The following is a 42,934-nucleotide window of genomic DNA, read 5'->3' as shown; positions in this document are numbered from 1 at the left end:
CTACCCACCACCGACAACTCCAAACCAGGTGGCTGAGACGGCGGTCACAGCCCAGGAGGTGCACAACTGGAAGGCGCACAACCGGCGGCGCACCACCAGGAAGCGCACAACCAGGAGGCGAGAAGCCGGGAGGCGCACCACCGGGAGACGCTCCTACGAGGGACACCACGGAATGCCGGAACGAGCGGATGACCGCCCACCCGGAACGACCAGAGTTCGGGGGCGCGCCGCGTGCGCCTCTGGCGTATAACGAGCAGCATGCGCACTAACGACCTGGCGGACATGTTGCGGGAGGTGCCGGGCACCGAGGTGACCGCGGGCCCGGGGCTTGTCACGGTGCACGTCCCGGCGATCGGGGACACGGTCCAGATCGCCTTCCGGAACGTGCTGGACGCCGACTGGGTGCACGTCCCGACCGGGGAGCCGGCGGTTCAGGTCGACATCAAGGTGCGCCGCGAGTCCCTGCCGCTGATCGTGACGGTCGACGACGTGGTGTTCACCCCGGCGTACGCGCATGATGTGGTTCATCCGGAGGATGAGCTGCTGGTTCCGGCGATGCCCAGTCTGGTCGCCTATTCGGAGATGCACCGGGACGTGCGCGCGCTGGGCGCCGCCTTCGACGCTCCGAACTTCGTGCTGGAGCCGGACATGCTCGCGGCGACTCTCACCGCGCACCGGTGTTTCCTCGCCGGGGCGCTGCGGATGGGGCTGTGGCCGGTCCGGGTGGCGGCCTGGTGGGAGTACACGTCGGCGCGGACGGCGGAGCGGATCACGATGACGCGGTTCCAGGACGACCCGCGGTGGGACCAGTTGATGGCCGGGGTTCAGGACGCCCGGCAGCACCAGTTCGAGCAGGGCAACGTCAGCGCGACCTGAGAGCCACCCTCACACGGAGGGTGACTCCCAGGGGTGCGTACGGGATCAGATGTGGACCGGCGTTCCGGCGTTGCGGTTCGCCGGGCGCGGCAACCCGTAGTGTTCGCGCAGCGTGCGCCCGGTGTACTCGGTGCGGAACAGGCCGCGCTCCTGCAGGATCGGCACCACCTGGTCCACGAAATCGGTCAGGGACGACGGCAGCACCGGCGGCATGATGTTGAAGCCGTCGGCCGCCCCGTTGTCGAACCAGTTCTGGATCTGGTCGGCGACCTGCACGGGAGTGCCGGCGAAGGTCAGGTGACCACGCCCACCGCCGAGGCGGGCGATGATCTGGCGGACCGTCAGGTTCTCCCGGCGACCGAGATTGACCACCAGGGTGCGACGGCTCTTCGCGCCCTCGATCGCCTCTTCCTCGGGCAGGTCGTCGGGCAGCTGGGCGTCGAGGCGGAGCGATGACACCGGGACGCCGAGCAGCGCGGCGAGCTGCGGCAGCGCGTACTCGGGCTTGATCAGCCCATTGAGCTGCTCTTCCTTCTCCCGGGCGGCAGACGGAGAGGACGCGATGACAGGCACGATCCCGGGCAGGATCTTGACGTGGTCCGGGTCGCGACCGTGCTCGGCGGCGCGCCGCTTCAGGTCGTCGTAGAACTCCTGCGCGTCCGAAAGTGTCTGGTGCGCGGTGAACACCGCTTCGGCGTACTTGGCGGCGAAGTTCCGTCCGCTCTCGGAGGAGCCGGCCTGGACGAGCACCGGGTGGCCCTGAGCGGAGCGTGGCACGTTGAGCGCGCCGGCGACGCGGTAGAACTGGCCCTCGTGACCCGGCGGGTAGATCTTGGCGTCGTCGCCCCAGACGCCGTTCTCCTTGTCGGCGAGGACCGCGTCGTCGTCCCAGGAGTCCCAGAGCTTGAGCGAGACGTCGACGAACTCGGCGGCGCGCTCGTAACGCTCCTTGTGGGCGGGCAGGTGGTCGAGGTTGAAGTTGCGGGCCGCTTCCAGGTTCGCGGTGGTGACGATGTTCCAGCCGGCCCGGCCGCCGCTGACGATGTCGAGTGACGCGAAGCGCCGGGCCAGGTTGTACGGCTCGTTGTAGGTGGTGGACGCGGTGGCGATCAGCCCGATCCGGGAGGTGGCGCCGGCCAGCGCGGTGAGCAGGACGGTCGGTTCGAGGGCGGCGGACGGGCGGCGGCCGATCTGGTCCCAGAGGGCCGGGCCGTCGGCGAGGAAGACCGAGTCGAGCTTGCCACGTTCGGCGATCCGGGCCAGGTTCTTGAAGTGTTCGACGTCGAGATCCGCGTACGGGTCGGTCTCCGGCAACCGCCACGCGGCTTCGTGGTGGCCGACGCTCATCAGGAACGCGTTGAGGTGCAGCTGACGGCTCATGGTCACTGCACCCGCGGGGTGTAGTGGGTGGCCTCGTCGCCCTCGAGGATGTAGCTCTTGGTCCCGTCGGTGCTGACCGGGACGTCGCCGGCGACGGTGACGCGGTGCAGTTTGCGGGCCAGGTCGCCGTAGTCGTCGGCCGCGTAGTGCTGGGTGCTGCGGTTGTCCCAGACGACCAGGTCGCCGACCTGCCACTTGTGGCGCAGCGTGTTCTCCGGCCGGGTCACGTAGTGCTGGAGCAGGCGCAGGATGTCCCGGGACTCGGTCTTGGACAGGCCGATGATGCCGGTGACGAAGTTGCCGATGAACAGGTTCGGCTTGCCGGAGTCCGGGTTGACGCGGACGACCGGGTGCGCGGTGCGGTACCGGGTGGAGACGAAGACCTTGTGGTAGTCCTCGACCTCGGCCGAGCGGAACTGCGGGTGCTCGGCGTAGTCGTACTCGTTGGAGTGCTCGGCCCACAGCCGGTCGGCGAGGACCCGCAGGTGCTCGGGGAGGTCGGCATAGGCGGCGCTGGTGTTCGAGAAGAGCGTGTCTCCCCCGTACGGCGGGATGACCAGACTCCGCAGTGTCGTGGCCTTCGGCGGGGCGACCACGAACGTCACGTCGGTGTGCCAGGCGTTCGCCCGTGCCCCCTCACCGCCGGCCACCTCGAGCACGTTGGCCTGACCGTCGACGGACGGGACGGTCGGGTGCGCCAGGGTCAGCTCACCGAAGAGCGCCGCGAAGCGCTGGTGCTGCTCGTCGTCGAGGTGCTGGTCGCGGAAGACCAGGACCTTGTGCTCGACGAGCGCGTCGTGGATCGCCTTCGCGTCGCCCTCGTCGACCGGCTGCTTGAGGTCGATGCCGGTCACCGAGGCGCCGATCCGGCCACCGAGGCGCTGGATGTCGATACTCATGAGGAGAACCCTTTCTAGGAGGTGCGCCAGGTCGAGAAACGGCGCTCGGTGAGGATCAGGAGCTGGTTCACGATGAGGCCGATGCCGGAGATCGTGATGATTCCCGCGTACATGTCGGGGACCGCGAAGTTGTATTGCGCGTAATTGATGAGATAGCCCAGGCCGGCTTTCGCGCCGACCATTTCCGCGGCGATCAGAATCAGGATGGAGTACGCCCCGGCCAGCCGGATGCCGGTGAAGATGGTGGGCACCGCGGCGGGCAGAACGACCTTCTGGAACAGGCTCACCGGGCCCAGTCCGAGGGAGCGCGCCGATTTGATCAGGAGCGGGTCGACGGTCCGGACGCCACTGACCGTGTTCAGCAGGATCGGCCACGCGCAGGCGTACAGGATGATCGCGATCTTCGAGGTCTCGCCGAGGCCCAGGATCAGCACGAAGACCGGCAGGATCGCCAGGGCCGCGGTGTTGCGGAAGATCTCGAGCAGTGGGGTCAGCAGGTTCGCGACCGGTTTGTACCAGCCGATCAGCAGGCCGAGCGGGATCGAGATGACGATCGCGAGGGCGAAGCCGACGAGTGAGCGGGTCAGGCTGGCCTGGGCGTGCTCCCACAGCTCGCCCGATTTGACCAGATCCCACCAGGCGACCAGGACCTCGGAGAGCGGTGGCAGGAAGGTCGCGTCGACCAGTCCGAGCCGCGGGAAGATCTCCCAGACGAGGGCCAGGGCGACGATCGCGATGCTGCGGGTCACGACGTTCCCGAAGATCCGGGCGACGTGCCACCGCTTGGCCGGGTCAGCCACTACCGGCGCCACCACGGGCGCCTTCACCAGCGTCGAGCTAGACACGATTGGCCTCCAGTTCCTCGTTGCGGGCCTTGTTGACCTCGTCCCGCAGCAGCGTCCAGATCTCGTGGCGGTAGTGCGCGAACTGCGGGTCCGACCGGACGTCCTCGGACTGCGAGAGGAGCGGCACGTCGACGACCTGCTTGATCCGGCCGGGCCTCGACGTCATCACGGCGACGCGTTGTCCGAGGTAGACGGCCTCTTCGATGCCGTGGGTGATGAAGACGACGGTCTTGCCGGTCTTCTCCCAGATGCGCAGCAACTCGTCCTGCAGCCCGTCACGGGTTTGCGCGTCTAACGCCGCGAACGGCTCGTCCATCAGCAGCACGTCCGGGTCGAACGCCAGACTGCGGGCGATCGCGACGCGCTGCTTCATGCCGCCGGAGAGCTCGTGCGGGTACCGGTCGTGGAAGCCGGCGAGGCCGACCAGGTCGAGGTACTCGCGCGCCTTCGCGGCCCGCTCGCGCCGCGGCACGTGCTTGGCCTCCAGGCCGAACTCGACGTTGCCCTGCGCGGTGCGCCACGGCAGCAGCGCGTACTGCTGGAAGACGACGCCGCGGTCGAGCCCCGGGCCGGTGACCGGCTTGCCGTCGACCAGGATCCGGCCGCTGCTCGGCTCGGCGAGACCGCCGAGCAGGTCGAGCAGGGTGGACTTGCCACAACCGCTCGGCCCGACGATGACCAGGAACTCGCCGTCCTTGACGTCCAGGTTGATCTCCTGCAGCGCGGTGACCGTGGTCCCGCGGGCCTGGAAGACCTTGCCGATGTTCTCGAACACGATCTTGGCGGTCATGCGGCACCGCCCTCGGCGAAGGAGTTGTACTTGTTGCTGAAGATGTCGGCGGGCTTGATGTCCTTCTTCAGCTCGCCGGCCCGGCTCAGCCAGTCGATCCAGGTCTGGAACTCGGCATCGGCGATCACGCCGCCCTTGCCGGCGACGCCGTAGCTCTTGAAGAACTGCAGGCTGGAGTTGTCCTCGCTGCGGCCACGCTTCTTGACGATCTCCTGGAACCTGGCGATGACCTGGTCGACGGGGGTGCTGCGGGACCATTCGATCGCCTTGCCGACGCCGGAGACGAACGTCTTCACGGTGTCCGGATTCTTCTTGAGGAAGTCGTCGCGGAAGATGTAGCTGCCCGCGGTGAACTTGCCGAGCAGGTCGAAGTCGGTGAAGAGCGGGTGGATGCCGCCGCGGGTGAGCGCCTTGTCCCGCAGCACGCCGCCGAGCGCGCCGGCGTCGATCTGGCTCTGCCGCACCGACTGCTCGGTGTTGACCGGCGGCACCACGATCAGCTCGACCTGTTTGATCTCGGCGTCGGTGAGGTTGTTCTTCGCCAGGTAGGTCTTGATGACCGCCTCGTGGTGGGCGCCGAGCGTATTGACCCCGATCTTCTTGCCGATCAGGTCACGGGCGCTGGTGACCGGGCTGCCGTCGAGCACGTAATAGCCGGTGTAGGTGTCCTTGTCGACGCCGTAGTAACCGATCACCGCGGTGATCGGCGCGCCGTTGGCGGCCAGTTTCACGATGGCGCCGTTGAATGCGCCGCCGAAATCGACGTCACCGGTGGTGGCGGCCTGAATGTCCTGCGGGCCGCTGATCGTGTTGCCGATCCACTTGAGCGTCACGTCGCCCAGATAGCCCAGGTCGGCGGCGAGCTCGGGCAGCGTCACGGTGCCCACGCTGCCCTGATATCGCAGCTCCTTCACCTGGCTGCCGGAGGCGGAGGCCCCACTGCTGCCGCATGCGGAGAGTCCGGTGGCGGTCAGGAAGGCGCCGCCCAGAAGGCCGGCGAGAGCGTTTCGACGAGTGGTCACAGAGAACTCCTCAATGGCAGCGTTCATCGGACGACCGCTCAATGGGGTCGCCGAAGATTCAAAGGCTCATTCGGGCGTACGGACACAGCCGCGGAACCGGGCGCCGATGCGCGGCCGTGGCGGTGCGGAGGTGTCGGTGCGGCGGGCCGTGGCGCTTCGCCGTCACAGCCTCAACAGGAGCAGGTGCACACCCGGAGGAAGTCGACGAAGCGACGCCGGGTCAGGCGCTTGTCTCGCTTCATGTCCACGAACGTAAACGTCCGGCGACGCCCCGTCAGCCTCTTTGTGACCCACGTCACATACATTTCCCATAGAGTGAGTGGGATATGGGTTGCGAGACAGCGTTGACCTGCAGAAATGCGAAAGGGCGGGAACGCGTGTGCGCTCCCGCCCTTGCGGACAGTCCTCTTTGTCAGCCGACTTTCCCGGTCGAGTCCGGTGAATCGACCCGATCACCCAACTTGGTCGACCCGATCGCCCCACTCAGGTGAAGCGATCGCCCAAGTTGGTCGAAGCGATCACCCTGCTTCCTCGGAGCGATCGCATCAGCCCCGGGAAGCGGCCGCCTCTGCACCGGCGACCGCCCTGACCGTGCCGGGAAAGCTCAGTCGTCGCCGCCGAAGTCCTCGAAGACGTCCTCCACGGCCTCGCCGATCACATAGCCGGCCGCCAGGCCGCCGACCGCGCCGAGCATGGCGCCGCCCATGCCGCTGCCGTGCCCGCGGTAGTGGCCGTGGTGCCCGTAACCGCCGTGACCTCCGTGCCCGTAACCGGGCGGGGGCGGCGGCGGGTAGCCGGGAGCCCCGTAGGCCCCGTGGCCACCGTGCGGGGCACCGTAGCCCGGACGGGACCGGTGCTTGTCGACCGCCTGACGGACCCAGCCGTCGACGACCGCACGCCAGTCGGTGGTGTCAGCGTCGTGGTGCGAGATCGTGTAGCGCCCATAGGTGTCGTGGCCGCTCTGGAACAGGCCGCCGCGCTTGTCGAACTCCAGCACCACCTCGACGGAGTGCGGGCTGGTCACGAACGTCAGCTCGACCTCGTTGACGGCCTGCGCGTACTGCGGGGCGGGCCAGTACTCGATCTCCTGGTAGAACGGGAGGGTCTGGTGGACGCCGTAGATCTGCCCGTGCTCCAGGTCGGCCGACTTGAAGCGGAAACCGAGCTGGCCGAACGCGTCCAGAATCTTCTGGTGGATCGGCAGCGGGTGCACGTAGACCGGGTCGAGGTCGCCCTTGTCCAGCGCGCGGGCGATCGACACCTCGGTGCGCACGCCCATCACCATGCCGCGCAGCGGCTGCCCGTACGCCGTGGTGATCGGCGTCTCCCACGGCATGTCGATGCGGAACGGGATCGACAGCTGCTGACCGGGGTGCAGCCGCATCGGCCCGGAGACGGTCAGCCGGTAGAAATCGCCGGTCGCCGAGTAGTCGCCGCCGCCGCCCTCCACCTCCATGCGGGTGACCAGGGCGAGCGTGATGTGCTCGATGTCCGCTTCCTGGGTGCCGCCGGTCAGGTTGACCTGGCCCGTCAGCGGGGCCCCCGGATAGGTGCTCGGGTTGGCCAGCACGGTGTCGACGCTCGGGCCACCCACCCCCATGGCGCCCAACAGCTTCTTGAAGACCACGATGCCCTCTCTAGTGCTTCTGTCCCGGGTTCGGCGATGAAAACTAGCAACACCGTCTGACAGGAGGCTGAGAACCCCTCCCACCAGCCGATCTGCAGAGCAGCGTACGGCTGTCACGCAAGCTCGTGGAGCCAGTCTCGAGCCAGCGCCTCGCCGATGTCACCGCCGCCCGCGAGCCGGGTCACTCGGACGAGGTCGTCGCCGGCTCGCCGGCCCGGGAGCGGGACGGGATTGCGGGAAAGGCAAAGGCCGCTCACGCCGTACGGCGGCAAGCGGCCTTTGCTCGTGATCTTTTACTTGATCAGGCCCAGCCCCTGGACGGCGGTGCGCTCCTCCTGGAGCTCGGCGACCGAGGCGTCGATGCGGGCCCGGGAGAACTCGCTGATCTCCAGCCCCTGGACGATCTCCCACTTGCCGTCCTTGGCGGTGACCGGGAACGAGCTGATCAGGCCCGCCGGCACGCCGTAGGAGCCGTCGGAGACGATCGCGGCCGACGTCCAGTCGCCCTCGGCCGTGCCGTTCACCCAGGTGTGCACGTGGTCGACAGCGGCCGACGCGGCGGACGCGGCCGAGGACGCGCCCCGGACCTCGATGATCTCGGCGCCGCGCTTGGCGACCCGCGGGATGAACTCGTCGGCGAGCCAGGCCTGGTCCACCAGGTCCTTGACCGGGCGGCCGGCGGCCTCGGCGTGGAAGACGTCCGGGTACTGCGTGGCGGAGTGGTTGCCCCAGATCGTGACCTTGCGCAGCTCGGCGACCGGCACGTCCAGCTTCTTCGACAGCTGGGCCAGCGCGCGGTTGTGGTCGAGGCGGGTCATCGCGGTGAAACGGTCGGCCGGCACGTCGGGCGCGTGCTGCTGGGCGATCAGCGCGTTCGTGTTGGCCGGGTTGCCGACGACCAGCACCCGTACGTCCGAAGCGGCGCCCGCGTTGATCGCGGTGCCCTGCGGGCCGAAGATGCCGCCGTTGGCCTCGAGCAGGTCGCCCCGCTCCATGCCCTTGGTGCGCGGGCGGGCGCCGACCAGCAGCGCCACGTTGACGCCGTCGAACGCGGCCTTCGCGTCGTCGAACACGTCGACGCCCGTGAGCAGCGGGAATGCGCAGTCGTCGAGCTCCAGCGCGACGCCCTCGGCGGCCCGGGTGGCGGCCGGGATCTCCAGCAGGCGCAGGCGGACCGGCACGTCGGCGCCGAGCAGCTGGCCGGAGGCGATGCGGAACAGCAGCGCGTAGCCGATCTGGCCGGCTGCGCCCGTCACGGTGACGGTGACCGGTGTCTTAGTCATGAGTTTGTCTCCCGAGGTTGAGGCATTTCGGCACCCGAACCGGACTCTAGTCCTCGCGTTACGGGACGATGACGCGGATGCCTACGCATGTGACCTCACGGCGTTACTTCTTCCCGGCCGCGGCCCAGGTCGACGTCTCGATGGGCGCCGGGAGGTCGTCCCTCTCCGGCCGCCACTCGGAGACCGGCACGACGCCCGGCTCGACCAGCTCCAACCCGTCGAAGAACGCGCTGAACCGCGCCCGGTCGCGCGGCCGGATCGCGGCCGGGCCGCTGGGCTGGGTCGCCTGCAGCCGGGCGGAGATCTCGGGCGGGACGAAATCCGCCGTGCCGTGCGTGGCGACCAGGAAGCTGCCCGGCGCGACGCCGGCCATCAGGGTGCGGACCACGCCGGCCGCCTGCTCGTCGTCGAGAACGAAGTGCAGCACGTTGATCAGCAGGATCGCGACCGGCCGGGACAGGTCGATCGTCGCGGCGAGCTCGCCGGCGCGCAGGATCTTCTCCGGCTCACGCAGGTCGGCGTCGACATAGGTCGTCGAGCCGCCGACCATCAGGGCGCGGGCGTGCGCGAGCACCATCGGATCGTTGTCGACGTAGACGACCTTCGTCTCGGGGGCGATCGCCTGAGCCACCTCGTGCGTATTGTCCGGCGCCGGGAGGCCCGTCCCGATGTCCACGAACTGGCGGATGCCCGCCTCGCCGGCCAGGTGCCGGATCGCCCGGTTGTGGAAGGCCCGGCCCTCGCGCGCCGCCGTCCACACGGCGGGATAGACCTCGGCGATCTGGTCGCCGGAGTCGCGATCGACCTGGAAATGGTCCTTGCCGCCGAGCCAGTAGTTCCACCGGCGGGCCGGCGAGACGGTGTGCTGATCCACCCGGTCGCTCGTCATGCCGCATTCTAACCTGATCAATATCTCCACAGTGGACGCGAGAGGTTTTCCTACTCCGGGCCTCGCGGGCATATCCTGCATCGGCGGACTTCGAGGAAAGGTGCAGCGTGGCCATCCTGGCACCGCCCTATCGGCCCTTCTCCCCCGGCTTCCCGCCGCTCGACCCGGCGCGCGGCGACGGCGGCGCGACCATCGCCGTGACCATGCGATACGCGCCGCTGGCCTTCGTGCTCGGACTCTTCACCCCCGTGCTGCAGATCGACGGGAAGAACGTGCCGGCGAGTTGGGGACGGGTGACCACGCCCGTCGCGTTCGGCGAGCACCACGTGCACGTGCATGTGCCGTACCTGCTGGCGGCCCGGATCGGCACGGCCGAGACGACAGTGATGGCGCTGCCCGGGCGGACAGCCGAGCTGGAATACCGGGCGCCGCTCCTGGCCTTCCTTCGGGGTGCGCTGGGACCACCGCCGCAGCGATATCCCGGGATGGCGCTGGCCGTGGTGCTGCTGATCGGCGCGATGGTGCTCGGGTTCTGCACCTGCCTCGGGATCTTCACCTCCGGCGGCCCGCCGGAGACTCCCGCGACGCCCGTGGCTACCCCCTCGGCCAGCACGAATGTCTCCCCCTCCACACACGGCAGCTTCAGCATGGGGGATCCGTACACACCCCGGGGTGTGTACGGATCGTCTCGTCAGGATTCTCGGTAGAGCGCTTCGAACCAGCCCAGGTTCGTCGGACCCAGGCTGACCCGCGTCGTCTCTCTGGTGGTCAGGTAGCGGCCGGTCTCCGCGTGGTAGAGACCGAAGTAGGGGTTGCCGCCGCCGCGCCACTCGAACAGGTGGTTGCCGGTGAGCGGGCGGGTCGACATCCGCAGGACGCCGTTCTGCTGATCGATGTAGGCGTCGCCGCCCAGGTGCGCGCTCATGCCCTCGGACTTGAGAACGAAGAACTGCCGGCTCCAGGAGGAGTCCCGGCACACTGTGAACTGCTCGTACCAGCCGCGCACGGTGCCGGCCGCGAAGACGTAGTCGCCTGCCGGCGTCGACGAGTAGTAACGGTCTTCGGCGGCCGACTTGAGGAAGTATTTGGCGTTGCAGGAGAAAGTGCTGGCCTGCGCTGCCGTGGCCGAAGCCACCGAGCCGGCGCCGAGGCCCAGGGTCAGCGTCGCCAGCAGCGCGCCGAGCTTTCTGCGAATCATGAATCCTCCGTTGGTCGACGGGATCGAGTGGCTTGTGCCAACCAGTTGCCTTGCGGTCGTCCGCTTCCTGGGAGGCGGAACGGATCACGTCCACCAATCGGTGCAGACGACGCCGGCATCGTGGACGTTCATGCAGGCCCGGAACGTGAGTGTGCGACCGTCCGGGTGCCGCAGCGCCGCGCCGCTGGTGTTGGTTCTGTGGTCAGCGGAGACCGTGAAGGGGCCGCACTGCGCCCAGCCATTGCCGCCCGTGTACGACCAGTCGAGCCAGACCTGGTCCCCTTGCCGGGTCTGGCCTTGAATCCTGGCGAACACGCGCTCCACGCCCCGCTGGAACTGCTTGATCTTCAGTGTGATCGCGACCCCCGGCCACACCACCGTCTCCCTCAGCGTCGTGTCGGCATTCTGGTCGGAGGGGATGCCGATGAACTCGCTGCCGCAGCGATGGGCGGCAGCGGCCGGAGTCGCACCGAGCATCGTGCCGGCGCCGGTGACCAATACCGCTGTGCCCACGCTCGCGCCGATCTTTTTTCGCAGGTTCATGCATTTCCCGTCGCGTGCATCGAAGTTGCCCTTCCTGGAGGTTGCCTGCGGTCCCGTCCAGCGTCAGGGATCGATGTCCGGCGCGGGCGGACCTCGGACGCATTCGACGCCGGCCCTCGACGCCACCATCGACGGATCCCTGCCTGGCAGCGTGAGAGTTGTCTGGCCCTTGCCTGCGGTGGCCGGACAATCGACCCTGGACCACACAGCGACAATCGACGATGGATGTCGCAGTGTGACGGGGGTGCGAAATGCCGAGACCGGAACGGCCCTTGGGCCGCCTCGGTGACCCGCTCGCGCAACTGGCGGCCGGGCTGCGGGCATTGCGGGAGAAGGCGGACAGACCGGGTTACCGGCAGATGGCCGTGCGGGTGAACTACTCGGTGGCGACGTTGGCGGCGGCGGCTTCAGGCCGGCGGCTGCCGACGCTGAGGGTGACCCTCGCGTACGTGGCCGCGTGCGACGGCGACGTTGAGGAGTGGGAGCGGCGCTGGTGGGAAGCCGCGCGTCTGAGCGGGGCGTCCGCCGAGAAGCTCCCTGGCGATCCGGTGACCGCGCCCCCAGACGTGCTGACGGTGCCGCCGCCCGATCCGGTGCCTGCCGGTGGACTCGACGATCTGGTGAAGCGCTTGCGGCTGTTGAGAGTCTGGGCCGGTGAGCCCTCCTACGAGACGATCAAGGACCGGGTCAACGCGGCCTGGGCGGCGGCCGGCCGGCCGGCCGGTGAGCTGGTGTGCAGGTCCACCGTCGCGTACTGCTTCCGGTCCCGTCGCCGCCGGTTGGACACCGAGCTGGTGGTCGCGGTGGTCCGGGCGCTGAACCCGGACACCGGGTATGTGGCTCTCTGGCGCCAGGCGTTGCGGGTCGTCGGCGGGGAGATCGAGGCGGTGTCCCAGGTCCGGGTGCAGGACAGCTTGCCTCGAGAGCTGACGGGGTTCACCGGGCGCGCCGGCGCACTTGACCGGCTCCGCCGCACGATACGGGGCGGGAAAGCGGCGGTGACTGCCGTGATCGAGGGAATGGCCGGGGTCGGCAAGACCCAACTCGCCGTCCACGCCGGGCACCTGCTGACCCGGGAGAACGCCTTCGATCGGGTGTTGTTCGTCAACCTGCGCGGCTTCGACCCCGACCCGGCACAGCCGCCCGCCGACCCCGCCGCGGTCCTGGACGGGTTCCTGCGCCTGCTCGGGATGACCGGCCAGCAGATCCCCCACACCCTCGAGGCCCGCGCCGCGGCCTACCGCGACCGCCTCGCCGGCACCCGAGTCCTGGTGGTGCTGGACAACGCCGCGTCCACCGATCAGGTCCGCCCACTGCTGCCGACCGCACCGGGCTGCCTCACCCTGATCACCAGCCGGTGCGGCCTGGCCGGCCTGCGCCCCGCGACCCACCTCACGGTGGACGTGTTCACCGCGGCCGAGGCTCTGGCATTCCTCACCCGCGCCGTTCCCGACGTCCCCCTCGGCGTGGATCCGCACGCCGCCGCCCGCATCGCCGGGCGCTGCGGCAACCTGCCCCTGGCCCTGGGCCTGATCACCGGGCACATCCGCAACACACCGGGCTGGACGTTGACCGACCACGCCGACCGCCTCGACGAACGCCACCACCAGCGGCGCCTGGACACCGGCGTCGAACTCGCGCTCGATCTGTCCTACCAGCATCTCTCCGCCGGCCCGCGACGACTGCTGCGGCTGGCGGCGCTGCACCCCGGCCAGGACTTCGACGCGTACGCCGCCGCGGCTCTGGTCGACGCCGGCCTACCCACCACCCAGAGCCATCTCGACCGCTTGCACCGCGACCATCTGCTGCAGCAGAGCACCCCCGGCCGGTACACGTTCCACGACCTGGTCCGCGTCTACGCCACCATCCGGGTCACCGACGAGGATCGCCCCCTAGAACGCCGCACCTCCCTGACCCGCCTGTTCGACCACTACCTCGCCGCCACCGCCATGAACACTCTGCACCCCGCCGAAGCGCACTACCGGCCGGTAATCTTGCCTGCCGCCACCGCCACTCCGGACCTGACAGATCCGGACATCGCGCGGGAATGGTTGGACACCGAACGGCTGACCCTCGTCACCGTCGCCGCCCACACCGCCGGCCACGGCTGGCCCACCCACACCATGCGGCTCTCGCGAATCCTGTACCGATACCTCGACGGCGGCCACAACACTGATGCCCTGACCGTGCACGGTCACGCCGGCCATGCCGCCCGCAACAGCGGGGACCCGACCGGACTTGCCCACGCCCTGGCCGACCTCGGTGCCGTCCACTATCGGCTGGGCCGGTACGGGCCGGCGGGCGAGCACCTCCGACAGGCTATGGACCTGTTCCGCCGGGCCGGCGACCCGGCCGGCGAAGCCCGCACGGTGAACACCCTCGGCGTCATCGCGGTGCGGTCGGGCCACTACCGCACGGCCAGTGACCAATTCGCTCGGGCCCTGACCCTGCACCGGGAGGCCGGTGACCGGGCCGGCGAAGGCCGCGCGCTCACCAACCTCGGCTTCGTCCAGGGGCGGTCGGGCCACTACCGGCCTGCCATCGAACACCACGAGCACGCTCTGGCCCTGTATCGGCGGGCCGGCAACCGGGTCGGTGAAGCCGACGCGCTGAACGGCCTCGGCGAGATCGAGAGGCGATTCGGCCAGTACCGGCCGGCCGGCGACCACCTGCGGCAAGCCCTGACCCTGCACCGCCAACTCGGCCATCACTCGGGCGAAGCGTGGACGCTGGACAGCCTCGGCACCCTTCACGCCCGCCTCGGCGAGCCCGCCCGGGCCACCAAGCACCACCAGCGGGCCCTGACCATCTTCCGCAAGATCGGCGACAGGTACGGCGAAGCGTGGGCGCTCAACGGCCTCGGCGAAGCCGCCCGCACCGCCGGCCACGTCGCGAACGCCCTCACCCACCACACCGCCGCCCACACCACCGCCGCAGAAACGGGCGACCCCGATCAGCAGGCCCGCGCCCACACCGGACTCGGCCACGCCCACCACATCCTCGGCAATCTCACCCTCGCTCACGCGGGCTACCAGCGCGCACTGGCCCTCTACACCGATCTCGGCGTACCCGAGGCCGAGCAAGTCCGCACCTGCCTCGCGGCTCTCAACAGCAGCACCGAACAGCAATGACAGGCGCCTGCGAATTGCCTTCCGGCGGAGGCAACCAGTCGGCTTGACCGGTAGGCTCGCTTGTGGGATCGGCCGTCCGGATCGCCGCTAAGAAGCGAGGACGGCAAGCGCGGCTTCGGCGCATTCGTCGTCCTGCCCGGGCGTCCATCCGCCGCTCACCGCCAACGCGCCCAGGACGGTGTCCCCGCGCACGATGAGCGCCGCGCCGGCGCCCGCGAGGATCGGTACCCGCACGGCCCCGTCCAGTTGGGCGAAGAAGGCAGGTGAGGTCTCCTGCATCTTGCGCAGTACGGCGCCGTCGCGGCGGAAGAGCGCAACGCTGGCCGCTTTGACCTCGGCGATCTGGGCCGAAAGCGGTGGTGCCCCGGTCATGCGGCCGAGGGCCTGCAGGTGGCCGCCCTCGTCGACGACCGCGACCGTCACCGGCGCGGCCAGCTCGGCGGCGCGCTCGTGTGCGCCGGTGATGACTGCCTGAGCCTCGTGAAGTGTCAACGGCATGGCGATCCCTTCGAGTTGGGCGGGCAGCTGTCCTGGCCGACGCCCATCAGCATGATTGGAGGACGGCTGTAGCGCAATGGGTGTCCAGCTATTCTTGCCGGGATGAACACCACGGGTCGTCGCAAGCAGAACACTCGCGGGCGGGGCGACCTGCTCCGCGAGGAGATCCTGACGGCCGGCGTGCGGATGCTCGACGAACTCGGCGACGACCAGGCACTGTCGCTCCGCGCGGTCGCCCGCGCCGTCTCCGTCGCCGCGACTTCGGTCTACCTCTACTTTCCTGACCGCGACGCACTCGTGCTGGCCGTGACCCAGCGCTGCCACGAGGATCTCGTCGCCGTCGGCGACACCGCCGAGGCGGCTTACGAACACCACCCCGCCGCACAACTGCGGGCCCGCATCCTGGCCCAGGCAGAATGGGCCCAGAACCACCCGGGCCTCTACAAGGTGCTGCACGAAAGCGGCGTCCACCGCCGGCTCGGCATGCCGTTCAAGGAAGTGATGGTCGAACGCACCCGCACCGCGGTTCAGCGCTGCATGGATGCCGGCGCCGCCCCGCACGACGACGCGCTCACCGTGACGATCGACCTGCGCACCGCTGTCAACGGCATGCTGGCTCAGCGCATCAACGAACCCGACCTGCCGTGGCCGCCCATGGCCGACCAGCTCGACCGCTTCCTGACCAAACTGGTCGGCCTGCGGCTCTGAGCACGTCGGCCGTACCGTCGGACGGGAGCCAGGTTCGCACCTGCGCGGGCTCGCCGCCGCTCATCAGCGCTCTGTCAGCGGCAGATCAAGACGTCGGCGTGGAGAGGGAACCGATTGAAGTTGCGGTCGCGTCCGGTCGGCGGCGCGACCATCCATTCAGGTCGCGGATGAGGGCGGCTCGGTCATCCTCGGATTCCGGTGCTCATTTCCGTTTCGGTGCCGCCCGGGGGAAATAGTTTTTGTCACGTCCCGACGCTTACATACGTGTTTCCCGGGGTGGGACAATTCAATGGTGGCGCAGATGTCGTTGTTCAGCCGGGGCGAGCTCGCGGGGATGCGGGATCGCACTCTGGCGCGCAATTACTCGGCGGAGGCGGAGAAGTTTCGGCGCGACCATGAGCGGCATCGTGCTTGGGGTTTACGTCAGCGTCATGCACGGAAACTGGTCCGGGCGGGATGGGGTGCTTCGGCGGCGTGGGCCGCTGTCACTGCAGGTGAGGATCAGCCGCGCCAGTCGGCGCCGGTGATTGCCGCTCCGTCGCAGCCAGCGCGTCCTGCCGCGAGCGCGTCGGCTCCGGCTGCTGCCCCATCGGTGGGACGAAGTCCCGGTGAAACACCACTGTCGTCGCAGCACGTTTCCGGGGCGACCACGCCTTCGAACCCGCAGCTTGCGCCCAGCTCGCCCGGGCCCGCGAAACCACAGGTTGCGAGCAGCTCGCCCGGACCCGCGAACCCGCAGCCTGCGAGCAGCTCGCCCGGATCCGCGAAACCACAGGTTGCGCCTGGGTCGCCCGCACCCGCCAGCCCTCAGGTTGCGGTTTGCCCGCGCTCACCCGCGAGTCCTCAGCTTGGGCCCGGCCGTGGGCAAGCTGGGTTGTTCATTGTTGTGGTGGGCTGGTGTGTGATGGTGGTCGAGGTGGCACTCGATAAGGTGGGATGCCGCCGGGTCTGTGGCGGTCACCGGGCTGTGGTTAGGCTCAGGGCAACCATTTCTGATGTTGTTTGCCGCGGGCGGAAGGTGCCTGGGGCTCGCGGTCCACCGACATTTTCTGTTCCTTTTCCAACGCTTGGTTGAGTCTTTCATCGGTGCGCTGAATGCCGCCTTGCAGTGCCCTCTTCTCGGCATGACAGTGAGTCCGCTCCGATGGGATTCCTGTGAGGTCGGACGGGCGGTTCGGCGGTCGGCAGGCTCGCTGGCTGTCAGCTGGTCGTCGTGCATCATCACGCCGCCGTCATGCGATGGCGGTGCTGGTTTCCGAGAGGGAAGGAGACGCTGCGGAAACCTGCCGCTCGCCAGGATGGTTCGCGTCGATGAACGCGAATGGGAGGCGGGGATCGTGCGAGCGCTGGTGGGAAGGGACGACGAGGAGCCGTGGGCGCGGTTGCGAGCGGGATCCGGAAGCCCGGCGGACGAGGAGGGGCGTGCGCCGTTCAACCTGACCGAGCTGGTGCGGGAGTTGGTCGACGCGCGGCGGGACGAGGCTGACCGGTATGAGGTGACGCTGCTGGCGGCGCTCGCTCCGGCGACCGCGATGGGCCGGGTGCGACTGGCCGGGCGGCTCGTCGTGACCCTGGTGGAGAACGCGATCCGGCACAACACGGCCGGCGGCTGGGCCGGGGTGACCGTGCGCCACGGCGAGGGCCGGGCGGTGCTGACCGTGGTGAACACCGGGCCACCGGTGCCCGACGATCGGCTGATCTTCCGGCCGTTCGACCGGGGCGGGCCGGGCGGTGGGACGGGGCTGGCCGTGGTGCGGGCCGTGGCGGACGCTCACGGGGCAACGGTCTCGATCGTCGCGCGGCCCGAGGGCGGGCTGGTGATCGAGGTGGCTTTCCCCGCGCCGGATGCCACGTGATCGCCCGATGAGACGGCCCGGCTGCCGTCGACCGCGCCGGTGCCCAACCCGGCGGGATCGGGGTGCGCGACTGCAGGGCTGGGTCGATCGATGGGAGTGAGTGGACCTTTCGGTCAGGGCCGGGGTCGACCGGCGTGCCGGTACGGGCCGATCGGCGGGTGGCGATGGGCGGTTGCGGACACGATGCTCTGCCTGTGAGTTTGCCGCCTCCGCAGGATCCTTGGGCCCGCCCGTCCGAAACGCCGCAATCGGGACCGCCGGTGATGCCGGGTCAGGCCTATCCCCCGGCGCCGGGGCACGAGTTCCCGCCCACGGTGGCTGGGCCGGCGTATCCGCACGGCGGAGCGGCACCGGGCGGGCCGGCGTATCCGCACGCCGGAGCCGCACCGGGCGGGCCGGCGTATCCGCACGCCGGAGGGACGCCGGGCGGGCAGCCGTTGCCGCACGGTGCGGCCGGATATCCGATGACCGTGCCGTACAACGCGGCGGGCAAGCCGGTGAAGAAGCCGGCCGTCGGCAAGGTGCTGCTGGGCCTGGCCGGTGTCGCCGTGCTGTTCGTGTGCGGCGCGGCGATCTTCGCGCCGGACTCGCCGAAGACGGACAACGCCGGGTCGGTACGGCCGTCGGCGGTGATCTCCACCGAGCAGGTCGCCGCGTCGGCGGTTCCGGTGGCGGTCGCCCCGTCGGCGAGTCCGGGCCCGAGTCCGAGTTCGGCGAAGGCCACGCCGGTGGCTCCTGCGAAGACCACCAAGCCGGCGTCGGCGAGAACCACGGCGAAGCCGGTCTACTACGCGAACTGCGACGCCGTGCACGCCGCCGGAAGGTCGAACCTGCGCAGGAGCGACCCCGGCTACCGCAAGGCGCTGGACCGCGACGGCGACGGCCTCGCCTGCGAGTCCGGTGACGCCGACGAGCCGGACGAGCCCGGCACCGGCGACACCGGGGACAGCGACACCGGGGAGGACGACGGCGGGACGGATCCGCGGTACGCCACGTGCGCGGCGGCGAAGAGGGCCGGCCACGGGCCGTACACCAAGGGCGAGGACCCCGAGTACGCCTGGTACCGCGACGCCGACAAGGACGGAGTCGTCTGCGAGTAACGGTTTCCGGCTTCCGGTCAGCCGCCGGCGACGTCCGCGGGCTTCGTATAACGGTCGGCGACGGCTGCCGGCCGCTCCAGCACGCGCCCGGCGGCCAGGTCCGCGGCGAGCCGCAGGTACTGGGCATGTGTCCAGGCCAGCGGCGTCGCCGAGGTGCTCGGGGTGCCCAGCGGCCGGTTCGGCGGGTACTGGTCCCACACCTGTTCGGGCAGCATCCGGCTGGGCCCGGCGGCGCTCGCCAGGATCCTCAGCTGCGAGCGCGCCCCGGCACGGGAGCCACCGGCCAGCAGGTATTCGCCGCGTTCGCCGTTGAGCAGCGGCCACGCCCGTCCCCGCGTGATCTGCGAGTCGGCCGGCAGCGGGTAGTCCCACTGGCTGCCGTCGGCTTTCTCGCCGTACCCGTCGAAGGACGCCCGGTGCCAGAACGGGCCCGCGCCGAGCTGGGCGTCGACGACGCGCAGCGAGGTGCGTACGTCCGGATCGCCGGCCGGCAGGATGCCCAGCCTGACGAGCTCGAGGAACCCCGGGTCCACCACCCGTCGCTGGTCGACGCCGGACGGGCCGCTGTCCCCGATGTCGTAGGTCGTCCCGAGGTCGGGCTTGCCGTCCTTGGTGAGCCGCAGGAAGTACGGCGAGCGGGAGTACGGCCCGGTGCTGGTGACCGTCCACGCCTTCACGTTCGCCCGCCACTGATCAGCAACGGTCAGGTACCGCGTGGCGGACGCGTCGTCCTCGTTGTCGGCGGCGATCGACGCCGCGCAGACGAGCCCGGCGATCTCGGCCGCGATGGTGGCCGGGGAGTACCCGGACTGGTTCTCCCACCGGTCCTGCGGGCTCCACGGCGCGCGGTTCCCGTCCTGCTCGAAGCCGATCAGGAAGTCCGCCGCCTTCCTCACGTGCGCCCAGGTCGCCGCGTCGGTGCGGCCGAGCTGGTAGGCGAGCACGATCGGCAGGCCCACCTCGTCGAGCTGCAGCCCGTCCCAGACCGGGGTGCCGTCGAGCCGGGAGTTCTGCGGGAACGAGCCGTCGGGCTTCTGCTGCACGGTGAACAGGTAGTTCAGCGCGCGGGTGGCGCCGGCCCGGTCACCGGCGGCGAGGAGCCCGGTCGCGATCTGGTAGAGGTCGCGGGACCAGACCAGGTGGTACGGCCCGGACGGGTCGTCACGGCCGAAGGCCCACGGCGAGCCGGGCGCCGCCACGTACGCGCCGCGGTGGGTCTTGTCCTCACTGGCGGCCAGGACCATCGCGGAGGTCCGCCACAGCGCGCGGTCGGCGACGGCCGGCGGGCGGTGCAGTCCGCCGAGGTGACGGTGCCAGCCGGCGGCGTACTCCCGGGCGGTCGCGCCGAACCCGCGGCGCAGCCCGGCCCGGGCGCCGTCGAGCGCCGCGCCGGTGGACGTGCCGAAACCGAGCGCGAGCGTGGTGTGCCCGGTGCCGAGCCGGCCGGTCTGCACCAGGTAGCCGGGCGCGGCCGAGGTGTACCGCGCGTCCAGGTCGTCGCTGGTCCCGGTGAAGCCGTTGGACGTGGTGCGGAAGGCGGGCGCGGCCACGAAGGCGCTGGCCACGTCGCCGTCGGAGGCCACGAGCGCGTCTCCCGCCGTACGGCCGGAATCTCCGCTCCTGCTGTTGCCCAGTGCCGGGTCGAAGATGGCGTGGAGGCGATAGCCCGGACGGGCGGTGAAGTTCACGTCGGCCAGGACGGTGGCACGGTGCGGGTCGGTCGCGTACGAGAGGGAGAGCCGCCACCGACCGGACGGCCCGGCCAGCCGCTGCCGGAAGCTCAGGCTCCTGTCGTCGGTCATGGTGGTGTCCACGGACGCCGCGGTCTCGCGACCGGACGGGCCGGTGACGACGAAGCTCAGCGCCCGCGCGCTCGGCGTCCCGAGGTCCGGGTAGAAGATCTCGCCGAGGCCACCGGTGCGCTGCACGGTCGCCCAGACCTTGCTCTCCGTGCCCGCCGCGGTGATCAGGCCGGTCTTGTCGGCGGGCAGGTACTGCTGGTCCGCACCGGGTGCGCCGGGCGCCGGGACGTCACGGGCGGCAGCGAGCGGGGTGAGACCGAGGAGGGCGGCCGCCATGATGCGACCGATTTTCCGGTACGGCATGACGCCCCGCTTACCCACGTATCGACGAACGTAACAGTCAAGGCTTCGCTTGCAGCTCATCGTGCAGAGCGCGCATCAGTTCAGCGCTGGTGAACGGCTTCTCCAGCAGATGCACGCCGGCCGCCAGGGTCCCGTGGTCGGTCAGGACCGGCTGGGCGTACCCGGACATGAACAACACCCTGGTGCGGGGGTGGCGGGCCGTCACCGCGTCGGCCAGGTCCTTGCCCAGCATCCCCGGCATGATCACGTCGGTGAGCAGCACGTCGACGGGCTGGGAGCCGGCCAGCCGCAACGCCTCCTCGCCCCCGGTCGCGGCCAGCACCGTGTACCCGCCGCGGACCAGGATCCGGCAGGTCACCTCGCGCAGCGCGTCCTCGTCCTCGACGACCAGCACCGTCGCCCCGCGCCCGTCCAGCTTCTCGGCGGTCCCGCCGGTGGTCACCTCCTGCGCCCGCGCGTCGGTGACCGGCAGCAGGATCGTGAACGTGGTGCCGATCCCCGGCTCGGAGTAGATCTGCACGGTCCCGCCGGCCTGCGTGACGATGCCGTAGACGGTGGCCAGCCCCAGCCCGGTGCCCTGACCGCTGGGTTTGGTGGTGAAGAACGGCTCGAAGGCCTTGTCGATCACCTCCCTGGGCATGCCGGTGCCGGTGTCCGAGACGCGCAGCCGCACGTACGGGCCGGGGCTGAGCCCGAGGCGGGGAGTCGAGTACTCCGCGTCGACGTCGACCCGCGCGGTGTCGATCGTGAGGCGGCCACCGGTGGGCATCGCGTCGCGGGCGTTGACCGCGAGGTTGACGAGCACCTGCTCCAGTTGTCCCGGGTCGGCCATGACCGCGGGCAGGGCGTCGGTGGTCCGTACCGTCAAGGTGATGTGCTCGCCGAGAGACCGCCGCAGCATGTGACAGACCTCGGTGACCACCGCGTTGAGGTCGAGCGGCCGGGGCCGGATCACCTCACGCCGGGCGAAGGCCAGCAACTGGTGGGTGAGATCGCTGCCACGCCGGGCGGCCCGGGCGATCTGCTCGGCGTCGGCGGCCGGCGGGCTTCCGGCGGCGTCCTCCATGATGAACGCCGCGTAGTTCAGGATGACCGCCAGCAGGTTGTTGAAGTCGTGCGCGATGCCGCCGGCCAGCTGTCCCAGGCTCTCCAGGCGCTGGGCCTGCTGCATGCGGGCCTCGAGCTTCTGCCGGTCGGTCTCCTCGCGCAGCCGGTGCCGCTCGGCCTCGGCGGTGAGCCGGTCGGTGATGTCCCGGACAGCGGCCACGGTGATCACGCCGGCGTCGGTGTGCAGCGCGCTGACCGTGATGTCGACCGGCAACTCGGCGCCGTCGCTGCGGATCGCCCGGCGCTTGGCCCAGCGCTGTTCGCGGGCGTCGGCGCGCTCGGTCTCCGGCGGGGTGGACGGGTCGTCGCCGGTCCGCAGCACGGCCGAGACGGGTGGCAGCCCGTCCGGCAGGAGCCAGCCGACGGGCAGGTGGATCAGTTCCTGCCGCGGATGCCCGAACAGGCGCTCGGCCGCGGCGTTGACCAGCACCAGCTGGCCTGTCTCGGCGACGCCGAGCAGCGCGTCCGGGGCGGCGTCGAGGATCGCCTGGACCCGTGCCTCGGTGCGTTCGCGTTCGCTGATGTCGCGGGCGATGCTGGTGGTGCCGGCCACGGTGCCGTGCTCGTCCAGCAGCGGCGAGGTCAGCACCGCGACCGCGATCGGCTCGCCGGAGGTGGTGAGCCGCAATGATCGATATCGGTCGACTCTGGCGCCCTTGCGCACCAGGTCGCGGATCTGCCGCTCGTCGGCGCGCCGGTCCGGCGGGATGATCTCGTCGATCGGGACGCCGATCATCTCGTCGGCCGGGAAGCCGTAGAGCAGCTCGGCACCCGGATTCCAGGACAGCACCCGGTCGTCCAGGCCGACGGTGACGATCGCGTCGTGCGAGGACTGCACGACCGAGGCGAGCAGGGCGCGGCTCGTGGCCATCCGGCGCTGGGCGGTGTCGTCACGCAGGACCGCGGTCACGTAGGTCTCACCGTCGGGCGCGCTGACGCCGGAGAGGGAGATCTCCACCGGGAAGACCGCGCCGTCGCGGCGCCTGCCTCGCAGCGGCACGCGGCGCAGGGGGTGGCTCTCGCCGGTCAGGTAGGCGGCGCGCTTCTCCGGGAGCCCCGGGCGGACGTCCTCCGGGAACAGCTCGTCGACACAGATGCCGACGAGGCGGCCGGGCGGGTAGCCGAACATGTCGTGGGCCCGGCGGTTCGCGATCGTGACGGTGCCGTCCGAGCGGCAGATGACGATCGCGTCCGGCGCGGTGTCGATCAGGAGCCCCGGCAGCTCAATGCGTGACTCCACACCCGTCCCCTCCCTCCTTCAAACTACGGGATTCATGGAGGTACGGGCACGGATTCGCTGTTTCCGGGCATCCGCTCGAGCTCTCGCCGGTTCACGACACAGACCGGTTCCGGCGTACGGCGGGAGAGCGTCACACGGTGCGCCGCCCACCGGTGAGGTCGCTGTCGGCCGGCCGGTCCCACCCGTCGCAGGAGTCCTCCGGCTCGACCTCGAGCAGGTCGAACAGATCCGGCCCGGCATGCCCCGTGTCGACAGAGCCGCCGATCAGGCCCATCAGCGCGGCACAGTTACGCCCATAACCCTGCACCATGCGGTCCACCCGGGTCGGGTGACCGCAGCGACGGCACGGTCGCATCCGCTCCACCGGACGGTCACCCACCAGTTCATTATCGTCGGGAACCCGGGTTCGCGCCCGCCTCTCGCGCGCTGAATCCGGTCGCGGCCGGATCTTGCGCGCCGAACCCGGCCTCGGCCGCTATCTTCGCGATCCGGTCCAGCGCGTCGCGGGGGTCCTCGTGCGGCCGGCTGGCCAGTTCGCCCACCTGCCGGAGCAGGTCCGGCAGGTGGCCGTCGTCGAGCTGGCGGACCCGTTCCACGATGCGCAGCAGCGCGGTCAGGTCGGCGATCGTGTCACGGAGGCTGTCCGGGTCGACGGTGCCGATCATGACCGGCTGCCGCCCGGGGACCGGGCCGGCCTCGCCGGCCGCGCGGAGGATCCCGATCCGGAAGCCGATGGCCACGGCATGCGCCTGGTCACGAGCGCCGAGCTGTTGGTACAACGTGCGCAGCCGGGACTTGACGGTGTTCGGCGAGATGTAGAGGCGAGCCGCCATCTCGCGGGCCGTCTCGCCGGCGGCGAGGGACTCGATGGTCTCCTGAAGGTGTGGTGCCAGCACCGGCCGTTGCGCAACGGCCCTGGTGTGGCTTCGATGCGTTTGCAGCGACATGCCCGAGAATGTAGATCTTGCTCATTCCGGTGTGATCCACACCTCCCGAATGAACTCAGCCGTTACCGACTGCTTTGGCCAGTTCATCCTTCGTCATCGACGACCGGCCCGGGATGTCCTTTTCCTTGGCTTTTTCATAGAGTTCGTGGCGGGTCTCGTGCCCGGCGTCTCCCGTTGTGGGAGCCGGCGACTCGGGCAGCGCGCCGGTGGTCGCCTCGACGAACCGCTGCCCCATCTCCTCCCGCTCGTCGTCGGTGAGGTTGTCGGCCAGGATCGGGAGCAGGTCCTCCTCTTCCTCCTGGACGTGGTGCCGCAACTCGCCGATGATCGCCGCGAGCGTGCCGTCGTAACCGGGGTCGTCCGGGCTGCCGTCCAGCAGGCTCTTCAGCATCTCCTCGATCTGGTGGTGCTCCTCGACGCCGTCGCGCACCTCCGCACCGGTCTCCTGCGCCCTGTCCCGGATGGCGGGGTAGACGAAGTCCTCCTCGGCCTCGGAGTGCGGCAGCAGCAACCTGGCCACCTCCTGGAGCAGCGCGGCCGTGTCCGAGCCGTCCTCCTCCGCCTGGGTGAGCAGCTTCTCCACCTGCTGGTGCTGCTCCTTGATGATCTCCACGATGTCCGGCACGGATCCCCCTCCGCGGTTGGCTGACCTTCCTCGGCGGCGGGTACCCGGGGCTCCTGCCAGGAAACACTCAACTTCGAGGTCGTACCGTTCCGGGTCGAGGATCGTGAAAGGGGTTGCGGGTGGAAGCGTTCCGGGTGTTCCGGGTGACCGCGGTCGCGGAGGCGTTCTCGTGGACCGGGCTGCTCGTGGGGATGTATCTCAAGCACGTCTCGCACACCACTGACGCGGGCGTGTGGCTGTTCGGGCGGGTGCACGGTGCGCTGTTCGTGGCCTATCTCGCCGCCACGCTCTGGGTCGCGCGGGCGGAGCGGTGGTCGCTCTGGCGGACGGCGTTCGCGCTGGGCGCGTCCGTGCCGCCGCTGACCACGCTGATCTTCGAGCGCTGGGTGTCGAAGCGCCGCCCGGCCGCCGAGCCGGTCAGCGCCACCGTCTGAGCTTCACCCGGGTTTCACACGCGGTGATCTAGAAAGCTTTGCTAGAGGAGCGCGCTGGGCGGCCGCCACCGCCTGTGCTCCGCCACGGAAAGGGGCGCGTCCAGTGGACGCGCCCCTTTCCCGGCCACTGCCCGCCAACCGCGCGGGCGTGCAGGCCCAGCCGGTCACGCACGCCCCGGCCCAGCCGCAGGTCGCCCTCTCGAGCTGGCACTCACCGTGGTTATCCCGCCGCCACAACCACGGCCAGAACCAGCTGCGGGCCGGGCGCGGGCGGCTGGGGCTCACCGTGGTTTTCGCGCCGGCACGACCACGGTCGGAGCCAGCTGGGGGCGGGCGGCTGGCGCTCAGCGTGGTTGTCTGACCGCCGAAACCGCGGTCAGAACCAGCTGAGGGCCTGCCGCGCGCCGCGACCTGGGCCGAACGCGGATTCGCGTGCGAGTGCGGCACGCGCGGCTCGCGTGCGAGTGGCCCACGCCGAGCGCGGCCCGCATGCGAGTGCGCCGAGCGCGGCTCGCATGCGGGTGCGGCAGGTGCGGTTTGCGTGCGGGTGGGGCGGGTTCGGGTGGGTGGGTGGTTACTTGACGGCGATGGGGTTGACCGGGCTGCCTACCGCGCCGGTGATCGGGAGGGGGGCGGCGGTGAGCCAGAACTCGTAGACGCCGTCGGCCGCGCAGTCCGCCGCCAGCTCGTCCGGGTCCCACATCTCGCCGAGGAACAGGCCGATGTGCGGGATCGCCACCTGGTGCAACGGCTGGAACGCCTCGTCGAACTCGTTGGGCCGCACCTCGAAGCCCCACGTGTCGGTCGCGATCGCGGCGATCTCCGTGCGGTGCAGCCAGTCCGCTGTGGTGAACGACAGGCCGGGCGCCGGACCGCCCGCGTACTCACCCCAGCCGTTGCGGCGGGCGCGGGTGAGCTGACCCGTACGTACCAGCACGATGTCGCCCTGGCCCACAGCGGACGTGGCGCCCTGCCGGGCGATGGTCTCCACCAGGTGTTCTTCCGTGATGGCGAAGCCGTCCGGAAGCTCGCCGTCGACGCCGAGAGCACGCCCCACGTCGAGCAGCACGCCACGCCCGGCGATCACCGACGCGACCGTCTCGATGCCGGTGACGCCGTCGCCGAGGCTGGTCACGACCTTCTCGGCGGGCCGGCCGTTCCAGGCGTGGCCGTGGTCGAAGATGTGGCCGAGCCCGTCCCACTGCGTCGAGCACTGCAGCGGCATCGCGATCACGTCGTCGGCGCCGCCGAGCCCGTGCGGGAAGCCCTGCACGCCGGTGACCGCGTCGGTGCCGGTGTCGAGCATGGTGTGCACCGGGTTGGTGCGCCGCCGCCAGCCCTTCTGCGGCCCGTTCGCGTCGAACGACTGCGACAGCGAGAAGGACACGCCGCGCCGCACCAGGCTCGCGGCGTGCGCGCGGTGCGCGGGAGTCAGGAAGTTCATCGTTCCGCGTACGTCGTCGGCACCCCACCGCCCCCAGTTGGAGCACCGTTTCGTGGCCGCCGCGATGGCGCCTTCCGGGTCGGAGCGGTCGATCATGACAGCACGTCCACGATCCAGTCTGCGATGTACGTCTGCACGTGCGCGAAGTGGTCGAGCCCGATGTGCTCGGCCCCGCCCTCGGCCGCCGTGAAGATCCGCAGGTCACGCCGGGGCGCGTTGACCGCCTGCTCGTACGAGCGGTGGGCGTACTGCAGCGGGATCTGCCGGTCGTTCTCGCCGTGCGCGATCAGGAACGGCACGGTGATCTTCTCGACGACGCCGTCCAGGTTGACCGCTTCGGCCTTCTTGATGAACGTGTCCAGATCGGTCTCGCCCCACACCCAGAGCACGTGGTCCCAGTAGTGCGGGACCGGGTGCTCCCCCTCGCGTTCGAGCCGGCGCTTCTGCACCGCGCCCCAGTCGTGGTTGGCGCCCCACGCCACGCAGAGCGCGAGCCGCTTCTCGAACGCGGCGGCGCGCGGCGCGTAGTAGCCGCCCAGCGACCACCCGACCAGTCCGATCTTGCCGGTGACGACGTCGTCGCGGGTCAGCAGGTAGTCGACGCACGCGCGAGCCCAGTCCTCGGACTCGACCCGGCTGGTCAGGCCGAGCAGCCGCAGCGCCTCGCCGCTGCCCGGGGTGTCGACCATCAGCGTGGAGATGCCGCGGGCGGCCATCTCCTGCGGGAAGCCCGAGGCGTACATGTGCTCCTTGGTGGAGTCCAGCCCGTTGAACATGATGATCACCGGGGCCGGGCCGTCCGGAACAGCCTTCTTGAAGTACGCGGGGAGCAGCGCGCCCTCGAACGGGATCTCCACCCGGGTCGTCGCCGGGTCGATCAGGTCAAACGCCTTCTGCTGCAGTTCCAGACAGCGGCGGTAGAAGACGTTGCGGTCCGGCTTCTTGGCGGACTGCATGCGCTCGGCCTGTGCCAGGTAGTTCGTGGCCCGCTGGTACTTCTGACCCGCGGTGCGCAGGTGCCCGGCGGCCTCGTCGGCGGCGGCCTGTGTCGCCAGGTCCTCGGCGACCGCGGCCCACGACGCCATGAACTCCCTGGTGCCGACGTCGGCACCCTGGGCACCGAGCTCGCGGATCGGGCGGCAGGCGCGGTCGACCTCGTCGATCAGACCACCACTGTTCAGGGTGGCGACCACGCCCAGGTTCCAGACGTAGTTGCCGGGGAAGTACTCGAACATCAGTCTTGCCTTTCGCTTCGCGCTTTCGCCTGGTCACGGCGGCGGACCTTCGCCAACGGCGCTGTCACATGTCCGGAAGTGATCCGATTGGTCAGGCTGCCGATGCCCTCGACGGTCAACGTCACCTCGTCGCCGTCCTTCAGCGGGGGCGGATCCTGGGTGCCGTTGCGGCCCCACAGCTCCGCGAGGCACCCGCCGTTGCCGACGGTTCCGGAGCCGAGCACGTCGCCGGGCCGCACGATGCTGTCGCGGGCCGCGTAGGCCAGCATCGTCTCGAACGTCCAGCCCATGTTGCCGAGCAGGTCCCGCCCGACCTCGGCGCCGTTGACCTCGGCGACACACCAGAGATCGAGAAAACCGTCCTTCTTGTACGGATCCAGCTCGTCAGCCGTCACGATCCAGGGCCCGAGGCTCGACGCGAAGTCCTTGCCCTTGGCCGGTCCCAGGTTCACCTTCATCTCGCGGCCCTGCAGGTCCCGTGCCGAGAAGTCGTTGAAGATCGTGTACCCGAAGATCGTCCCACCGGGTCCGGCGATCGCGGCGACCTCCAGCTCGAAGTCACGGGCCACGGACGCGGCCGGGAACGGGATGTCGTCGCCGGGGCCGTAGACCGCGTGCGGGTTGGTGAAGTAGAACGTCGGCGCGTCGTACCAGGCCTCGGGCACCCCGGCCGAGCCGTCGATGCTGCGCCGGACACCCTCGACGTGCTCCTCGAACGCCACGAAGTCGCGGACGGAGGGTGGGCGCAGCGGCGCGAGCAGACGTACGCCGGCAAGCGGGGTTCCGGTCTTCGCGACGTCGACGAGACCGTTCGTGATCACGTGCAGCACGTCGGCGTCGTCGACGAACGGGAACACCGTCCCGTCCCGGAGCACGCCCGACCTCTCCCGGCCCTCGTGCCGGTAGGTGACGATCCGCATCAGACCGGCGGCGCGACGAAGCTGCCGCGGTCGGGGTCGTTGAACGACTGCTTCGCGACGAACTCGTTCATCGGGTTCGCCGTCCCCCACTGATCACTCACGGTCGGGTCGGAGAAGTCGTAGAGGTGCGGGTGCCACGTGTCCTCATCGAGTTCCTCCAGCTCGGTGGTGTACTCGATGGTGTTCCCGTGCGGGTCGAGGAAGTAGCTGAAGGTGTTGTTCCCGGCCATGTGCCGGCCCGGACCCCACACCTTCTCGACGCCGCCGCGCAGCAGCCGGCCGGTGCCGCGCATGTACTCGTCGATGCCGCGCATCTCGAACGACGCGTGGTGCAGCGAGACGTGCGGGCCGCGGGCGATCGCCAGGCTGTGGTGCCAGCGGTTGGTGCGCAGGAACCACATCATCGAGCCCATCCGCGGGTGCATCAGGGTGTCCGACAGCGCGAAGTTCAGGTGCTGGTCGTAGAAGGCGACGGTCGCCTCCGGGTTCGGCGAGTTGATCACCACGTGCGAGAGCTTGACCGGAACGGACTCGCCCTCCTCCAGCTTGCGGTGCTGTCGCACCGCCACATCACAGGAGACTTCGACGGTACGGCCGTCGAGGTCGAAGAACCGGAAGCCGTAGCCGCCGCCCGGGGTCAGCAGCGCGCCCGGCTCACTGACCAGCTTCACGCCGGCCCGGCCGAGACGCTCGGCGAGCGCGTTCACGTCGGCCTCGTCCGCGGCGCCGAACGCGATCAGGTCCAGGCGCTTCTCCGGCGCCTTGCGCAGCCGCACCGAGTACTGCTCCGGCGAGCCGGCCGCGGCCAGGAACGCGATGCCCTCGTCGGTGGTCTCGACGTCCAGGCCCCACATGGTCGTGTAGAACTCGAGCTGCTTGTCGTAGTCCGGCACGGCCAGGTCGACGTGCCGCAGGTGGGTGATGAGTCGTTCGTCGTTGCTCATGTTCTTCCTCGGTTTCAGGCGGGCACTTCGACGAGGTGCGAGATCCGGGCCATCAGGCCGGGGACGTCGCCGCGCTCGCGGGCCAGCAGCCAGCGACACAGTTGCAGGGAGGCCTCGACGACCTCCTTGGCGCGCGGCAGGCGCCGCGCGGTGAACTCGGCCCACAGCTCACCGGTCACCGCGTCGTCGCGCAGCAGCAGCTCGGCCAGCACGGACGCGTCCTCGAGAGCCTGGGCGGCGCCCTGCGCGAGGGTGGGCGGGCAGCTGTGCGCGGCGTCGCCGATCACCACGACCCGCCCCCGGTTCCACGGCCCGTCGAGCACGTGGGACTCGAACGCGGTGTAGTTGACCCGGCTCGGGTCGGTCAGCGTCTCCCGGATGTCGTCCCACGGCCCGTGATACGCCCCGGCCAGCTCGCGCATCGTCGCGAGCGCGTCCTCCGGGGTGAGGCTGAACCGGTCCTGCACCGCCTCGACCAGGTACGCGTAGATGCTGTCCGGCCCGGTCGGGCAGTACCCGGCGATGTAGGCGGGACCGCCGTAGAAGAGGTCGGTCCGGGTGATCGATTCCGGCCGCCCGGTGAAGGTGCGCCAAATGCCCATGCCGACCGGCTGCGGCTCGGCGTCGATGCCGACCGCGCGCCGGGTCCAGGAGCGCAGGCCGTCGGCGCCGACCACCAGGTCGTACGCCTGGGAGGTGCCGTCCGCGAAGGTCACCGTGACGGTCTCGCCGTCCTGCTCCAGCGCGGCCGGCTGCGCGCCGAACCGGACCGTGGCGCCGGCCTCCTCGGCCCGCTTGATCAGGATCTTCGCCAGCGTCGGGCGGTACATGCCGAGGGTCGCGGGCAGATCCGGGCCGCCGGTGCGGATGTCGGTGAGCTCGGCGATCAGCGTGCCGGCCGGGTCGGGGGCGCGCAGGCCGAGCGTGTCGAACTCGTACCCCTCGGCACGGATCTGCTCCCAGACGCCGAGTCGGCGCAGCACCCGCAGGGCGTTGCCCTGCAACGTGATCCCGGAGCCGAGCGCGGAGACGTCGGGCTTGAGGTCGATGAGGTCGACCGCGACGCCACCCTCGGCTAGCAGGATCGCCGTGGCGGCGCCGGCGGCACCCCCACCGACGACCAGAACGTTACGAACTGCTGGCACGGCGGTTTCCCTCCCGTTTCGTGTGACTGGGACCACTGTCGCCGGAGGCCGGGGTATTACGGAAGGTCGACTTGCTGATGCGTGCGATCAGCCGGGCTTATAGTGGCGGCATGGCGGTCGACAGGGTGCTGGCCAACCTCGATCTCAATCTGCTGGTCACGCTCGACACGCTGCTGCGCGAGCGGAACGTGACCCGCACGTCCGAACAGCTCGGTGTCAGCCAGCCGGCGGTCAGCGGCGCGCTCGCCCGGCTGCGGCGGCACTTCGGCGACCCGCTGCTCACCCGGGTCGGCAACCGGTACGAGCTGACCCCGCTCGCCGCCCGGGTCGCGGTGCTGACCGGGCCGGCCCTCGCCGGCGTGCGCCGGGTCTTCGACTCGACCGCCGACTTCGACCCGTCCCAGCTCGACCGGGAGTTCACGCTGGTGATCTCCGACTACGCCGCGGCGGTTCTCGGCCCGCTGCTGGCCCGGCGGCTCGGGCACCTCGCGCCGGGCGTGCGGTTGCGGCTGGAGCAGACGACGCCGTACGCGGTGGATCACGTCGCCGACACGCTGCGCGCCGCGGACGGCCTGGTCATCCCGCACGGCTTCGTCACCGAGCTGCCCTATCTGGACCTCTTCGAGGACCGGTGGGTGTGCATCGTGTCCGAGGACCATCCGACCGTCGGGGACACGCTCACCCTCCACGAGCTGCGAACCCTGCCGTGGGCGGTGATCTTCGACCGGCCGACCGCGTTCGCGCCGGCCGCCCGGCAACTGCGGATGCTCGGCATCGAGGCGCAGGTGGACGTGGTGGTCGACGGGTTCCTCCAGCTGCCGTTCCTGATCTCCGGAACCCGGCGGGTGGCGCTCATCCAGGAACGGCTGGCGCGGATGCTGGCGCCGGTGACCGGGATCCGAATCCTGGACTGCCCGTTCGAGGTGGTGCCCGTGGCCGAGGCGTTCTGGTGGAACCCGATGTATCGCAACGACCCGGCCCACGCGTGGTTCCGGGAGCTGATCATGGCGTCGGCGGCTTCCCTGCGTACGCCGGAGCCTCGACTTTGATCGTCGGTCATCAGCGGGGCTGATGGCGGCCATCAGCGGATCGCGGCTTCCGTGCGAGCCGGACGGCTGAGCATATTCAGGGCCTGCCGGATGTGACCTGGACCACCGGCTTCTCTCCCTCCGGAAGGCTCTCCATGTCCGAAGCCGCCACCCTGCGCCGTGCCGGTGCGGGTCAACTCGTGCTGTTGCTCGCCGGCAGCTGCCTGTCCGTGCTCGGCGCGGTCCTGATCGCACCGGTGCTGCCGCAGATGACCGACCACTTCGCCGGCGTCGCCGGGGCGGACGTGCTCGTCCCGATCGTGCTGACCGTGCCGGCGCTGATGATCGGGCTGACCGCGCCGTTCGCCGGGTTCATCGTGGACGCCATCGACCGCAAGCGGCTGCTGATCGCCGCGATGATCGGGTACGCCCTCTGCGGGACGGCGCCGCTGTACCTGAACTCGCTGCCGGCGATCATCGGCAGCCGCGTCCTCGTCGGACTCTGCGAGGCGGCGATCATGACGTGCTGCACGACGTTGATCGCGGACTACTGGTCGGGCCGCCGGCGCAGTCGTTACCTGGGGCTGCAGACGCTGCTGGCATCCGTCTCGGCGACGATCTTCCTCGGGCTCGGCGGCGTGATCGGCGGGTCGGGGTGGCGGGCGCCGTTCTGGCTCTACGCGATCGCGCTGGTCCTCGCCGTCCCGATGGTCCTGCTGATCTGGCAGCCCGTCCGCACCCAGTCCCCGGCCCTCTCCCCGTCCCCCGCGGCCGGGGCTCGTAAGTTGCCGCCGCTGCCGTGGCGGGCGCTGCGGACGCCGTGCCTGGTCACGCTCGGCGGCGGCATCGTGTTCTACGCCCTGATCGTGGAGCTGTCGTTCGTGCTCGACGAGGTCGGCGTGACGGCGACCGGCACGATCGGCGCGCTCAGTGCCCTGATGTCGCTGGCCACCGCGATCGCCGCCGGCTCGTTCGCGAAGCTCTCCGCGAGGACGCCGCGCCAGCTGCTGCCGATCGCTTTCGGGCTCGCGGCGGCCGGCTTCCTGATCCTGTCGGCCACCGCCTCGGTCCCGGTGATCACCACGGGCGCGGTCGTCGCCGGCGCCGGCACCGGGCTGCTCCTGCCGACGCTGCTGACCTGGGCGACGAACAACCTCGGCTTCGAGGAGCGCGGCCGGGGCACCGGGCTGTGGACCGGCGCGCTCTTCATCGGCGAGTTCCTGTCCCCGCTCCTGATCAACGGGCTCTCCGCCGCGACCGGTGGCCTGCGCCCGGCGATCGGCGTGCTCGGCGTGGCCACCGCGGTCCTGGCCGTGGCAACCCTTGCCATCGTCCCGCGGTCCGCGCCCGCCCTGAACATCACGACCGACTGACCCCTCCGCCGCCGACACAGCCACCAGCGCCAGCCACCAGGCCACAGCTGGCACTCACGGCTCCCAAGCACCCGCAACACAGCCGTGATTGCCAGCCGCCGGGGCTCAGCTGGCACTCACGGCTGCTGAAGCAGGCGGTTGCAGCCCTGAGCACCAGCCGGCGCCTGACGGCGGCGCTGACGTCGCAGCCAGAGCTGCTCAGAGTGCGGGCGGGCGGGTCAGTGGGAGGGGATGGCGGTGACCGCGATGCTGTCCGGGCCGGACCGGCCGATCACCGTGGTGAACTCGACCCGCAGCTTTCCGGTGCCGAGCGCGACCGGCTTCTCGAGCGCGATCGTGCCGCTCTGGCGCGCGGACGGGCCGAGCTCGGTGTTCCAGTCCCCGCCGAAGTGGTCCGGCTGATAGGTCCGGCCGTCGCCGTCGGTCACCACGAACCAGCCGGGCGTCAGGCTCATCGAGTACTCGGTGGTGTTGCGGGCCTGGAGGTGGACGACGCCGTGCCCGCCGGTGTTCTCGATCCTCGTGACGGTCAGGCTGAGTCCGCTGCGCTTGGCGGAGATGGCGGTGTCGCTGACGACGACCGGTGGCCCGGCGTCGGCGGCGCCCGCGGCTCCGGAGAACGACGGGACGAGTTTCGCCGGGGAGCTGCCGCCCAGCGCGTACCCGACGCCGAGGACCCCGATCAGGGTGACGATCACTGTCGACACCAGGTGGCCGGCGTGGCTGCCGCCCTTCGCCCCGGCTTTCGCCATCGACCGGCCGATGATCATCAGCACGCTGCCGAACCCGACGCCGAGGAAGTAGACCGCGCCGACCGGGATGCCGGAGCCGAGCCGGGCGCCGAGCATGTCCGGCGGGCCCTTGATGCCACCGGACATGGCGCCGAAGACGATCGACATCCAGCCGGCGAAGCTGAACCCCACCACGCACAGCCCGAGGATCATCAGCACCCGGCCGGGGCCGCGGCCGGTGAACAGCGGGCCCGCCGGGTCGAGGTCGACGTCGAACCGGTCGCCGATGTGCTGCTCACGGATGTGCTGCCGGCCGAAGTTGTTGTGCGAGCCGATCGAGTTGCCGTTCCCGAACTGGTACCCGCTGTTCGCGTGGTGCCGCGACTGGTCGACGTTGGATCGGTGCCGGGACTGGTCGATCGACATGTCGCCGCCCGAGCCGTAGACCCGGGCGCGACCCTCGGCGTGCGCGTCGAACCGGTTGCCGTCGGGCATCCTCAGCGTCCGATCCGCATGTTGCCGCCGGCCACGGTCACGGTCGCACGATCACGAGCACGGACGTTGAACGTGTGCCCGGCCGCCGCGGGGCTCCCGGAGCCGGGCAGCTCCGCGGCGAGCCGGCGCACCAGCGCGTCGAGCTCGGCCGCGGCGTCGGGCCGGACCGCGAGCAGCCGGGCGAGCCGGTCCGCCCAGTAGGCCCGTACCGCGTCCTCGGCGTCGGCGTCGGCGGTGACCCGCCGGCGGTCCAGCTCCAGCTCCGCGGCGACGTCCTCTACCGCGTCCGCCCGGCCGCGGCCGCACACGTGCGCCACGGCTTGCTTGGCCATCTTCCACGCGTCGCCCGCCATCGCCCCCACGATGGTGGCGGCCCCGGCTGCGGCGATCCCCTGCAGGTCAGGTTCCACGGTCGGTCCACACTCCCGGTCGAGAGCAGCCGTCCGCCGGCACCGACGGATTCACAGCTACATCGCCGTCAAAGAGCGACGGGAGTGTTCGACGCGGCCCGACAGCGCGGTTCAGCCGAACGGGGTCACGGCACGTGGACGCGGCCGGCGCCGTAGGAGGTGCCGGCGCGGTCGCGCTCCAGCCAGCCCGTGTCGACTAGCATGCGGCGGACCGCGGCGACGTCGTCGGCGACGAGGGCGATGCGCTTGTTGACCTCGTCCTCGGTCAGCACTCCGTCGACGGCCAGGAAGCGGGCGAGCAACTCGGCGACCTGCTGGTAGCGGTCGCTGAGCGTGGGCGGCAAGCTGGTCAGCCGGCCGTACGCGAAGAAGCCTTTGAGCTGCGGATATTCCGTGAGCAGCGGGGCGATCGGGAGCGTGCCGACCAGGGCCTGCGCCGCCTCGCGCAGCACCTCCGGCTTGGCCCGGTAATACCCGTCGCCCGAGCCGCTGGCCAGTCCGAGCCCGGCCAGCCGGCCCAGCGCCTCGCCGGCCTCGGGTTTCGTCATGTCCAGTAGGAACGACATCTCGGCGATCGAGAACCCCTCCGAGCCGCGAGCTGCCAGGCCGGCGAAGGCGCGCAGGCGGGCAGGGTTGGCGAGTTGCGTGAGGAGTTCGGCGGCGCGAGCTGCTTCTGCGGACATTCCGACAACCTATTGGCGTACGGGCGGGCGGGGCATCCGAATTTCCCCGGCATTGACTTGACTCGATCAATTCGGCACTCTTGGCGGACAGCACTGCCGCGAGCACGCGCGGCACCCCGGGAGCCTGGGCAGCTCCCGCCGTCCTCACCGGCGGCCGTCGCCACGGGCAACGGCCCTGTGCTCAGGAGTGCTGACTTCACATGCACAACGTCGTACGCGCAAGATTTCTGCTCTCTGCCGTGATCGCCGCCCTCGTCGCGGCCCTCGTCGTGATCGCAACGCCGAGCTCCCCCGCCGCGGCGCACGGCAACGTCCTCAGTCCCGCCTCGCGCAACTACGGGTGTTTCGAGCGCTGGGGCGACAAGTTCCAGGCGCCCGAGATGGCCACCCAGGACCCGATGTGCTACCAGGCGTGGCAGGCGGATCCGCAGGCGATGTGGAACTGGAACGGCCTCTTCCGCGAGGGGGTGGCCGGGAACCACCAGGCCGCCATCCCGGACGGTCAGCTGTGCAGCGCCGGGAAGACCCAGAACGGGCGGTACGCCGCGATGGACACGATCGGCGACTGGAAGGCCACCAACCTGGCCAACTCGTTCACGCTGAACCTCTTCGACGGGGCCCGGCACGGCGCCGACTACATCCGGGTGTACGTCTCCAAGCCGTCCTACAACCCGGTCACCCAGGCACTCAAATGGTCCGACCTGGACCTGGTCAAGGAGGTGCCGAACACGCCCGCGGCGCAGTGGACCCAGCAGCTCAGCAACGGGGTGCAGATGGACATCCCGGTGAGCGCGGCCGGGCGCACCGGGCGGGCCATGGTCTACACGATCTGGCAGGCCAGCCACCTGGACCAGTCGTACTACTTCTGCAGTGACGTGAACTTCGGCGGCGGCGGCTCCTCGCCGAGCCCGTCCACCTCGGCGTCGGCCTCCACGTCGCCGTCGACCTCGCCGTCGGCCTCCACCTCGCCGTCGACCTCCACCTCGCCCGCGACCGGGGCGTGCGCCGCGACCGTCTCCGTGGCCTCGCAGTGGTCCGGTGCCTACCAGGCGACCGTGAACGTCACGGCCGGCAACGCGGCCGTCAAGGGGTGGGCGGTCACGCTCACCTACGGCGGGGCGCAGACGGTGCAGCAGTCGTGGAACGCGACAGTGCTGGCCAGCGGGAACCAGATCCAGGCGACGAACGCGGCGTACAACGGGACACTGCCGGCCGGAGGGTCGACGAGCTTCGGTTTCGTCGCGGCGGGCGCACCGGCCACTCCCACCGTCACGTGTTCCGCGGTCTGACCCCTCGCCCCGGCTGGCAACAATTGCTACAGTTCGGTTAACTGGGAGCGCTCCCAGTGATCCCCCGCCTTGACCGAACGGAGGCGCAGCTCATCCCCCGCGTGCACGCACGCAGTGCTGTCGCACCATGACGGGGAAGGAGGCAGCCCCACCTCCTTCCCCGTTCCCCATTCCTCAGACCCGCTGCCCACCGGCCGATGGACAGCTTGATGAAGCCCACGATCGGACCCGCCGGCGACCTCCACACGGCCCTGGCCGCGCTGGACGAGCTGCGCGCGTCCGGATACCGTGCTCACCGACGACCAGGGCACCGTGACCGGGTTGTCCGGGGCGATGCTCGACATCACCGAGCGGCGCACCCTCGAACGGCGCCTCCGGGACCTGGCCGACGCCGACCCGCTCACCGGCGTGGCCAACCGGGCGCTGTTCACCCGGCGGCTGGACGACGCCGCCGCGGTGCTGCTCATCGACCTCGACGACTTCAAGGGCATCAACGACAGCCTCGGGCACGACGTCGGCGACCACTTCCTGATCGCCGTGGCCCGGGTGCTCCGGGAGGCGCTGCCCGCCGGCGGTCTCGTCGCCAGGCTCGGCGGGGACGAGTTCGCGGTGCTCCTGAGCGACGGCGACGACCACGAACGGACCGCCCGGCGGATCACGGCCGCGCTGACCACGCCCGTCGACGTGGCGGGCCATCAGCTGACACCGCGCGCCAGCATCGGCGTGGCCCGGCGGCAGGCCGGCGAATCCGGCGAGGACCTGCTCCGGCACGCCGACATCGCGCTGTACGAGGCGAAGGACGGCGGCAAGAGCCGCTGCGTCCACCACCGGCCCGGGATGCGGACCCGGGTGATCGACCACGGCGCCACCCTCACCGCGCTGCGCCACGCCCTGGACGAAGGCCGGCTGTCGCTGCACTACCAACCGGTCGCCCGGCTCGACGACGGCGTCACGACCGGCGTGGAAGCGCTGGTCCGCTGGACCGACCCGGAACGCGGCGCGCTGCCACCCGCGGAGTTCCTGCCGATTGCGGCGCGCAGCGGGCTGATCGTGCCGCTGGGCGCGTGGGTGCTGGAGACAGCGTGCCGCTACGGCGGGCAGGCGCCGCTCACCTACGTCAACGTGTCGGCGCACGAGTTGCGGGAGCCCCGCTTCGCCGACCGGGTGGCCGCCGCGCTCTCCACCTCCGGACTCGCGCCGGACCGGCTGGTCATCGAGGTGATCGAAGCGGCGATGGACGACACCACCGCACTGGCCACCCTGCACCGCGTCGCCGGCCTCGGCGTCCGGATCGCGCTGGACGACTTCGGTGCCGGGCGGGCGCCGCTGGCACTGCTGGCCGAGGTTCCGGTGGCGGCCGTCAAGGTGCACCCGGTCTTCACCGAGCGGGTGACCGAGAACGGCCGGCACACCGCGGTGGCCCGGACGATCGCGCGGCTGGCCGCCGACCTCGGAATCGATGCCATCGCCAAAGGGGTGGAGACCGCGGAGCAGGCGCGGCGGCTGCACGAGATCGGATATCGCCTGGGGCAGGGATACCACCTGGCTCCTCCGGCCGCCGCTTTCCGGCACGGAGCCGCCGAACGGGCGGCCTGAACTCGGTGACCGTCGCGACGTTTCCGGCGGGCCACGTCGACCTGCCTGACGGGCAGGGTTAGGCTGCCCTAACCGAGAACGGGCGGGTGGAGATGGCGCAGCCGGAGTCGCTGGCAGAATTGCTCAACGGGCGGCGCGCCGCCATCGACGCGTCGTGGCCGGCCGTCGGCTTCCTGATCGGCTGGCTGGTGTTCCACTCCATCTGGGCGGGCACGGCCGGAGCGCTGATCTGCGCGCTCGGCGTCGTCTTCTGGCGCCTGCGCCGCGGCGACAAGCCTCGCGCCGTCCTCTTCGGCCTGCTCGGCGTCTGCGTCGCCGCGCTCGTCGCGCTGCGCACCGGCAAGGCGGAGAACTTCTTCCTGCTCCAGCTGCTCAGCAACGGCGCGAGCGTCCTGGTCTGGACGATCAGCATCGTGATCCGCTGGCCGCTGCTGGGCGTCGTGGTCGGCGCGGTCCTCGGCCAGAAGACCCGCTGGCGCCGCGACCCGGACCTGCTCCGGGCCTACTCCCGGGCGAGCTGGGTGTGGGTCCTGCAGTACGTCATCCGGGTCGCGGTGTTCCTGCCGCTCTACGCCGCTGGGCAGACCGGCGCGCTGGCCGTGGCCCGGATCGTGCTGAGCTGGCCGCTGGTCGCCGCCTGCCTCGCGGTCAGCTGGTGGGTCATCCAACGGGCCCTGCCGGCCGGCCACCCCGGCCCGCGTCACCCGGTGATCGACGAACCGCGGCCGTCGGGCCCCGCCAACGACGCCGCCGACCAGCCCGCCTGACGCCCGACGCCCCGCGATCCCGGTCGCAGGGAAGGTCAGTGCCCCGGCCGCACTGCGAAACACCGCCTGGTTCTCACGGTGGTTGTTCGGGCCGGACAAGCACCGTGAGAACCAGCAGAACCGCGAGCGGCGGCCGCAGCTGGGCCCGCGACGGAGACGGGCTGCGACTGCGGAATCAGAGGTCGTCGAGGACCTGCTGGGCGATGCGGAACGCGGTGTTCGCGGCGGGGACGCCGCAATAGATGGCCGTCTGGAGCAGGACCTCCTTGATCTCGTCGACGGTCAGGCCGTTGGTGCGGGCGGCCCGCACGTGCATCGCCAGTTCCTCGTGGTGCCCGAGAGCGACGAGCGCGGTCAGCGTCACCATCGACCGGCTGCGGCGGTCCAGACCGGGGCGGGTCCAGATGTCGCCCCACGCGTACCGGGTGATCAGATCCTGGAAGTCCCTGGTGAACGGGGTGGTCGCGGCGGTGGCGCGGTCGACGTGCGCGGGGCCGAGCACCTCGCGGCGGACAGCGATCCCGGCCGCGCGGGACTCGTCGAAATGCTGGTCGAGCAGGAACGCGACGACCTCTGGGGACTCGGCCGGGGCCAGGTGGGCGACACTGTCGAGGACCACGAGACGGCCGTTCAGCACGCTTGCCACGATCAGCTCCAGACCGGCGGGCGGGGTGGGTTTGTCCTGGCCACCGGCGACGGCGAGCACCGGCGTGGCGATTTCCGGCAACCTGTCGCGTACGTCGAAATCGGCGAGAGCCTCGCAGCAGCGCGCGTAGCTTTCGTCGTCGGTGGCGCGCAGGGCGTCGAGCAGGGGTTCCCGGTCGGGCGGCGGGAAGTCCGGGTTGAACCAGCGCTCGATCGAACCGGCGACCACCGCGTCGGTGCCCTCGGCGCGGACCAGCGCGGCGCGTTCGGCCCACGCCGCCGCCTCACCGATCTTGGCGCCGGTGCAGAGCAGGGCCGCGGCGGCGATCCGGTCGGGCGCGTCGAGCAGCACCTGCAGGCCGATCGCGCCGCCGATCGAGTCACCGGCGTAGAGGAAGCGTTCGCCGGGGCGCAGCCGGTCGGCGAGCGCGACGACCTCCCGGGCCAGGTCGGCGACGGTGAACGGGCCGGGCGCCGGAGCGCTGCGGCCGTGCCCGGGCAGGTCGAAGCCGACCACGTGGTAGCGGCCGTAGAGCCGGGACGCGCAGCGCGCCCACAGGCTCTCCGCCGAGGTGCCGACGGACGTTCCGAGCAGCAGCAGCGGTCGGTCGGGGGCGTCGGTGAAGACGGTCGCGGTCAGCAAGACTGTCCTTTCAGACAAGACTGTCCCTTCAGGCAAGGTCAAGATCAGGGTCCCGATGCGGTACGGCGTCAGCCCGGCCCCGCCGCGGCACGCGCCAGCACCGCGTCGATGATCTCCTCGGTCGCCCCGGGATAGGGGTGGCCGGGGGCGACGCCGGGCGTGATCGACTGCTGTTCGGCGTCGATGTCCGGGCGGGCGTCGTGCAGCGTGGCCAGCATCTTGCCGGTGTCCACGCGTAACCCGGCGAGCAGCTCGGCGGTCTGCGCCCCGGCCACGACCGTGCGGCGGGCCAGGGTCCGCAGGGTGGCCCACTCCACGTGCCAGCCGCCGTCCGGGCGCTCATCGACGGCGGCGGCCGCCCCCGCGTGGACCAGAGCGGCCAGTGGTGGGCCGGCCAGCGCGGCGCGCTTGATCAGGACGGCGTGGACCGGGTTCTGCTTGTTCGGCATCGCGGACGAGCCGCCCTTGCCCTCGGCCGCGCCCTCGATCAGCTCGTGCACCTCCGGCCGGGAGCCGACCAGCACGTCGTTGGCGATCCTGCCCCACGCGTCGGTGCAGGTCACGAACGCGTCGGCGATCCGGGTCACCGGCGCGCGGCTGGTGTGCCACGGCTCCCGGGACGGCAGCCCCAGCTGCCCGGCGGTGGTCGCGACCAGCTCGCGGGCCCGGCCCGGGCCACCGGCGAGCGCCGCCGGAGCGGCCAGGCTGCCGGCCGCTCCCCCGACCTGGATCGGGAACGTCACGGCGGCGAGCTGGTCGCGCGCGTCGAGGACGCCGGTGAGCCAGCCGGCCGCCTTCAGCCCGAACATGATCGGGATGGCGTGCTGGGTCAGCGTGCGGCCGGCCATCCGGGTCTCGCGGTGCTCGTCCGCGAGCCGGGAGAGCGAGCCGACCTGGGAGCGCAGACCGGCCCGGATCCGGTCGTGCGCGTCACGCAGGCACAGGACGATCGCCGTGTCGATCACGTCCTGGCTGGTCAGACCCTTGTGCAGCCAGCCCGCGGCGGCGGTGTTGCGGCCACGCAGGCGCGCCCGCAGCAGCTTGAGCAGCGGGATCAGCGGGTTGCCGCCGGACTCGCCGTCGATCGCCAGTTGCGGCAGGTCCTCCGGCGCGACCAGGCCGGTCAGGTCCGGCACGGTGAGGTCGGCGATCTTGTGCTCGGCGAGCGCGGTGAGCCACGCGTGCTCGACGCGGACCATGGCCGCCACCACGGCCGCGTCGCTGAACAGGTCACCGGCGCGATGGTCGCCGGGCCACAGGAGGTCGCTCACGGCGTACGCCGGGAGGCTGGTTCTCCACACTGACGGGTTGTCCACAGGGCACCCGCGGGATCTCGGCGATTCCCGCCATACTGATCAGCGGGACCTCCCCCAGGGTGGGTGGGCCGTGCGGGTTGCCGGGTGGATCGTGTGGGTTGCCCTGTGGGTCGTTGTCCGGTGGATCGTGGAGTGACGATCATGCCCAGGCGTCCCGCAGGCGGGGGTAGGTGAGGAACACCGTCTCGGCCGGGCCCTGCAGGTGGATGTCGAAGACCAGGCCCTGGTCGACGCGCCTGGTGATCAGCGTGTCGCGGCGCTCCGGTTCGAGGGCCGCCAGCAGTGGGTCGGCGGCGAACGACTCGGCGTCGCCGGGCAGGTAGGCGCGGGTGAAGAGCCGGTCGAGCAGACCACGGGCGAAAACGGTCACGGCGAAGAACGCGGGACGTTCCGGGGTGGTCCGGCCGGGCTCGACGGTGGCGAACGAGTAGAGGCCGTCCGGGTCGGTCGCGGCGCGGCCCCAGCCGGTGAACGTCCAGCCGTCGCGGCGCAGCGAGCCGGGCTGCCGCACGATGTGGCCCTGCGGGTCGGCCTGCCAGATCTCGATCACCGCGTCCGGGACGGGGGCGCCGGCGCCGTCGGTGACGCGGCCGTGCAGGCGGATCGCGCGCGGGTTCCCCGGCGGGACCAGCTCGTTCATCTGCGGGTATTCGAGACCCAGGTGGAAGAAGGGGCCGACGGTCTGCCCGGGCACGGCGCTCATGCCGACTCCCCTATTCCGCGCTCCATCGAGAACTCGCTCCGGTCGCTCATGCGTTGTCCTCCGTGTCGAGCGGAGTGCGGTGGGTGCCGGTGAGCACGATGTCCCAACGGTATCCGGTGTTCCACTCCGGGGTGGTGAGGTCGTGGTCGTACTGCGCGATCAGCAGCTCCCGGGACTTCGGGTCGGTGATCGACTGGTAGATCGGGTCGTACGGGAAGAGCGGGTCGCCCGGGAAGTACATCTGGGTCACCACGCGCTGGGTGAAATCGGTCCCGAAGATCGAGAAGTGGATGTGCGCGGGACGCCACGCGTTGAGGTGGTTGCGCCACGGGTACGGCCCCGGCTTGATCGTCTGGAAGCGGTACGTCCCGTCCGCGCCGGTGAGCATGCGCCCCACGCCGGTGAAGTTCGGGTCGTGCGGCGCCGGGTGCTGGTCGCGCTGGTGGCGGTAACGGCCCGCGGCG

At 70.7% G+C, this 42,934-nt stretch carries 40 protein-coding genes; 12 read left to right on the top strand and 28 right to left on the bottom strand.

Annotation, left to right across the window (positions count from 1 at the left end; translation table 11 throughout):
* The first annotated feature begins 258 nt into the window (after nucleotides 1-258).
* Entirely contained in the window at nucleotides 259-876 is a 618-nt protein-coding gene (locus Acy02nite_RS31045; RefSeq protein WP_203747943.1) for a hypothetical protein, read from the top strand.
* Nucleotides 877-921: 45 nt separating this feature from the next.
* Here the strand turns inward: Acy02nite_RS31045 and Acy02nite_RS31040 are convergent, their stop codons facing one another.
* The 8 genes from Acy02nite_RS31040 to Acy02nite_RS31005 all read right to left on the bottom strand — a co-directional run bounded on the left by Acy02nite_RS31040 (nucleotide 922) and on the right by Acy02nite_RS31005 (nucleotide 9,611).
* Nucleotides 922-2,256 carry an LLM class flavin-dependent oxidoreductase gene (locus Acy02nite_RS31040; RefSeq protein ID WP_203747940.1) on the bottom strand — a complete coding sequence of 445 codons (1,335 nt, stop codon included), beginning with the start codon at nucleotides 2,254-2,256 and terminating at the stop codon, nucleotides 922-924.
* Between the two features lie 2 nt (nucleotides 2,257-2,258).
* Nucleotides 2,259-3,155: a TauD/TfdA dioxygenase family protein gene (locus tag Acy02nite_RS31035; RefSeq protein WP_203747937.1), complete on the bottom strand. Its 897-nt coding sequence runs from the start codon at nucleotides 3,153-3,155 to the stop codon at nucleotides 2,259-2,261.
* A 14-nt stretch (nucleotides 3,156-3,169) separates the two neighbouring features.
* Nucleotides 3,170-4,000: an ABC transporter permease gene (locus Acy02nite_RS31030; RefSeq protein WP_239175377.1), complete on the bottom strand. Its 831-nt coding sequence runs from the start codon at nucleotides 3,998-4,000 to the stop codon at nucleotides 3,170-3,172.
* Entirely contained in the window at nucleotides 3,993-4,790 is a 798-nt protein-coding gene (locus tag Acy02nite_RS31025) for an ABC transporter ATP-binding protein (RefSeq protein ID WP_203747934.1), read from the bottom strand. Before Acy02nite_RS31025 ends, Acy02nite_RS31030 begins: the two co-directional genes overlap by 8 nt.
* Complete coding sequence (locus Acy02nite_RS31020) at nucleotides 4,787-5,812, bottom strand: ABC transporter substrate-binding protein (protein WP_203747931.1); 1,026 nt, start codon at nucleotides 5,810-5,812, stop codon at nucleotides 4,787-4,789. Before Acy02nite_RS31020 ends, Acy02nite_RS31025 begins: the two co-directional genes overlap by 4 nt.
* Nucleotides 5,813-6,416: 604 nt before the next feature.
* Nucleotides 6,417-7,439, bottom strand: coding sequence for a sporulation protein (locus Acy02nite_RS31015; RefSeq protein WP_203747912.1), 1,023 nt, complete (start codon nucleotides 7,437-7,439; stop codon nucleotides 6,417-6,419).
* 293 nt (nucleotides 7,440-7,732) lie between these two features.
* Complete coding sequence (locus Acy02nite_RS31010; RefSeq protein ID WP_203747909.1) at nucleotides 7,733-8,722, bottom strand: malate dehydrogenase; 990 nt, start codon at nucleotides 8,720-8,722, stop codon at nucleotides 7,733-7,735.
* A 103-nt stretch (nucleotides 8,723-8,825) separates the two neighbouring features.
* Nucleotides 8,826-9,611 carry an SAM-dependent methyltransferase gene (locus Acy02nite_RS31005; RefSeq protein WP_203747906.1) on the bottom strand — a complete coding sequence of 262 codons (786 nt, stop codon included), beginning with the start codon at nucleotides 9,609-9,611 and terminating at the stop codon, nucleotides 8,826-8,828.
* A 107-nt stretch (nucleotides 9,612-9,718) separates the two neighbouring features.
* On the opposite strand from Acy02nite_RS31005, the gene Acy02nite_RS31000 reads away from it, so the two are divergent.
* Nucleotides 9,719-10,318 (top strand): hypothetical protein, encoded by a 600-nt coding sequence (locus Acy02nite_RS31000; protein ID WP_239175376.1) that lies wholly within the window; start codon nucleotides 9,719-9,721, stop codon nucleotides 10,316-10,318.
* Here Acy02nite_RS31000 and Acy02nite_RS30995 read toward each other — a convergent pair.
* Together Acy02nite_RS30995 and Acy02nite_RS30990 are read right to left on the bottom strand one after the other, a co-directional pair.
* Nucleotides 10,303-10,809 carry a hypothetical protein gene (locus tag Acy02nite_RS30995; protein WP_203747891.1) on the bottom strand — a complete coding sequence of 169 codons (507 nt, stop codon included), beginning with the start codon at nucleotides 10,807-10,809 and terminating at the stop codon, nucleotides 10,303-10,305. The two genes, Acy02nite_RS31000 and Acy02nite_RS30995, sit on opposite strands and share 16 nt — an antisense overlap.
* Before the next feature lie 84 nt (nucleotides 10,810-10,893).
* The gene (locus Acy02nite_RS30990; RefSeq protein ID WP_203747888.1) at nucleotides 10,894-11,352 is read right to left on the bottom strand and encodes a hypothetical protein; all 459 of its coding nucleotides are present in this window, start codon (nucleotides 11,350-11,352) and stop codon (nucleotides 10,894-10,896) included.
* A 251-nt stretch (nucleotides 11,353-11,603) separates the two neighbouring features.
* Here Acy02nite_RS30990 and Acy02nite_RS30985 point away from each other — a divergent pair, with 251 nt between their 5' ends.
* Nucleotides 11,604-14,483, top strand: a complete 2,880-nt coding sequence (locus tag Acy02nite_RS30985) for a helix-turn-helix domain-containing protein (RefSeq protein ID WP_239175375.1) — start codon at nucleotides 11,604-11,606, stop codon at nucleotides 14,481-14,483.
* An 87-nt stretch (nucleotides 14,484-14,570) separates the two neighbouring features.
* Here Acy02nite_RS30985 and Acy02nite_RS30980 read toward each other — a convergent pair whose 3' ends face one another.
* On the bottom strand, nucleotides 14,571-14,975 hold the full coding sequence (locus tag Acy02nite_RS30980) for a GlcG/HbpS family heme-binding protein (RefSeq protein ID WP_203747885.1): 405 nt from the start codon (nucleotides 14,973-14,975) through the stop codon (nucleotides 14,571-14,573).
* A gap of 108 nt (nucleotides 14,976-15,083) precedes the next feature.
* Here Acy02nite_RS30980 and Acy02nite_RS30975 point away from each other — a divergent pair, with 108 nt between their 5' ends.
* The 3 genes from Acy02nite_RS30975 (at nucleotide 15,084) to Acy02nite_RS30965 (ending at nucleotide 18,645) form a co-directional block, all read left to right on the top strand.
* The gene (locus Acy02nite_RS30975) at nucleotides 15,084-15,689 is read left to right on the top strand and encodes a TetR/AcrR family transcriptional regulator (RefSeq protein ID WP_203747882.1); all 606 of its coding nucleotides are present in this window, start codon (nucleotides 15,084-15,086) and stop codon (nucleotides 15,687-15,689) included.
* A gap of 1,337 nt (nucleotides 15,690-17,026) precedes the next feature.
* Nucleotides 17,027-17,545, top strand: coding sequence for a sensor histidine kinase (locus Acy02nite_RS30970; RefSeq protein WP_203747879.1), 519 nt, complete (start codon nucleotides 17,027-17,029; stop codon nucleotides 17,543-17,545).
* 464 nt (nucleotides 17,546-18,009) lie between these two features.
* A complete protein-coding gene (locus tag Acy02nite_RS30965) occupies nucleotides 18,010-18,645 on the top strand; it encodes an excalibur calcium-binding domain-containing protein (protein ID WP_203747876.1) in 636 nt (211 codons plus the stop codon).
* A 17-nt stretch (nucleotides 18,646-18,662) separates the two neighbouring features.
* Here the strand turns inward: Acy02nite_RS30965 and Acy02nite_RS30960 are convergent, their stop codons facing one another.
* The 5 genes from Acy02nite_RS30960 to Acy02nite_RS30940 all read right to left on the bottom strand — a co-directional run bounded on the left by Acy02nite_RS30960 (nucleotide 18,663) and on the right by Acy02nite_RS30940 (nucleotide 24,669).
* Nucleotides 18,663-20,750, bottom strand: a complete 2,088-nt coding sequence (locus tag Acy02nite_RS30960; protein ID WP_203747873.1) for a glycoside hydrolase family 15 protein — start codon at nucleotides 20,748-20,750, stop codon at nucleotides 18,663-18,665.
* Nucleotides 20,751-20,787: 37 nt separating this feature from the next.
* Entirely contained in the window at nucleotides 20,788-23,097 is a 2,310-nt protein-coding gene (locus Acy02nite_RS30955; RefSeq protein ID WP_203747870.1) for a PAS domain-containing hybrid sensor histidine kinase/response regulator, read from the bottom strand.
* A 130-nt stretch (nucleotides 23,098-23,227) separates the two neighbouring features.
* Complete coding sequence (locus Acy02nite_RS30950) at nucleotides 23,228-23,476, bottom strand: hypothetical protein (protein ID WP_239175374.1); 249 nt, start codon at nucleotides 23,474-23,476, stop codon at nucleotides 23,228-23,230.
* A 7-nt stretch (nucleotides 23,477-23,483) separates the two neighbouring features.
* Nucleotides 23,484-24,044 carry a helix-turn-helix domain-containing protein gene (locus Acy02nite_RS30945; protein WP_203747866.1) on the bottom strand — a complete coding sequence of 187 codons (561 nt, stop codon included), beginning with the start codon at nucleotides 24,042-24,044 and terminating at the stop codon, nucleotides 23,484-23,486.
* 55 nt (nucleotides 24,045-24,099) lie between these two features.
* A complete protein-coding gene (locus Acy02nite_RS30940) occupies nucleotides 24,100-24,669 on the bottom strand; it encodes a hemerythrin domain-containing protein (protein WP_203747863.1) in 570 nt (189 codons plus the stop codon).
* 119 nt (nucleotides 24,670-24,788) lie between these two features.
* Here Acy02nite_RS30940 and Acy02nite_RS30935 point away from each other — a divergent pair, with 119 nt between their 5' ends.
* Complete coding sequence (locus tag Acy02nite_RS30935) at nucleotides 24,789-25,103, top strand: DUF3817 domain-containing protein (RefSeq protein WP_203747860.1); 315 nt, start codon at nucleotides 24,789-24,791, stop codon at nucleotides 25,101-25,103.
* Nucleotides 25,104-25,677: 574 nt separating this feature from the next.
* On the opposite strand, the gene Acy02nite_RS30930 is transcribed toward Acy02nite_RS30935, so the two are convergent.
* From Acy02nite_RS30930 to Acy02nite_RS30910, 5 genes are read right to left on the bottom strand one after another with little or no spacing between them, the layout of a single operon-like run.
* Entirely contained in the window at nucleotides 25,678-26,643 is a 966-nt protein-coding gene (locus tag Acy02nite_RS30930) for a cyclase family protein (protein WP_203747857.1), read from the bottom strand.
* Nucleotides 26,640-27,782: an alpha/beta hydrolase family protein gene (locus Acy02nite_RS30925; protein ID WP_203747854.1), complete on the bottom strand. Its 1,143-nt coding sequence runs from the start codon at nucleotides 27,780-27,782 to the stop codon at nucleotides 26,640-26,642. Before Acy02nite_RS30925 ends, Acy02nite_RS30930 begins: the two co-directional genes overlap by 4 nt.
* Nucleotides 27,782-28,702, bottom strand: a complete 921-nt coding sequence (locus Acy02nite_RS30920; RefSeq protein WP_203747851.1) for a fumarylacetoacetate hydrolase family protein — start codon at nucleotides 28,700-28,702, stop codon at nucleotides 27,782-27,784. The genes Acy02nite_RS30925 and Acy02nite_RS30920 overlap by 1 nt, the downstream gene beginning before the upstream one ends.
* Nucleotides 28,702-29,646, bottom strand: a complete 945-nt coding sequence (locus Acy02nite_RS30915) for a VOC family protein (protein WP_203747848.1) — start codon at nucleotides 29,644-29,646, stop codon at nucleotides 28,702-28,704. The genes Acy02nite_RS30920 and Acy02nite_RS30915 overlap by 1 nt, the downstream gene beginning before the upstream one ends.
* A 14-nt stretch (nucleotides 29,647-29,660) precedes the next feature.
* On the bottom strand, nucleotides 29,661-30,791 hold the full coding sequence (locus tag Acy02nite_RS30910) for an FAD-dependent monooxygenase (RefSeq protein ID WP_203747845.1): 1,131 nt from the start codon (nucleotides 30,789-30,791) through the stop codon (nucleotides 29,661-29,663).
* Between the two features lie 110 nt (nucleotides 30,792-30,901).
* Here Acy02nite_RS30910 and Acy02nite_RS30905 point away from each other — a divergent pair, with 110 nt between their 5' ends.
* Both Acy02nite_RS30905 and Acy02nite_RS30900 read left to right on the top strand, forming a co-directional pair.
* Entirely contained in the window at nucleotides 30,902-31,840 is a 939-nt protein-coding gene (locus Acy02nite_RS30905; protein ID WP_203747841.1) for a LysR family transcriptional regulator, read from the top strand.
* 134 nt (nucleotides 31,841-31,974) lie between these two features.
* Nucleotides 31,975-33,192, top strand: a complete 1,218-nt coding sequence (locus Acy02nite_RS30900) for an MFS transporter (RefSeq protein WP_203747838.1) — start codon at nucleotides 31,975-31,977, stop codon at nucleotides 33,190-33,192.
* A gap of 218 nt (nucleotides 33,193-33,410) precedes the next feature.
* On the opposite strand, the gene Acy02nite_RS30895 is transcribed toward Acy02nite_RS30900, so the two are convergent.
* The 3 genes from Acy02nite_RS30895 to Acy02nite_RS30885 form a co-directional block, all read right to left on the bottom strand.
* Complete coding sequence (locus tag Acy02nite_RS30895) at nucleotides 33,411-34,418, bottom strand: DUF4352 domain-containing protein (RefSeq protein WP_203747836.1); 1,008 nt, start codon at nucleotides 34,416-34,418, stop codon at nucleotides 33,411-33,413.
* 2 nt (nucleotides 34,419-34,420) lie between these two features.
* Nucleotides 34,421-34,828: a hypothetical protein gene (locus Acy02nite_RS30890; RefSeq protein WP_203747833.1), complete on the bottom strand. Its 408-nt coding sequence runs from the start codon at nucleotides 34,826-34,828 to the stop codon at nucleotides 34,421-34,423.
* A 125-nt stretch (nucleotides 34,829-34,953) separates the two neighbouring features.
* Nucleotides 34,954-35,511: a DUF2087 domain-containing protein gene (locus Acy02nite_RS30885; RefSeq protein ID WP_203747830.1), complete on the bottom strand. Its 558-nt coding sequence runs from the start codon at nucleotides 35,509-35,511 to the stop codon at nucleotides 34,954-34,956.
* A 239-nt stretch (nucleotides 35,512-35,750) separates the two neighbouring features.
* Between Acy02nite_RS30885 and Acy02nite_RS30880 the strand changes: the two genes are divergently transcribed.
* The 3 genes from Acy02nite_RS30880 (at nucleotide 35,751) to Acy02nite_RS30870 (ending at nucleotide 39,163) form a co-directional block, all read left to right on the top strand.
* Nucleotides 35,751-36,800, top strand: coding sequence for a lytic polysaccharide monooxygenase auxiliary activity family 9 protein (locus tag Acy02nite_RS30880; protein ID WP_239175373.1), 1,050 nt, complete (start codon nucleotides 35,751-35,753; stop codon nucleotides 36,798-36,800).
* 288 nt (nucleotides 36,801-37,088) lie between these two features.
* Entirely contained in the window at nucleotides 37,089-38,396 is a 1,308-nt protein-coding gene (locus tag Acy02nite_RS30875; RefSeq protein WP_203747811.1) for a putative bifunctional diguanylate cyclase/phosphodiesterase, read from the top strand.
* Between the two features lie 92 nt (nucleotides 38,397-38,488).
* Nucleotides 38,489-39,163: a DUF3159 domain-containing protein gene (locus tag Acy02nite_RS30870; RefSeq protein ID WP_203747946.1), complete on the top strand. Its 675-nt coding sequence runs from the start codon at nucleotides 38,489-38,491 to the stop codon at nucleotides 39,161-39,163.
* 175 nt (nucleotides 39,164-39,338) lie between these two features.
* On the opposite strand, the gene pcaDC is transcribed toward Acy02nite_RS30870, so the two are convergent.
* The 4 genes from pcaDC to Acy02nite_RS30850 form a co-directional block, all read right to left on the bottom strand.
* Nucleotides 39,339-40,451, bottom strand: coding sequence for a bifunctional 3-oxoadipate enol-lactonase/4-carboxymuconolactone decarboxylase PcaDC (gene pcaDC / locus Acy02nite_RS47805; protein ID WP_203747808.1), 1,113 nt, complete (start codon nucleotides 40,449-40,451; stop codon nucleotides 39,339-39,341).
* A 68-nt stretch (nucleotides 40,452-40,519) separates the two neighbouring features.
* A complete protein-coding gene (locus Acy02nite_RS30860) occupies nucleotides 40,520-41,722 on the bottom strand; it encodes a lyase family protein (protein WP_203747805.1) in 1,203 nt (400 codons plus the stop codon).
* A 184-nt stretch (nucleotides 41,723-41,906) separates the two neighbouring features.
* Nucleotides 41,907-42,470, bottom strand: a complete 564-nt coding sequence (pcaG, locus tag Acy02nite_RS30855) for a protocatechuate 3,4-dioxygenase subunit alpha (RefSeq protein WP_203747802.1) — start codon at nucleotides 42,468-42,470, stop codon at nucleotides 41,907-41,909.
* A gap of 46 nt (nucleotides 42,471-42,516) precedes the next feature.
* Nucleotides 42,517-42,934, bottom strand: a 418-nt coding sequence (locus tag Acy02nite_RS30850) for a dioxygenase family protein (protein WP_498063723.1), incomplete at its 5' end; no start/stop codon positions are given.

Source organism: Actinoplanes cyaneus, assembly GCF_016862095.1.
GTDB classification, from domain to species: Bacteria; Actinomycetota; Actinomycetes; order Mycobacteriales; family Micromonosporaceae; genus Actinoplanes; species Actinoplanes cyaneus.
Note: the sequence above shows the minus strand (reverse complement) of the source record. Positions and strands in the feature narration are given on the sequence as shown.

Bases quoted from the DNA above. Each gene is read 5' to 3' on its own strand.
- Acy02nite_RS31045 (WP_203747943.1), top strand. From the start codon at position 259: ATGCGCACTAACGACCTGGCGGACATGTTGCGGGAGGTGCCGGGCACC.
- Acy02nite_RS31040 (WP_203747940.1), bottom strand. From the start codon at position 2,256: ATGAGCCGTCAGCTGCACCTCAACGCGTTCCTGATGAGCGTCGGCCAC.
- Acy02nite_RS31035 (WP_203747937.1), bottom strand. From the start codon at position 3,155: ATGAGTATCGACATCCAGCGCCTCGGTGGCCGGATCGGCGCCTCGGTG.
- Acy02nite_RS31025 (WP_203747934.1), bottom strand. From the start codon at position 4,790: ATGACCGCCAAGATCGTGTTCGAGAACATCGGCAAGGTCTTCCAGGCC.
- Acy02nite_RS31010 (WP_203747909.1), bottom strand. From the start codon at position 8,722: ATGACTAAGACACCGGTCACCGTCACCGTGACGGGCGCAGCCGGCCAG.
- Acy02nite_RS31005 (WP_203747906.1), bottom strand. From the start codon at position 9,611: ATGACGAGCGACCGGGTGGATCAGCACACCGTCTCGCCGGCCCGCCGG.
- Acy02nite_RS30995 (WP_203747891.1), bottom strand. From the start codon at position 10,809: ATGATTCGCAGAAAGCTCGGCGCGCTGCTGGCGACGCTGACCCTGGGC.
- Acy02nite_RS30990 (WP_203747888.1), bottom strand. From the start codon at position 11,352: ATGAACCTGCGAAAAAAGATCGGCGCGAGCGTGGGCACAGCGGTATTG.
- Acy02nite_RS30985 (WP_239175375.1), top strand. From the start codon at position 11,604: ATGCCGAGACCGGAACGGCCCTTGGGCCGCCTCGGTGACCCGCTCGCG.
- Acy02nite_RS30975 (WP_203747882.1), top strand. From the start codon at position 15,084: ATGAACACCACGGGTCGTCGCAAGCAGAACACTCGCGGGCGGGGCGAC.
- Acy02nite_RS30965 (WP_203747876.1), top strand. From the start codon at position 18,010: ATGACCGTGCCGTACAACGCGGCGGGCAAGCCGGTGAAGAAGCCGGCC.
- Acy02nite_RS30960 (WP_203747873.1), bottom strand. From the start codon at position 20,750: ATGCCGTACCGGAAAATCGGTCGCATCATGGCGGCCGCCCTCCTCGGT.
- Acy02nite_RS30945 (WP_203747866.1), bottom strand. From the start codon at position 24,044: ATGTCGCTGCAAACGCATCGAAGCCACACCAGGGCCGTTGCGCAACGG.
- Acy02nite_RS30930 (WP_203747857.1), bottom strand. From the start codon at position 26,643: ATGATCGACCGCTCCGACCCGGAAGGCGCCATCGCGGCGGCCACGAAA.
- Acy02nite_RS30925 (WP_203747854.1), bottom strand. From the start codon at position 27,782: ATGTTCGAGTACTTCCCCGGCAACTACGTCTGGAACCTGGGCGTGGTC.
- Acy02nite_RS30920 (WP_203747851.1), bottom strand. From the start codon at position 28,702: ATGCGGATCGTCACCTACCGGCACGAGGGCCGGGAGAGGTCGGGCGTG.
- Acy02nite_RS30915 (WP_203747848.1), bottom strand. From the start codon at position 29,646: ATGAGCAACGACGAACGACTCATCACCCACCTGCGGCACGTCGACCTG.
- Acy02nite_RS30905 (WP_203747841.1), top strand. From the start codon at position 30,902: ATGGCGGTCGACAGGGTGCTGGCCAACCTCGATCTCAATCTGCTGGTC.
- Acy02nite_RS30900 (WP_203747838.1), top strand. From the start codon at position 31,975: ATGTCCGAAGCCGCCACCCTGCGCCGTGCCGGTGCGGGTCAACTCGTG.
- Acy02nite_RS30895 (WP_203747836.1), bottom strand. From the start codon at position 34,418: ATGCCCGACGGCAACCGGTTCGACGCGCACGCCGAGGGTCGCGCCCGG.
- Acy02nite_RS30885 (WP_203747830.1), bottom strand. From the start codon at position 35,511: ATGTCCGCAGAAGCAGCTCGCGCCGCCGAACTCCTCACGCAACTCGCC.
- Acy02nite_RS30870 (WP_203747946.1), top strand. From the start codon at position 38,489: ATGGCGCAGCCGGAGTCGCTGGCAGAATTGCTCAACGGGCGGCGCGCC.
- pcaG (WP_203747802.1), bottom strand. From the start codon at position 42,470: ATGAGCGCCGTGCCCGGGCAGACCGTCGGCCCCTTCTTCCACCTGGGT.